Raw genomic sequence first — 57,671 nt, 5'->3', positions numbered from 1 at the left:
GATGAGGGGGCCTTCGTCACCATAGAGAGCGTGCCGTCATGAAAGAAATCTCCTGCAAGCTGCTCGTCATCGGCGCCGGTCCTGGCGGTTACATCTGCGCCATCCGCGCGGGACAGCTCGGCGTCGATACGGTAATCGTCGAGGCCGGCAAACCGGGCGGCACCTGCCTCAATGTCGGCTGCATCCCATCCAAGGCGCTGATCCATGCGGCGGAAGAGTTCGAGAGGGTCTCGCACATGGAAGGCGGCAAGAGCCCGCTTGGCATTTCGCTCACCGCACCGACGCTCGACCTGGCTAAGACGATCACTTGGAAGGACGGCATCGTGAGCCGGCTCAACAGCGGCGTCGCCGGCCTGCTCAAGAAGGCAGGAGTCAAGACCGTGCATGGCTGGGCGAGCTTTCGCGACGGCAAGACTGTGGAGGTCGAGACCGAGACGGGAAGCCAAGTGATCCGCGCCGAGGCGATCGTCATCGCCACCGGCTCGACGCCGGTCGAACTGCCGTTCCTGCCCTTTGGCGGTCCGGTGATTTCCTCAACCGAGGCGCTGGCACTCGGTGAGGTGCCAAAAAAACTTGCCGTCGTTGGTGGCGGCTATATCGGACTGGAACTCGGCATGGCCTTCGCCAAAATGGGCGCCAAAGTGACCGTGGTCGAGGCGTTGCCGCGCGTGCTGGCGCAATATGATGCGGAACTCACCCGGCCGGTGGTCAAGCGGCTCAACGCACTCGGCATCGAGGTGATGCTGGGTGCAAAGGCCAAGGGGCTGTCGACCAAAGGCGACGCGCTGCTGATCGAGACATCCGACGGCAAGAGCGCCAAGGTCGCCGCCGAAAAAATCCTGGTGACGGTCGGCCGCAAGCCGGTGACCGAAGGCTGGGGGCTCGACCAGATCGACCTTGATATGGCTGGAAAATTCATCCGCATCGACGAGCAGTGCCGCACCTCGATGCGCGGCATCTTTGCCATCGGTGACGTCACCGGTGAGCCGATGCTGGCGCACCGGGCGATGGCCCAGGGCGAGATGGTCGCCGAGATCATCGCCGGTCACAAGCGCAACTGGGACAAGCGCGCCATTCCCGCCGTTTGCTTCACCGATCCGGAACTCGTCACCGCTGGTCTTTCACCGGAAGAGGCCAGAGCTCTGGGCGGCGAGATCAAGATCGGCATGTTCCCGTTCGCCGCCAATGGCCGGGCGATGACGAAGCTGGGCGAAGACGGCTTCGTCCGCGTGGTGGCGCGGGCCGACAACCATCTGGTGCTTGGCATCCAGGCGGTCGGGAAAGGTGTGTCGGAACTGGCGGCGTCATTCGGGCTGGCGCTGGAGATGGGCGCGCGGCTGGAGGACATTGCCGGCACGATCCATGCGCATCCGACGCAGGGCGAAGGGTTCCAGGAAGCGGCGCTCAAGGCGCTGGGGCACGCGCTGCATATTTGAGGATGCTTACCCTCCCCCTTGTGGGGAGGGTCGATCCGCGAAGCGGAGCGGGGTGGGGGTCCTCGCCGACCGTCAGCGCTCACCCCACCCCGTCTCGCAGTCTACGCTTCGCTACGCATGCGAGCCGACCCTCCCCACAAGGGGGAGGGTGAAGAACTTCAGCTCGCCAGCCGGCTCACCATCTCGTGCTGGGCATAGGCGCGGCCGAAGCGGTTGGCTAGGAATGCGTCGAGCGCGATGTCTTCCTGCTTGACGAAGCCGGTCGCCGGCAGGCTGCCGTCGGCCAGCATGTCGAGCACGGCGCAGATGCCGGATGCGGTGGTGATCTGGATGGCGCTGCGCACCGTGTCGCCGACACGCTTCGAGTAGATCTTGTTGGCGTAGGTCTCCTGCAGCAGGCGGCCGTTCTTGCGGCCCGAGACGGTGACGAAGACGATGACCACATCCTGCAGCGTCGCCGGCAGGGCGCTCTCGAAAATGTCCTTCAGCACGTCGCGGCGGTGGCGCAGGCCAAGGTCGTTGAGCAGCGCCTTCATGATCGCGGCGTGGCCGGGGTAGCGGATGGTGCGGTAGTTCAGCGTGCGCACCTTGCCCTTCAGCGTCTCGGCCAGCGTGCCGAGCCCACCGGAGGTGTTGAAGGCTTCGTAAGTGACGCCGTCGAGTGAGAATTCCTCGCGCTCCTCCAGCGGCGGCACCTCGACCAGTTCGCCCTCGACGATCGCCTCGCAGGGCTCGCAATATTCGTTGATGACGCCGTCGGTGCTCCAGGTCAGATTGTAGTTCAACGCATTGGACGGGTATTGCGGCAAAGCGCCGACGCGCATGCGCACGCTTTCGAGCGTGTCGAATCGGCTGGCGAGATCGTTGGCGACGATCGAGATGAAGCCCGGCGCCAGGCCGCATTGCGGAATGAAGGCGTTTCTGCCGGAGCGCGCCAATTCTTTGACGCGGCGGGTCGAGACGACATCCTCGGTCAGGTCGAGATAGTGCACGCCGGCACTGGCCGCTGCCTCGGCGATGCGGGTGGTCAGATGGAAGGGAGCGGCGCTGAGCACCGCGAATTTGCCGGCGAGGGCGGCTTCCAGCGTGCCGGATGCCTCGATGTCGAGCTCCAGCGTCGCGACCGTGGCCGGCAGTTCGGCGGAAGCGAGCTGTGCTGCCGAGCGGTCGACGAGCGTGACCTGATAATCCCCCGTGGCGGCGAGCATCTCGGCAATGGTCGAGCCGATCTTTCCGGCGCCGACAACGACAATTTTCTTCATGACCGATCCCTCACTGATTGTAAGCCCAGATTCGCAGCTTGCCCGTCGAATGGAAGCGTGGTTTTGTTCGAAACGAAACCATCTATTGGCTAGTCTGCCGAGAAGAATCGTCGAAATGCTCAGTGACGCCGAACAAGCCCTGCTTTCCCTGCTGCGCGAGAATGCGCGCGCCTCGACCGCCGAGCTGGCGCGGCGGCTTGGCGTCTCGCGGACCACGGTACAGAGCCGGATCGAACGGCTGGAGCAGCGCGGCATCATATCAGGCTATGGCGTGCGGCTGGCGCCGGATTACGAGCAGGGGCTGGTGCGGGCACATGTGCTGCTCACCGTGACGCCCAAGCTCGCCGACAAGGTGGTGCGCGCCCTGCGCGGCCTGGCGACGGTCAGGACGCTGCATTCGGTCAGCGGCAATTTCGATATGATCGTCATCGTCGACGCGCCGTCGATCCGCGACCTCGACATGCTGCTCGACCAGATCGGCGCCATGGACGGAGTCGAGCGGACTTTGTCGTCGATCATCCTGTCGACGCGGATAGATAGGTGAAGCTGCTGATCTCCCCCCTTGCGGGGGAGATGGCCGGCAGGCCAGAGGGGGGTGCTCAGGCGCTAGCCTCGGCCATCTGCGCCGTGTGACAGATCGACAGGTCGGCGGGACAGCACCCCCCTCTGCCTTGCCAGGCATCTCCCCCGCAAGGGGGGAGATTGGCCGTCACTTCGGCTTTCGCCAATTTCCTTACCTCAGGCATTGGACGAATGGTTCATTTCGCCTACCAATCCAGCGCCGGCGGAAAGCTCACCGCCACCTCAAGGCCAGGCCGACAATCCTCAAGCGTAATCGACGCGCCATGCAGGTCGGCGATGGCCCTGACAAGGCTGAGACCCAGCCCGCTGCCGGATGTCGACCGGCTATGGTCCAGCCGATAAAGCCGCTGAAACACTTTTTCATGTTCGTCGGTGGGAATGCCGGGACCGTTGTCGGCGACACCGGCAACGACGCGTTCGCCCTGGCGCGTCGCCGACAGCTTTATCGTCGTGCCCGATGGACAATGGCGCAGCGCGTTCTCGACCAGATTGGCGAACATCTGCGTCAACAGCTCGCGATCGCCATGGATCCGGTCCGTCGTTTCCTGTGGTTGCGCCAACGACAGCGACTTTCCGTCGTCCTCGGCAACATCGGCATAGATCTCGGCGATGGTTTGCAGCACCTCGCCCAGATCGACATCGGTGAACCGCGCCCGGCGCGCGCCGGCTTCGATCTGCGCGATGCGCAGCAGCGCATCGAAGGTCTCGTTGATCTGCAGGCTCTCGGCATGCGCCTCGGCCAGCTCAGCCGCGATCTTCTGGCCCGACAGATTCTTTTCCGATGCGGTGTCGAGGATCATCTGCAACCGGTTGAGGGGCGTCTTCAGATCGTGGGCGATGTTGGCGCTGACCTGTTTCATGCCTTCGACCAGTGCCGACAGGCGATCGAGCGCGGCATTGACCTGGCTGGAGACGATGTCGATGTCGTCGCCCTTGCCGGTCAGCGGAATGCGGGTGTCCAGCCGTCCATGCGAGACATCCACCATGGTGGCGGCGATGCCGTCGAGACGGCGCTGGACTCGCGAAGCCAGCAGGGCGCCGCCGGCGACCGCCAGCCCGGTGATGATCAGGGTTCCCCAGCCAAAGCTCATCAGCACGATCCTCTCCAGCTCCTCCGTCTCGGAAAGGCTGAAGGCGACGGTCAAGGTGTTGCCGCCGACCGGGCCGGAATAGGCGCGGTACTCGGCGCCGGGCGGCACGCCGGGCATTTCGGTGTCGAACATCGAGAAGCCGTCGGGAAGCCCTGCCGCGGTGAAGTTGCCGGCCAGGCGATTGCCCGTCGTGTCGGTCAGCGAAAACAGCTGCTCCTTCTTGAGGCTGCGCAGGGAGTGGCTGCCGACGGTCTCAACCAGCTCCTTGAGATCGTTCTCGGCATAGGTCGCGGCGACGACCGCGTAGGTCTCCTTGATGGTGTCGTCGAGCCGCTCGGCAAGATCGGCGCTCATCATCTGGTAGACGATGGCGCCAGACAGGACGAAGGCCAGCACGAACAGGAAGGCGAAGGTCAGGGCCAGCCGGAACGGCGTGCTGCGCAGCAGGCGGGACCATGTTCCGGTCATGACGGCGCGTGCAGGCTGTAGCCGGTGTTGCGGACGGTGTGGATGAGCTGGGTTTCGAAGGGCTTGTCGACCTTGGCCCGCAGCCGGCTGATATGGGTCTCGACGACGCTGGTCCTGGGATCGAAATGAAAATCCCAGACGCGCTCCAGAAGCATGGTGCGGGTGATGACGCGGCCTTCGCCGCGCATCAGCACTTCCAGCAGGCTGAATTCCCGCGGCTGCAGGTCGATCGGCTGGCGCTGCCTCGTGACCCGCCGCATGATCAGGTCCATTTCGAGGTCGGCGACCCGCAGGACGGTTTTCTGCTCCTGCGCCGCTGGCCGCCGGCCAAGCGCGTTGATGCGGGCGAGAAGTTCGGAAAAAGCGAAGGGCTTGACCAGATAGTCGTCGCCGCCGGCCTCGAGCCCCTCGACGCGGTCGTCGATGCCGCCGACCGAGGTGAGAAAGATCGCCGGCGTCCGTACGCCCGCGGCGCGCACCGCCTTGATCATCGACAGGCCGTCGAGGCCGGGGATCATCCGATCGGCGATGATCACGTCGTAATTGCCCCGGGTCGCCGCGAACAGCGCGTCATGTCCGTTGCGCAGCAGGTTGCAGACATGGCCGGCCTCGGTCAGTCCCCTGACGATATAGTCGGCCGTCCTGTGGTCGTCCTCGACGAGAAGCAGTCGCATGAAAGGTCCGGTCCGTTGCCGAGATGGAGAGGCTATCACCGGCACGGGCTTGTTCCTAGGATGTCACGACGCGCAGGTATGGTGGCGCTTTCGTCATACATTCGCGATTGGCGGAAGCTTTCCTGGCTTCGTCCTTGGGATGCCGTGACATCTCCGAGCCGCGTAGCGATGCGGAACCCGACGTCCGCGGGACAGCACCCCCCTCTGCCCTTCCGGGCATCTCCCCCGCAAGCAAGGGGGGAGATCGGCAGCTTCGATCCCCCACCCCTCTTGCAACTCTTGCAACATTCGAGATTGGCGAAAGCGGAGGTACAGTCAATCTCCCCCCTTGCGGGGGAGATGGCCGGCAGGCCAGAGGGGGGTGTGAAGGATCGCTACTGAAGAAAACTTCCATTCTGCTCTGCACTTGGTCAGCGCACGCACACGCTGAGATCAATCCGATTCCAGGAGGATCTCATCGGCCTCGTCGCCCTTCAGGGTCATGTGCAGGACGAGCGCAATGATGCAGCCGAGGAAGAGCAGGCTGGTGAAGATGGTGCCGAGACCCAGGCCGCCATGCCTGGCCGACCGCGACAGCAGGTCGCCGAAGGAAGCGCCGAGCGGCCGCGTCAGGATATAGGCGAGCCAGAAGGCCAGGATGCCGTCGAGACTGAGCAGCCAGTAGGCGAGCGCTATCAGCGCGATGACGCCGCCGAACAGCAGCCCTGATGTGAGATAGCCCATGTCGAAGCTTTCGGCGACGAGATCGCCGGCGGCGGTGCCGAGCGCGAAGGTCAGCAGGATCGCCAGCCAGTAGAAGATCTCGCGCCTGGTGGTGAAGATGGTGTGGATCGACAGCGTCCGTTCGCTGGCGTACCAGACCGCGAATGTCGCAGCGAGCGCGACCGAGAAGGCGATGGTTGCCGTCTGCAGGCGCACGCCGAAACCGTCGACGAGGCTGTCCGTCACCAGCGTGCCGACGATGCTGATCAGCACCACCGCCGGCCAATAAGCCCACGGCACATAGCGTTTCCGCGTAAACTGCAGGACAAGGGCCGTGGTCAGGACGCCGGTCATGATCAGCGAGGTGGCGGTCAGCCCAAGCCCGAGTGTGTCGGCAAGATAATCCGCCGCGGTCTCGCCCGTGGTGACCGCCATCAGCTTGACCAGCCAGAAGTCGAGGGTGACGTCGGGAACCCTGCTGTGGCTCGGTGCGGCGGGTTGTTGCCTGTTGGGCGCGAGCATGGCTGAAGTCCAGAGGTCGACGGTTGCGGCGGGGCGGTGGCGATCCACCCCGCGCATCGTAAGCAAACGAGTTCACACCGGCCTGTCCGGCGGCATACAAATTCGTAAGAATGGCGCGCAAAAGGCATTGGGAATGCCTGGCTGCGTTTGATGGAATGCGGCGCCTTGCATCCGCCATTGCTGCTCAACGGCGCGCTGATGGCGGGCGCGATGCCGGGCCGCACGTTCGGCCCGACCCACCCTGCGCTCTAGTGATCGGTGGTTCTAGCTGCCGAGCGGATGCGGCATGTAGCCGACGAAGCCGGCGATCTTCCAGCTGCCGCCGACCTTGCTGCAGAAATACAGCGTCTGCCATTTCAAGCGATCGACGCTGCCGTCCGCCTTGGCAACCAAGCCGTCGAATTTCTTGTGCAGCACGGCGCGGTCGCCGTCGACATCGATGTCGCGCATGTTGGTGACGCGAAACAGCGCCTCGCGCAGCGGCTCGGCGAATTTGGTCGCCGCCGTCTCCCTGGCCTGGCGCAGCCATTCGTCGCGGTAGATGTCCAGCCTTGGAAACTGCAGCCGCCAGGCGTCGGCGTTATGCAGGAAATGAGCATGCATGCCGAAGAAGCTCTCGCCGACGAAATCATCCTCGACCATGGCCCAGTCCTGGCCGATGAAGGCGTCGATGTCGCGCCGCACCAGCATTTCCCAGAGCGCGTGGCGATCGGTATCGCCTGATGGAAACGGGTTCTTGTCGTAAGTCATTGCTGGGTGTCTCCGCTCTGGCAAATGCGTCTGTGCGTTACGGCTCCCAAGTCGCCCGCCAGCGCGTACGATGCAAGCGCTCTTGTAATAAAGCAACGCGGATTTCGAAGAATGTTGCTTTCCAACAAGCCCCCTATGAGGATCGCCCCGATCGGCGTAAGTGTCGATCGAAGCGGGCGCTGCCATGGCACCCCGTCCTGTCATCAGAGGAGGCTTGTCCCTTGCCGAAACAGTGTTTTGGAACATCGCATGTGCCGTTGTCGCCAGCCGTGCGGGCCGGTGATCTCGTCTATGTCTCGGGGCAAGTGCCTGTCGGCAGCGATGGCATCGTGGTCAAGGGCGGCATAACGGAGCAGACCGAGCAGGTGCTCGCCAACATCAAGGCCGCACTGGCGCTGGCCGGCTGCACAATGGACGATGTGGTGAAGACCACGGTCTGGCTGGAGGATGCGCGCGATTTCGGCGCCTTCAACGCGGTCTATGCCCGGCACTTCCCCAAAGACCCGCCGGCCCGCACCACGGTCGAATCGCGGCTGATGATCGACATCAAGATCGAGGTCGAGGCCGTCGCCTACCGGCCTCTCTGAGCAAAAAGCAACGAAGCGGAGGTTACCCCAATGCAATTCGACCTCCTGCTGAAGGGCGGACGGCTGATCGATCCGGCCGCTGGCCTCGACGCGCTACGTGATGTCGCCATCGCCAATGGCCGCGTTGCCGCGGTCGACGCCGATATCCCGGCGGACAGCGCCGCGCAGATCGTCGATGCCGGCGGCTGCATCGTCACGCCGGGCCTGGTCGACCTGCACAGCCACGTCTATTGGGGCGGCACGTCGCTCGGCGTCGATGCCGATCGGCTGGCCGCCAAGAGCGGCACCACCACCTTCATCGATGCGGGCAGTGCGGGAGCCGGCAATTTCCTCGGCTTCCGCCGCCATGTCATGGAGCGGTCGAAGGTCCGCATCCTGGCCTATGTCAACATTTCCTTTGCCGGCATTTTCGGCTTCTCGCAGACGGTGTCGGTCGGCGAGTGCAGCGACCTCAGGCTGTGCGAGCCGCGCGAGGTGGTCGCGGCGGTGCGTGAACACCGCGATGTCGTGGTCGGCGTAAAAGTCCGCTCCGGCAAGCATGCCGGCGGCACCAGCGGCATCGCCCCGGTGGATCTGGCGCTGGAGGCCGCCGACCAGGCTGGCCTGCCGCTGATGGCGCATATCGATGAGCCGCCGCCCGGCCGCTCGGAAGTGCTGCCGCGCCTGCGCAAGGGTGACATCCTCACCCACTGCTTCCGGCCGTTTCCCAATGCGCCGGTGTTCGCCTCCGGCGCGGTGCGGCCCGACATGCGGCTGGCGCGCGAGCGCGGCGTCATCTTCGACATCGGCCACGGCATGGGCTCGTTCGATTTCGCCGTCGCCCGCGCCATGCTTGAGGAAGGGCTGGCCCCGGACGTGATCTCGAGCGACGTGCATCTCTACTGCGTCGATGGGCCGGCCTTCGACATCCTGGTCTGCATGTCGAAGCTGCTGGCGCTCGGCATGCCGCTGGTCGAGGTCCTGCGCGCCGCCACGCAAGCGCCGGCGAGGGCGATCGCGCGGCCTGATCTCGGCACGCTGGCGGTGGGCACCGTCGGCGATGTCGCCGTGCTCCGGCAGCGCCCGGGCCGCTTCACCTTTGTCGATGCGGTCGGCGCGTCATTGGTCGCCGACCAGAGGCTGGTGTCGGAAGGCATCGTTATTGGCGGCACCTGGTGGCCGAACGAGGCGGCTGATCACAACGAGACCGAGCGTTTCGTGGCGCAGGCGTCACACACGCATGTCGAGGTGGCGGCGAGGCACTTTGGGCACCGGCATGAGTGAAAGTTCTGCGCGACTTCGTCATCCACAGGCGGAGCGGAAGCGAAGCGGACGCGCAGACCCGAGGATCCATGCCGTGACCATTGCCGAAGAATGCGACGGATCAGGATGGTTGTTCGATAGGCCCTTCATCGCCGTTGGTGCATTGAAAGCCGATTCTGGTCCGCTTTCGCGTGCACGAATGGCGCGGCATGGATCCTAGGGTCTGCGCCGCGTCGCTTCGCTCCTTGCTTCGCCCTAGGATGACGAATCCATAGGACGCTCGTTGCTTGAATTGCTAACCGCCCCAAAAACCGGCGTCTCAATGCCTTCCATCCGCGCCTTGATCTGCAGCGCCACATATTTCGAATAGAAGCGCGACAGCGCCAGATTGCCGCCGTGGAACCACAGCGCTTCCTGCGCGGTCGGCTTCCACATGTTGCGCAGCTCGCCCTGCCAAGGGCCGGGGTCGCCCTTGACGCCAGAGCCCAATCCCCAGCAGGGGCCGACCTTGTCGGCGACTTCACGTGAGACGATCGCCGCCACCGTCTCGTTCATCGACTGATAGCCTGTGCAGGCGATGATGGCGTCGGCGGCGAGTTCGCTGCCGTCCTCGAACAGGATGCCGCTCGGGGTCAGCGATTTGATGGCGACGCCGCTGCGGATGCCGATCTTGCCGTCGATGATCAGGTCGGAAGCGCCGACATCGATATAGTAGCCGGAGCCGGTGCGGTAGGCCTTCATCAGAAGGCCGGTCTCGTCGTCGCCGAAATCGAGGGCGAAGCCGGCGGCGCGCAGGCGGTCGTAGAACGCGGCATCGCGCGCCTTGATCACCTCGTAGAGCGCCCGCTGGCCCTTGGGCACCAGCGCGAACGGTGTCGAGGCGACGATCATGTCGGCTTTCTCGGTGGTGATGCCGCGCGCCAGTGCGTCTTCCGAGAAGATCTCGAAGCCGACTTCCATCAGCGTGCTCGATTTGACCACTGTGGTCGGCGAACGCTGGATCATGGTGACCTCGGCGCCGCTTTCCCAGAGGTCGACGCAGACATCGTGGCCGGAGCTTGCAGCGCCGATGACGGCGACGCGTCTGCCGCGGAATTTGTCGCCGCTGGCATACTGGCTGGAGTGCAGCAATTCGCCCTTGAACCGGTCGGCGCCCGGAAGATCGATCCGCCGTGGCGGGCCGTAGGCGCCGGTGGCGAAGACGATATGCTTCGGCTTCAGTGTGATCTGGCGGCCGACGCGGTCGACCACCACGGTCCAGACTTTTTCGGCCTCATCATAGGACGCGCTGAGGCATTTGGTGGCGACCCAGTAATTGAGCTCCATGACGCGCGTGTACATTTCCAGCCAGTCGCCCATCTTGTCCTTGGGCGTGAACACCGGCCAGTTTTCGGGGAAGGGGATATAGGGCAGATGGTCGTACCAGACCGGATCGTGCAGCACGAGCGTGCGGTAGCGGTTGCGCCAGGAATCGCCCGGCCGCGCATTTTTCTCGATGACGATGGTGGGCACGCCGAGCTGGCGCAGCCGCGCCCCCAGCATGATGCCGCCCTGGCCGCCGCCGATGACCAGGCAATAGGGCTGTTCATCAGTGCCGAGCTCGCGCGTCTCGCGCGCCCGCGCCTCCGACCAGGTCTCGCGCTGGGGATCGGCCTTGTGGCGCACGCCGAGTGGCCGGTCTGCGCCCTTGCGCTCCTCGAACCCTTTCAGGTCTGTCATTGCCGTGAACAGCGTGCGGCAGCGTCCGTCGCGAAGCCGCATGATGCCCTCTCCCCTGGCCACCACGGTTTCGAAGCTGAACCAGGCCTCGATGATGCCCTCGTCCGAGATCGCCTCGCCGGTAAGTTGCCACGCGCTCGGCTTGGCCGTCGCCAGCGTCGTCGCCAGCATGTCGGCGATCGCCGAGCGGCCTTCCATTGTGGTGATGTTCCAGGTGAAGGTCAGGAGATCGCGCCAGTAGCAGTCATCGACAAACAGGTTCGTCGCGGCCGCCGCGTCTCCCGCTTCGAGTACCTTGGCAAAGGACCCGAGCCATGCGGCTGCCTGTTTCGATGGGGCTATCTCGAGCATGTCTTTCCCTCTTCCTGCAACACGCCGCACACGGCGTAAAAATCTCAATTGTCGAACGCGGCGCCGCCCCTCATCCGCCTGCCGGCACCTTCTCCCCGTGAACGGGGAGAAGGGAGCTAGTCTCCGAGCGGCTCCATCTCCTTGCCGGTGCGGTGGATCTGGGCGTTGTATTTGATGCGGCGCACCGTCTCGCGGGCCGAACCGTCGAGCTTGTAGGCCGAGGCCACCGCCAGAAGGTCGATCGCCGCCAGGAAGGCGAAGCGCGAGGCCGTCGGCTTCAGCGTGTCGGGGTATTCGGGCACCGCCACCGTCAGCCTGACGTCGCAGGCGCGGGCGAGTTCGGTGTCGGGCGCGGTCACGGCGATCGCGTTGGCGCGGTAATGCTTGGCGAGCTCGACGGCCTCGATCACCTCGCGGGTGCGTCCCGTCGCCGAAATGGCGATCACCAGATCGCCCGGCTTGAGCGTCGAGGCGGTCATGCGCATCAGATAGGGGTCGCACTGGGAGCTGACTGTGATGCCGTAGCGGAACAGCCGGTATTGGGTTTCCTGCGCCAGCGCCGAGGAGCTGCCGCCGAGGCCGAAGACCGTAACCTGGCGCGCCTTGGCGATCAGCTCGGCGGCTTTCTGCAGCTGCGCCGGGTCGAGCTGCCGCTCGGCCTCCTGCAGCGCCCGGCGCGCCTCGCCGAACACGGCGTTCCAGAACGGCATGCCATTGTCATTGCTGACGGAGGGCGACTTGGCCAGATAAAGCGCGCCGACGACGAGGCTCTGCGCCAGCTTCAGCTTGAAGTCACGCACACCCTCGCAGCCGATGGCGCGGCAGAACCGGGTCACCGTCGGTTCGCTGACCCCGGCGCGCTGGGCAAGGGCGGCGTTGGACGCGTCGACGGCATATTTGACGTCGTCGAGCACGACGTCGGCGACACGCCGTTCGGCAGGGCGCAATTCGCTGTAGGAATCCTTGACCAGCGAAATGATGTCGGGAATGCGCCGGACAGGATCGCGCCCCTCGGTATCGGGGTCTGGAACAGGCTCGTCCTGGCTGCCAGCTTCGGTCATGGGGTCCTGGTCTTTCCCTGGGTTGCGAGGCTGCCGTCTTAGCATGTTTGCACGCCTTGGCTCCACGTGCCCGACCGCATCGCAACCGCAGCGTGTCGTTGGGGAAAGCTCACCTTCCTCCTCTCCTCTCCAGTCCGTGTCGGTCCAGAAGTATGTAGGAAAGCAACATGCATTTCAAGGGCGTGAAAATACCATTAAAACAACCAGATAGGTATATCACCCGATTTTCGTGATACAGTTATCATCGCCGGTGCTTGACAGGAAAGTAGGATAGTTACAGACTGATTTTCGCAGGGATGAGTCAATGGATCATCGCGCAATCTTCCCGGGGGGCAGATGAACACGGGCGATGCAAAAAAGCCGAAACTTGGCGTGCAGGCAGCGACCAAGATCTATCACACGGCCTCCGGCGACCTGCTGGCGCTGGACCGTTGCAGCCTCGATGTCAGCGCCAATGAAATCGTCTCGATCGTCGGTCCTTCCGGTTGCGGCAAGACCACGCTCTTGTGGTCGATGTCGGGCCTGCACAGCCTGACCAGCGGCGAGATCCGGCTCGACGGCAAGGCCATCACCGGTCCGCATCCCGATATCGGCATCGTTTTCCAGGAAGCGAACCTTCTGCCGTGGCGCAATCTCGATGCCAACATCCGCTTTCCCTTCGAGATCAAGGGCGAGAAGCCGGACCGGGCGTGGATCGCGCATCTGCTCAACCGGGTCGGGCTCGACGGCTTCGGCGGCAAATTTCCGCGCGAGTTGTCGGGCGGCATGCAGCAGCGTGCGGCGATCGTGCGGGCGCTGGCGCTGAAGCCCTCGGTGCTTTTGATGGACGAGCCGTTCGGCGCGCTCGACAGCTTCACCCGCGAGGAGATGAACCGGCTGGTCGAGGAGATCTGGCTCGACACCAAGACAACCATCGTCTTCATCACCCACTCCATCGAGGAAGCGATCTTCCTCTCCGACCGCGTCGTGGTGCTGAGCGCCCGGCCGGGGCGCGTCGCCAAGGAATATCGCGTGCCGTTTCCCCGGCCACGCTCGCTGGAGATCATGGCGACGAAAGAGGTCTTCGACCTCACCAACCGTATCAAGATGGACATTGTCGGCGAACGCACGCGGCCAAAAGCGCCGGAGCGCCCGAGCGCCGAGATCGTGAGGATCAGGCCGTGAGCGGAGGCGACGCCATTCCGGAATTTTCGAAGTCCAAGTCGGGTGCCAAGTCGGGCGACGGCCAAGAGGTCAGCCTGACCAATCTGTCGGCCTTCGCCAGCGGCCCCGGCATCAAGTCGGGCAAGGAGGTGGCGGCCATTCTTGCCGTGGCGGTGATCATCATCGGCGGCATCGAACTGGCGCTGCGGCTGTTCCACGTGCCGCTTTACATCATGCCGCCGCCGAGCTCGATCGCCTATGCGCTGTTCGACGAGTTCCCGCTGATCGCGCCGCATCTCGGCTACACGCTGGTCGAGCTGGTGTCCGGCTTTGCGATCGGCGCCGTTATCGGCCTCGTTCTGGCCGCCGTCATCACCCAGTTTCCGTTCGCTGAAAAAATCGTCGCGCCCTACATCCTGCTGCTCGTCACCACGCCGATGCTGGCGCTGGTGCCGCTTTTGATCCTGCGCTTCGGTTTCGGCTACACGCCGCGCATCATCGCGGTGGCGCTGGCTGCCGGGCCGATGGTGATGATCAATGCGGCGACAGGCTTTCGCCGCGTCGACAGCGCCAAGATCGCGCTGGCGCGCTCCTACGGCGCCAGCACCTTGCAGATATTCTGGAAGATCCGCGCGCCGATGGCGCTGCCGATGATCCTGGTCGGGCTGATGATCGGCGCCATTTTCGGCCTGCTCACCGCGGTCGGCGCCGAGATGGTCGGCGGCGGCTTCGGCCTCGGCAACCGGCTGACCACCTATTCGTCGATGATCCAGATGCCGCAGTTCTTCGCCGTGGTGCTGATCCTGTCGACGCTCGGCATCCTGATCTACGTGCTGTTCTTCCTGATCGGCAAGAAATGGGCGAGCTGGGAGGCTTGAACACAGGGATAAGACGGCGCCCGGGAGGCGGGCGGCAAGAGACTGACATCAAACAAAAAAGGGGAATGCCATGACCAAAGAGAACTCGATCCACCCGGCGGGGATCAGCCGCCGCTACTTCCTGCAGGTGACCGGTGCCGGGCTGGTGACGGCCACGGCGCTCGGCGCCACGGGCCTGAAGGCGAGAGCCGAGCCTTACGGCAAATTCACCTGGATCTCGCCGCGCGGCACGCTCGAAGTGCTCGACGACTATCCCTACTGGGCGGCCAAGAAGGCCGGCTATTTCGATGGGCTGGACACCGATATGCAGCCGGGGCCGTCGGACGGCACCGCGACGGTGAAGTTCGTTGATGTCGGCCAGGCCGATATGGGCTTCCCGTCGCCCGGCGTGTTCTCCTTCGCCATCCAGAACGGCATGAAGCTGAAGTCGGTGTTCCACATGGGCGCCCGCGACACGTTCAGCATCGCCTTCCGCAAGGGCGAGGGGTCGAACGACCTGAAGAAGCTGGAAGGCAAGACCATCCTGCTCGGCTCCGCCGCATGGCAGTCGATCACCGACCCGCTGCTGGCCGCGCAAGGCGTCGACATCAAGAAGGTCAAGTATGTCGAGGCCGGCTGGCCGACATGGGGCACCGCCCTTGCCGGTGGCCAGGGCGACGCCGCTTTGGCATGGGAAGGGCTGCGTGCCGAATGGATCGCCAAGGGGCTCGACTTCGAATACTGGCTCGGCGTGCAGAATTCCAAGCTGCCGGCCAACACCTTCGTCGTGCGCGCCGCCGACCTCGAGGATGCCGACAAGAAGGCGTTGCTGGAAAAGTATCTGCGCGGCTGGGCGATGGGCCTCGAATTCGGCTACCAGAATCCCCGCGCGGCGGTCGAAGCGGTGTTCGAGCAGTTCCCGACGCTGGCCAAGAATCTCGGGCCCGAGCTCGGCACCACCTCGATCCTGCAGCAGATCAATGTCTTCCGTGGCGACATGGACAAGCGCGGCGGCTGGGGCTCGCACGACATGGCGAGCTGGCAGGGCTTTTTCGACGAGATCCACAAGATCGGCCAGATCACCGCCCCGGTGAAGGCCGAGGATGTCTGCACCAACGACCTGATCGGTCCGGCCAATGATTTCGACAAGGCCAAGGTCAAGGCCGATGCCGACGGCGCAAAACTGTCGGAAGGCTTCGCCGCGCTCGACGTCGAGAAGATCAAGGCGCATCTGTTCGATTCGGCGATCAAGTAGGATCGGCGACGACAAGACCGGGCGGCGACACGATTGCCGCCCGCAATCCATTGAATGAAAGCGTGGGAGGTAGCGGTGTCCGACAAGGTTAAAGTGCTGGTGGTGGGGCTCGGCAATATGGGTGCGTCGCATGCCAGCGCGTATCACCGGCTCGACGGTTTTCAGATCGTAGGCATCATGAGCCGCTCGATCAAGAGCAACACGAAGATATCAGGAGAATTAGCCGGCTACCCACTCTACGAGGATTTCGACCAGGCGCTGAAGGAGACCAGGCCGGACGCCGTCTCGATCAATAGCTGGCCGAACACCCATGCCGAATATGCGCTGAAGGCAATCGCCGCCAACTGCCATGTGTTCATGGAAAAGCCGCTCGCCACCAACAATGAGGATGCCGAGAAAGTGGTCGCGGCGGCACGCGCCAAGAACCGCAAGCTGGTGCTCGGCTATATCCTGCGCGTCCACCCGTCATGGATCAAGTTCATCGAGGTCGGCAAGACGCTCGGCAAGCCGCTGGTGATGCGGCTCAACCTCAACCAGCAGAGCAGCGGCAGCGCCTGGCACTGGCACAAGAACCTGATCGATTCGCTGATCCCGATCGTCGATTGCGGCGTCCACTATGTCGACGTCATGTGCCAGCTGACCGGCGCCAAGCCGGTGCGCGTGCACGGCATCGGCGCCAAGCTCTGGGCGGAGGCCGACAAGCAGAATTACGGCCATCTGCACGTCACCTTCGATGACGGTTCGGTCGGCTGGTACGAAGCCGGCTGGGGTCCGATGATGAGCGAGACGGCCTATTTCGTGAAGGACGTGGTCGGCCCCAAGGGCGCGGTGTCGATCGTCGCCGGACAGCAGGCGAGCAGCGCCGCCGACACCGCCGAGTTGTCGAACTCCGCCGACATCGACCGCCACACCAAGACCGACGCGCTGAAGATCCACTATGCCGCTGTCGATGGCGACAAGAATTTCTCCAAGCCCGACGAGATCGTCAGCATGGAGGACGAGCCCGGCCACCAGGAACTCTGCGACCGCGAGCAGGCCTTCTTCCTGCGCGCCATCCGCGAGGATCTCGACCTCACCGAGCAGGTGGATGCGGCGGTCAACAGCCTGCGTATCGTGCTGGCCGCCGAGCAGAGCATCGCGCTGGGGCGGACCATCGACCTGGCCTGACGCAATTCCCGTCTCCCCGTCCCCATTCGAGGCTGTCGCATATGGATTCTGGCGAAGAAGGACCCCCACCCTAACCCTCCCCACAAGGGGGAGGGAAGCTGCCGCGCTCTTCATCCTCGGTGTTAAACGCCTGTGATTTGCCGAGTTCAGCGCCTACAGAATCCCCCTCCACCTTGTGGGGAGGGGTTAGGGGTGGGGGTATTCGTAGGGCGAAAAGCTAGGTTTCTTGAGTGCCTTGGTCCCTCTCGACAGAGGGTGCCGGGAGGCGGCGCCAAACGTTGGCAAGATCAACGAACGACGTTGAAAAATTGGGAGAGAGACATGATCACCGAAAGTCTGCTGAAAACCTATGCCGAGTCCGACGCGCTCGACTTGGCTGGACTGGTGCACAGCGGCCAGGTTTCACCGGCGGAACTGGTGGAGGCAGCGATCACGCTGGTCGAGCGGCTCAACCCGGCGCTCAACGCGGTCATCCATCGCCTCTACGACATGGCGCGCGCCCAGGCCGAAACGGTCGACACATCAACGCCCTTCGCCGGTGTGCCGTTCCTGCTCAAGGAGCTGGCCTCGTCCTGGACCGGGGCGCCGAACACCAATTCTTCTTTCTACCTCAGGGATGTCGTTGCCGATTTCGACACTGAAGTGGTGCGCCGCATGAAGGCGGCCGGGCTGGTGCTGGTCGGCAAATCGAACGCGCCGGAAAATGGCTGGTCGATCACCACCGAGCCGAAACTCTACGGTGTGACCAAGAACCCGTGGAAGGAAGGCATCACGCCCGGCGGCTCGAGCGGCGGCGCTGCCGCGGCCATCGCGTCGCGCATGGTGCCGATCGCCGAGGCCAGCGATGGCGCCGGCTCGATCCGCATCCCGGCCTCCTGCTGCGGCATTGTGGGCTTAAAACCGTCGCGCGGACGTGTCAGCCTCGCGCCGTTCGGCGACTATTGGTATGGCGGCGCCTATTTTCTCTGCTGCTCGCGCACCGTGCGCGACACCGCGGCCTATCTCGATGCGGTTGCCGGCGCGCTGCCCGGCGATCCCTACACGCCGCCGGTTCCAGATGGCAGCTGGCTCAGCCTCTCGGCACGGGCGCCGAAGAAGCTGCGCATCGGCTTTTCCGTCACGCCGCCCAACGGCACGGCGATCGATCCGGAGGTGAAGGCGGCGGTGCTGGCGACCGTGGCGGCACTCGAGCGCCTCGGCCACCATGTCGAGGAGCATAACATGCCGCTCGACGCCAATGCTGTGTGGAAGACCTACACCAACATGACCTGCGTGCAGACGGCGGCGACGTTCGACTACCTTGAGACGGTGGTGGGGCGGCCGGTAACGCCAGGCGATGTCGAGGCGGTGACTTGGGCAATCATCGAGCGCGGCCGCTCGACCAGCGGCATCAGGCACATCTCCGATGTCGAGCAACTCAGGCAGGTCGGCCGCGACATCGTCGGCGACCTCGGCGCCTACGATCTCTTCATCACCCCGACCCTGACGCAGCTGCCGCGCCCGCTCGGCTATTACGACATGTCGGAAACCGACATCGACCGCTACAACGCCAAATGGGCGGACTCGGTGTTTGCCTTCCCCTTCAACATCTCCGGCCAGCCGGCGATCTCGCTGCCGCTCGGCTGGTCGAAAGGCGGCGTGCCGATCGGCGTGCAGCTCGTCGGCCGCTACGGCGACGAGGCAACGGTGCTGGCCGCGTCGGCGCAGTTGGAGCAGGAGATGCCGTGGAAGGGGCGGCGGCCGCCGGTGAGTGGGTAGGTGCTGGGCACCGCGTGCGGCTTCGAGATTGGCCAAATCCGCCCATCGCTTCGTCATCCACGGGCGGAGCAAGGAGCGCAGCGACGCAGCGCAGACCCGAGGATCCATGCCGCGACTTCAAAGCGTCGCTACGATGAAGAGTTCTGCTCCGCTGCATTCCTCGGCCAAGGTCACGGCATGGATCCTCGGGTCTCCGCGACGGAGCTTCGCTCCTGCTCCGCCCGTGGATGACGAAGGTGGGGAGGCTTCGGCCAATCTCCAGCGTGCAGACTCAAAGCCGGCTATCCAATCCTCTCCAACCGTCTCGGCAGACGATTCATGGCAACAGGCCCGTCCGGTGTGATCAGGAACTGGTCCTCGAGATTAAAGCTGGCGAGGCGGTCTATGTAGAGTGGGATTTCGAAGGCCAGCACCATGCCGGCTTCGATCACGACATCGCTGTCGGCCGCAATGAACGGCCATTGCTCTGAGAAGACCGACTGGCCGACGCCATGGCCGAAATGGCCGCGGCGGTAGGTACGCAGCCCTTGCCGCGCCAGGCTGTCGGTGGCCACGCGATGCACTTGGGCGAGCGTGGTTCCCGGAACAAGGGATGCCAGCCCGTCGTCAAAGGTCCGCTCGGCGATCGCGTGCAGTTCGGCCTGCTCGGCGGATGGCGGCCCGAAGGTGAAGTTGCGCGACATGTCGGAGGCGTAGCCGCCGACCGTGCAGACCATGTCGCACTTCAGCGGATCGCCCGGCATGGCTTTCGCATCGGTGCTTTTGAGCCGGGCGCCGAGCGTCACATATTCGGCTGTGGCGACCGGATGGGACAGGCCGGCCGCGGCCGTGGCGACGCCTTGCCGATAGAGGGCAATGAGATCGGCCTGACGCATGCCGGCCATGGCATCGACCTGCAGCCGCTCCAGCCCGGCCTCCGACAGGATGATGCCTTGCTGCAGCAGATCGATCTCGCGCGGCGACTTGACGGCCCGCAGCCTGTCCAGCACGGTCGAGCCGTCGACCATCGTGCAGCCCGGCAGCAGCGCCTGCATGGCGGAGAAATCAGCGGCGGGAACAAAATCGAGATCGACGCCGATCGTTGCGCGCTCGAGCCCGAAGCCGGTCAGGATCTGCTTCAGCTCATGGACGGAATTGGCCAACTCGAATGTAGCGGGCCGGGTAATGGCAGGCGTCCAGCCGGACGAGCCAAAGCCGGCCACTATGCGCCGCGCCAGCCCTTGCGCTGGCCTCGAGGCGTCAAACGTGGCGAATTCGATCCAGATCGGGTGGCTGCGGATGACGGCGTCGGGCAGAGCCAGTTGCAACTGTCCCGCATTGAAATCCGCCACCACCACGCCGATCGGCAGGCCTTGGCGGGCCGGGATGACGACGAAGCCGGCGCCGGCGCGCCGGAACAGTCCCGCCGGGCCGATCGAGGCGCCGGTCGCATAGTGGAAGGCCTCGGGTGCGCACAGCACCAGCGCCGCGATGCCCGCGCGCTTCATCAGTTGCGCCGCGCGCCTGCGATCGACAAAGCCTGTCATGATTTCCCCACTGTTCGAAGCGGCAACGAAGCACTCCGCGCATCGACAATCAAGCCGCTGACAGCAGCTACTTGATCGATTCCAGCTTGGCGACGGCGGCCGTGAAGCCAGCCAGCGACACCGGGATGGTGACCGGCTTGCGGGTGACCGATTCCATGCCGATGTTCAGATTGGTGCCGGACTTCATTGCCTTGATGAGATCCGCCGACAGCGGCGTGGCGGCATAAGCGCCGTTCTGGTCGCTGGTCTGGATGGCAATCGTCGTCTTCTGGCCCTGGTCGATCTGGAAGGAGGCGCCGGACGGCAGGAACAGGCCGTGTGGCAGGGCAAGCAGCATGGCGAGGCTGCCATTGCCGTTGTCGCGGCGCACGGTCACGGTCAGCACGCGCTGCCCGGTCTTGGCCTCGGTCAGGTTCTGCGAAACCTGGCACTGAAGCTCGCTGGTCGCCGAACCGCTGGAGCAGTTCACTGCCCATGGATTGGCATCGGCCGGTTTTGCATTGCTTTCAGCCGGCTTTGGCTGGGCCGGCTTGGCATCTTCGGCAAGGGCTGGGCCGGCGGCCAGACCAACCCACAGGGCGGTCAGCCCCGCGGCCACGCCAAGTAAATTAGACTTCGCTAAAGTAGCTGTCATGTTATTTTGCCGGACGTCTTGCATGTTTCCTCACCGCGCCCGGTATTCTCCCGAGCACGGCTTGATACAACACCCGCGGCTGTTTCGAAAGCTCGACCGGAGGGAAGCAAGCCGGCGAAATTACTGTGACCTTTCGGATACAGCGAACAATTTTACAGGGAGCTTTCAGAAATCGGAGCGCCCGAGACTCGCTATACAATAGAATTCGATTAAGGATTTACACGGGGCGCGTGTAGTCCCCGAAGGATTCGCCAGGGATGGGAACTACCGAGACTTCTCGGCAAGTTGGTGAGATGACGGCGCGTGGGGAGGATTTCCACGCTCGCGCCGGCTATCGCCGTTCGCGAATCGCCAGGCATCTCTGGAAGACGACTTCGCTGACGACGCTGGCGCTCGGCCTTTCCGGTCTGGCGGCCCATGCCGATCCGAACGGCCTGTGGCAGCCGCAGATCCGCGCCATCATCGGCGCCGACAACAATGGCGGCAACGCCGCGCTCGAAGGTTTCATCCCGCTCAAGCAGACGGCCGAATCCGTGCTGTTCCTGGATGTCCGGGCCAAGCACGATTTCAAGGATGGTTCCGGCCAGGATGTCGGCCTCGGCATTCGCCGCATCGTCAACCCGGACCTGATGATCGGCGGCTACGCCTACCTCAACATCGAGAACTACAACTCCACCCAGTTCACCGCCGCCACGCTGGGCGCCGAGGCGATCACGCCTCATTTCGATGCGCATGTGAACGTCTATCTGCCGATCAAGGGCGATTCGACGGATCACTCGGCCAGCTCGACCCTGTCGATGGTCAGCAACCAGCTGATCGAGCAGATCTCGGTCATCGACCACCGCGACTACGCGGCGTGGGGCATCGAGGGCGAGATCGGTGCGCAGGTGCCGGTCGCCCTGCCCGACAAGCATTCGCTGCGGCTCGACATCGGCGGCTATCATTTCGAGGATCCGCATGGCGACGACGGCAGCGTCACCGGCGCCAAGGCCGGGTTCGAGTATACGATCGGCGATGTCTTCGGCAGCAACACGGAACTGGTCTTCGCCGGCGAGGTCCGCAACGACAATCGCGACGACACCCAGTTCGCCGGCAGTGTGCGGCTGAACATCCCGTTCAATCCTGGCAGCGGCTCGGACAATGCCGCCAATGGGGCCGACAACGGGGCGGAGCCGGTCTATCCGGTCAGCGAAGGCCTTCGCAAGCGCGTCAACGAACGGGTGCGTGGCGACATCGGCGTCCGCGTCCAGTCGCAGACGCTGACCGGCGGCACGACCACGCGCATCGCCATCAACGCCGCCACCAATGCCGCCTTCGGCAAGTTCTATTTCGCCGATGGCGGCCTCGCCGGCGCCGGCACGCTGGCCGACCCGACGACGCTGGACGACGCCGTGACCAAGTCGGGTGCGAACGGCTTTGTCGTCGCGCTTGGCGGCAACGGCAATCTGACGACCGGCGGCGTGACGCTCGCCAATGGCCAGACCGTCATCGGCGGCGGCGAAAGCGTCACCGCCAGGCTGTTCGGCGGCGGCACCAGCACCTTCAACCTGGGCGGCAGCGACGGCACGATCCAGGGCACCAACGTCGCCAACCCCGTCATCACGCTGGGCAACGGCAACACGCTCAACGGCATCACCATCACGGGCGGCGCCGACGGCATTTTGGGCAACAACATCACCGGCGCGACGCTGACCAATGTGACGGTCACCGGTGCGGGCGGCAACGGCGCCGACTTTACGGGCAGCTCGACCGGCATCACCGGCTCCAACTTCACCGCCACCGGCAACGGCCTCGATGGCCTGCGCATCGACGGCGACGGCACCTACAATTTCACCGGCACGACGCTGCTGCAGGGCAATCTCGACGACGGTCTCGATATCACCGGCAAGGGCACCTACACCTTCGCCACCGTCAATGCGCAGGACAATACCGACCGCGGCATCACCGTGCAGGGCACCTCGACCGGCGGGACGTTCACCACCACCGGCGGCACAATATCGGGCAATGGCGGCACCGCCGTCTTCATCGATCCGATCACCGCTCATGTGGTGCTGGCCTCGATCAGCCAGAGCGGCGGCACGTCGGGTGTCGTGCTCGAGAATGTCGCGGGCAGCTTCACCGTCAACGGTGCGACGACGATCTCCGACACGACCGGACCGGCGATCGCCATTTCGGATTCGCCGGCGACGATCCGCTTCGGCGACATCAGCATCACCAACCCCAGCGCCGACGGCATCTCGTTTGCCGGCGTCAATGCGGCGGTGGTCGCCGGCAACATCGTCATCTCCGGACTGGGTGTCGGCACCGGCCTCGACTTCTCCGGAGCCAAGACCAATTTCACCGCGCAGTCGCTCAACATCACCGGCACCGGTGCGGCCGGCTCGATCGGCATCGACCTGACCTCACCAAGCGTCGGCGGCTCGGTCATCACCATCACCGATGGCGGCGTCATCACCAATGTCGCTACCGGCGTGCGGCTGGGCATTGCCGGCACGCCGGGGGCCACGGCCAACGCCGAATTTACCTTCGGCGGCGATTCCAGCTCCATATCCGGCATCACCGCCTCGCTCGATGCGCGCGGGCTCAATGAGGGCAGCGGCCACTACGCCTTCGGCACGACCGCGTTTTCGGGCCCGCAACTTTACGATCTGCGCAACTACATCTTCGTCGCGGCCGGGGCTTCGGGCGGCGGCACGTCGATCACCGACCTCGCCTCGATCGATTATGCCGACAGCATTACCGCCAGCGACGCCATCATTGTCCTGGTCAACCGCGGGACAATCGACGACGCCACCGGCTTCTCGCTGAGCGACGGACAGGAACTGGCCTCGTTCGGCAACGGCCGCGAGTTCTCGCTCGGCGGGGTGCCGTTGAATGTCACCGGCACCAACGTCCATCACGACGAATCCATCTCGGATTCCGCGGGCGCGGCAACGCTGACCAGTTCCGGCGGCGGCGATGTCGTGACGCTGGGGAACGGCAACACGTTGCTCGATTTCAATATTTCCGGTGGCGCCGCCGCCGGCATACACGGCCTGGGCATCAATGGCCTGACCGTCCAAGGCGTGACGGTCAGCAATGTCGCTACCGGCCTCTTCCTCGATGGAGTGACCGGTACGGTCTCGGTCGACGACCTGACCGTCCAGACCGCATCTCAAACCGGCATCGCGCTTGTCGGTTCGAGCGCGACCGTCAATTTCACCGGCAACACCAAGATCACCAACGCCACCAGTGCCGCGCTGTCCACCAACAATTTCGACAGCATCGCCACCTTCGACGATCTCGACATCACCGGCGGCGGCGTAGGCATAGGCATCGTCGGCGGTTCCAGCGGAACCTTGACCTTCGGGGTCGGGAGTTCCATCGCCAACACGAGCAGCAACGCCTTCTCCATCAGCAACTCGACGCCCAACGTCACCTACAACGGCACCATCAACCAGACCGCTGCTACCAGCGCGGTGACGATCTCTGGCATGAGCGGCGGCAGCGCCACGTTCGGCGGAGCGATCACCGCCAGCACCGCCACCGCCTTCGCGATCAACCTGAGTGGCAACACCGGCGGCACAATCAAATTCACCGGCGGGCTGGATCTGACCACGACGATCGGCACCGGCTTCAGCGCCACCGGGGGCGGCACGATCACAGTCGCGGCCGCAGGCACGGAGCAGATCACCACCGGCACCGGCCACGCGATCTATCTCGACGGCGTCACCATCGGCACCGGCGGCATGGCGTTCGACAGCATCACGACAGGCGTCGTGGCAGCCACAGCGCTCAATTTCAATGCCGTCTCGGGCGGCCAGTTCCTGGGTGGCAATGTCACTATCGGTGGCACCGGTGCCGGCATCAACGGCGTTGCAATCAACGCTTCGTCATCGACCTTCACCATCACCAATTTGGTGACGACCAATGTCGCGGGCACCGATGTCAGCCTGACCAACAACACGGGCTCGATCACGATCCTCGGTGGCACCATCACCAATTCGGGCGTTGGCGACGGTGTCGTCATTTCCGGTGGCAGCGCGACAATCGGTGTAGCAGCCAACATATTCAGCTCGGCAACCGCGCCAGGCACGGCGGTCAAGGTCGACGGCACCACCGGCGGCTCGGTGACCTTCAGCGGCAGCATCACCTCGACCGGCACCGGCAATCTTTTCGCGATCGGCTCGTCGCTGCCCCCGGTCGGCGGCGCGATCAGCTTCATCGGCTCGACGCTGTCTGCGACGGGCGGCGGTGGCGCCGTCGTCACCGGCCTTGCCGGCACCGCGACGCTGAACGTCACAACTCCGCTGTCGATCACCGGCGCGACGGCTACTGGCCTGGCCGTCGCCAATGTCGCCAGCACCGCATCGGCGACCTTCGGGGCGGTGACCGTGTCGGGCGCCACGGGCAATGGCATCGACATCACCAACAATGCCGGCGCCGTCACCTTCGGCACCACCAGCGTGACGATGGGTTCGACCGTCGGTCCAGCCGGCATCAACTTCGCCCTGACCAATGCCGATGTCACATTTGGAACAACAAATGTGACGATGGGCTCCGGCGCCAACCAGACCGGCATCGACTTCAGCGGTTCGTCAACGACAGCCGATTTCGGCGTGACGACGATCACCGGCACCGACGACCTGACCTCGCGCGGCATCGACCTGTCGTCGACCATCGGCAACAAGACCATCACCTTCCTGCAGGGCTCCAGCATCTCGAAGGTCGGCGTCGGCGTCGAACTGTCGTCCGGCGGCACAACGGCGACGTCGGCCAACGCCAATTTCACCTTTGGTGATGGCAATGCGGGTGACGGGCTGGAATCCTTCATCAGCGCGACCACCGGCGGCTACACAGTCAACACGATCGGGCTCGATCCGACGCTCGGCAATTATGATTTCGACGATGTCACCTTCTCCGGTCCCGCCCATCTGGCCAGCGCGGTCGGCGCGGTCGTCATGATTTCCCAGGACGGTGGCATCGTCCACGCCAACACGGACGGGCTCAGCGCCGACGTGACCACGGTCACGGCCGCCCAGGCCGATGCCATGACCGGCACGCAGACCTTCGCCTTCGTCGGCACCGTCGATCTCAGCGGCACGCCGTTCACGCTCGATTCGGGCCAGTCGATCACCGGCTTCGGCAACGGCAGTTCGATCCTCACCTCCGGCACCATCCAGCCGATCAATGTCCAGGGCAATCTCGGCGCCACCGGCGGCAACGTCACCGGCAATGAGGGCGTGGTCAAGAGCACGGGCGGCGATACCTTGCAGCTGCTCGGCAGCAACCAGGTGCGCGACACCGCGTTCGACTTCAGCGGCGGCAGCGGTTCGGTCTTCACCATCGACCAGAATGCTACCGGCTTCAGCAATGTCGGCGGCATCGTCATCCAGGGCGTCACGGTCAGCAATGTCGCCACCGGCCAGACGGCGTTCAAGGTTGCCGGCCTCGACAGCAATTTGTCGATCACAGACAACAACATCAACGTTGCCGGCACGCTGCTCGACGTCGATGGCGGCATCGGCAACATCACGGTCACGCGCGGCACCTTGCCCAACAGCGGACCGGCGGGCACGCTGACCGGCGGCGGCATCTCGATCGCCAACCGCAGCGGCGGCACGGTCGATTTCACCGACAAGGTGACGGTCGGCGGCAATGGCGTCTCGCTGACAGGCAATGCCGGCTCGACGATCACCTTCGCCGATGTCGACATCACCACGAACGGCCAGACAGCGTTCAGCGCCACCGGCGGCGGCACGGTCAATGTCGTGACCGGCACGATCAACGCCACCAACGCGCAGGCGGCGGCGCTCGACGGCATCACGGCCGGTATCAACTTCGCCTCGACAAGTGCCACATTCGCTTCCGGCAGCGGCGTCGACCTGCAGAACCTCAGCGGCACGGCAAGCCTCGGCACCGGTACGCTGACCAACACCGGTTCGGGCACGTCGTTCAATGTCGGCTCGGGGACCGCAGGCAGCGGCGGCAACGCGACGATTTCCTATGGCGGCACGATCGCCAGCAACGGCACGGGCGCCGCGGTGTCGATCCAGAGCATGACCGGCGGCTCGGTGACGCTGTCGGGCAATCTCACCGATACCAATGCGGCAGCCGGCGGCAACATCGTCGTTGCCGGCAACGACGCGGCCGCGATCGCCTTCTCGGGCACCAGCAAGGTGATCAGCTCGGGCGCGACGGACGGCGTGAGCTTGGGTATCATTGGCAATTACGCTTCAGCCGTCCCGGCACTCAATACCAACAGCACGATCGACTTCACCAATGGTGGCCTTGCTATAACGACAATGACCGGGGCGGGCTTCGTCGCAATTGGCGATTTAGGCCCGGCTGACGCAACCTCCACCATCATTACCGTCACCGGCGCCGGCAACGAGATCAATGCCGGCAGCGACGGGCTTGTGGTGTATGGTGCCAATGTCGGCAGCGCCGGCATTACCTTCGACAGCATCTCGGCGGACTCCACGATCCCTGCCCTTCCCGGCGACCCCGGCGGTGCCGGCGTGACGCTGTTGGGCGCCAATCTCGTCGGGGATGTCAACATCGGCGGCCTGAGGGATACTGGATACACCGGCGCCTGGCTGTACGCCCTGAGTGGCACCGGGGAGGTCAACTTCACCGGCACGATCGATCTCGACGTCCAATATGCTGGGTTCGATATCGGCGGTCCCGAGGTTGGCACCGTCAACATCGCCAATGTCGCCGGATCCACCCTGACCATCGATGGCGGCCAGTTCGGCATCATACAGAGCTCGCAGGGCGGGACCGTCAACGTCGGCATCAACGGCAGCGCCAGCATCACGAACACCACCCTCTCGGCTATCAGCCTCGGCGGCGGCAATGACCTGGCCTTCACCACGCTGACCTACAAAGGTTCGATCACGGTCGGTGCGGGATCGGTGATAAGCGCCAGCGGCGATGCGACCCGTCTGAACATGAGCGGTTCCGTCGTTTCCACCACGTCATCGACGGCCTTCGACTTCTTTGGCCATGCCGAAGGCATATACGATATTTCGAGCACCATCGATCACAGCGGTGGCGAGGGTGTCGCCATCGGCGGCTCGGCCAACGGCACGGTCACCTTCTCCGGTACGTCGAAGATATTCAACACCGGCGCCAACGATGCCATCGTCAAGGCACCGTCATACGTGATGGACCCGCAGACCAAGGGCACGCTCAACTTCACCAATGGCGGCCTCGTCATCACCACCAGTAGCGGCGCCGGCTTCACCGCCAGCACCTTTGGCCCCGGCACGATCAGCGTCACCGGCGACGGCAACACCATCACCACCAGCACGGGCACCGCGCTGAAGCTTGGCGATGCGACGGCGGTCGTCGCCGGGGCGAAAGGCGCGACGGTCGGCGCCGGTGGTATCAAGTTCGATACGATTTCGGTCAATGGCGCGGCGACCGGCATATCGCTCAACAATGTCAGCGGCGGCACCCTCAATCTCGGCGCGGTCGACCTGCAGGGCGTCACCACGACCGGCGTCCAGGTCTCTGGCACGCTCGGCTCGACGCTGAATTTCGCCAGCCTGACCATCGGGCTCAATGCCGCCAATGCGGTCGGCCTCGACCTCAACGGCGCGGCGCTCGGCGCGAGCAACATCACCGCGGACGATTTCGATGTAGCCGGCGGCGGCTTCGCTGGCACGATCGGAATCGACATGGCCGGCACCACCGGCACGGGCACCATCCAGCTCGGCGACACCGTCAACAACAATCCGGCCGGCCAGAAATCGACTATCGCCAATGTCGGCTATGGCGTGCAGTTCTCCAGCACCACCAACGCCAGGCTGGTGTTCGGCGACGGCGCCGGCCCGGCCGAGTCGTCGATCGCAACCACCGGCGGCCAGGTCATCCACACCACCGATAGTTTGCCGACCAATGGCGACTACAATTTCAACGACGTCAATTTCACCGGCGACGTTTCCAACCTGTCATCGATCAGCGTCTACTACGTCACCGAAGGCGGCACCGGCGACGGCAGCCTCGCCAATCCGGGCAGTTACGCGGGCGCACAGGCTTCCACGGCCAACGTCGTGGTGCTGATCGACAAGAACGTCAACGGCGCCCAGGAAACCATCGACCTGAGTGGCACCACGTTCAACCTCGATGACGGGCAGGTGCTGCTCGCCTTCAAGAGCGGCGACGCGGCGGTCGATGTTTCGCAGCTCGGTGTCGACACCAGCAGCGGCGCCTCCGCCGCGTTCCACTTCACCACGGTGCAGAACTCGCCGATCATTTCGGCGCCGGGGGGCATCGACACGCTGCGGCCGGTCCTGCAGAGCAACAACGCCACGCAGGTCATTAACCTGGCGACATCAGGCAGCGGCATCTTCACGGGCGGCATCCAGAACCTGATCGTCAGCAATCTCGGTTCCGGTGCGGGCGTTGCCGCCAACGCCACCGGCGCCTCCAGTTTCTTCGTCAGGAACAACACCATCGCCGCCGGCGGCAACGCGCTCGATTTCTCTATCACGGGAGCTCCGGCCAATACGCTTCTGCTGTCGATTGACGGCAACACGCTGCAATCGACCGGCTCCGGCCTCGCAGCGTCCTTCGCCGGCCAGAACATCAATGCGACCGACAATTCAATTGCGATCAGGTCGTTTGCCGGCAACAAGGTGACCGGCGGCGCCGGCAGCGGTGGCATCGCCTTCAACAATGTCCGCTTCGATTCCGACGGCGCCGGCGGCACGGTCAGCGCCGGCACGCTCGGTATCGGTAACCCAGGCGCTCGCGTCCAGGGCAATGGCCTCAGCTTCACCAACACCAGCGGTACCCTTGATCTGGGCACGCTCAGCCTTGCCAACAATGGCGGCACCGGTGTCATCGCCAACACCAAGACCACCAATTTCACGCTGAACAACAGCGGTGGCGTGGTCACCACCAACAACGGCGCGGCATTCGATCTCGATCCGCTGACCGTCAACATGACGTTTGCCACCGTCAGCGCCCTAGGCGGCGCCAGCGGCATCATCTTCGACGGCGTCGCCGGGACCTTCACCGTCACCGGCGGGACAAGCATCACCAACACGACGGGCTTCGGCATCGATGCCATCAACACCAACACTGGCACCTTCAACTTCAACACGGTGACGGTGAACAATGTCACCGTCCCCAACACAGGCGGCGGCATCCGAGTCCAGACCGGCACGCTCAACGTCACCGGTCTCGCCAACATCGACACGACCAGCGGCGTTGGTCTCTGGCAGGCCGGCGGCACAACCAGCTTCACCAATGGCGTCACCATCGACACCACCGCCGGCACCGGCATTCTCGCCACCGGCGGCACGATGGGCATCACCGCTACGGCTGCCGCCCAGACGGTGAACGCAACCGGCGGCACAGCGATCAATCTCTCCGGTGTCGCCGCCACCATCGCGCTCGATTCGACCTCGTCGGCCGGCGGCGTCAACAATGTCAGCCTGACCAATGTCAGCGGAGCGCTCAATCTCGGCACCGGCGCGCTCAGCGGGGCGACGGGCGCGTCCTTCAATGTCGTCGGCGGCACGGCTGCCGTGAGCTATTCGGGCACGGTCAACAATTCGGGCGCATTCAGTCCGGCGCTGAATGTCCAGAGCCGGCTTGCCGGCGCCGGCCTCGTCGCCCTGAGCGGCAATCTGACGGCCAGCGGGCTGGGCGTATCGCTGAACAACAATGCAGGCGGCACGGTGACGGTGTCCGGCGCCTCGAACAGCTTTACCGGTGGGGGCACCGGCATATCGATCACCGCCAACACCGGCGGCACCTACAACATCAGCGGCGCCAGCTACGCCATCGGCATGAGCGGCGGCGGGCTTGGCGTCGATATTGCCGGCAACAGCGCCCCGGTGACGGTCAATTTCAACGGCGGCGGGCTGGCGATCGTGACCTCGGCAGGCGCCGGCTTCAATGCCACGGGCTCCGGCACGGTCAGCGTCACCGGCGTGGGCAACTCCATCGCCACGGGCACCGGTGTGGCGATGAACCTGAGCGGCGTCACCGTCGCGGCCACCGGCATGAATTTTTCCTCGACCAGCAACGGCGCCGGCGGCAACAGCGCCGTCGTCCTCACCAACGTCATCGGGTCGGGGACGATCAATCTCGGCGCCGGCTCGCTGGTCGGCGGCAGCGCGGCAACCATCGCCGTCAGCGGCGGCACCGCCAACCTCAACTATACCGGCAATGTCAGTCAGTCGAACAATGCCACCCTGGTCAGCGTCGCGGGCGGCCACAGCGGCACGCTCAACTTCGCCACCGGCGCGCTGTCGGCGACGAACGGCACCGGCCTGCAGTTCGACAATGCGGACGGCATCTACAGTTTCGTCGGCACGACGACGCTGAATGGCGGCAATGCCAGCGTCGACATCCTCAACGGCTCGGGCGGCACGTTCAATTTCGGCACCGGCACCTCGATCATCAGCCCAAGCGGCACCGCGTTCAATGTCAATGGCGGCACCGCCACCGTCACCTATGCCGGCACGATCACGCAAGCCACCACCGGCCAGCGCATGATCGTCGTCGCCGACACCGCCGGCGGTTCGGTGAATTTCACCACTGCCGTGGCGAACGGGCTCAACGACACCGGCGGCACCGGCATTGTGATCGACGGGGCGGCGGGCAGCGTCACCGTCAACAATGCCAGCCTGACGGGCACGGCCGGCATTACCATTCTCGGCGATTCGCTGAACAACGCGACCGGCACCTACACCTTCAACAATGTCGCCATCCAGACCGACGCGGGGGCTGCGAACCATGCCTTTGTCGTCGACGGCGACCAGGGCACGCCAGGCAATGACGACGTCAGCGCGGTCGTCAACCTGAACAATGTCGACATCACCAACCCCGGCGGCAATGTCGCAAATATCCGCGGCATGGCCGGCGGTTTAATCAATTTCGACAGCGCCAGCTCGATCATCCGCAGCGATGGCGGGCTGGGCATTGCCGTGCTCAGCAACGCCGGCGGCACGATCAACTTCGGCGGCGCGGTCAAGACGCTCTCGACCGGTGTTAATGCCGCCGTCATCCTGACCAGCAACCCCGGCGCGACCATCAACTTCACCAATGGCGGGCTGATTATCAACACAACGAGCGGCGGCGGCTTCAGCGCCACGGGCGGAGGGACGGTGACGGTGCAGGGCACCGGCAACACGATCACCTCCGGCACAGGCACGGCGCTCAACGTCGTCAACACGACGATCGGCGCCAGCGGGCTGAATTTCCAGAGCATTTCGGCGAATGGCGGCACCAACGGCATCGTGCTCAACACAACGGGCTCGGGTGGATTGACCGTGACAGGTGTCGGCACCACCGCCGGCTCGGGCGGCACCATTCAGAACACAACCGGGCGCGGCGCCAGTTTCATCAGCGCGAGCAACATCACGCTGAAGAACATGAATTTCACCAATGCCGGAACCACCGATCTCGACGCCGACAATTCAGGGCTTTCGACCGGTGACAACCTCGCGACCAACGCGGCCATCCACCTTCAAAACGTCTCTACGGCGACGCTGGACCGGATCGCCATTTCGGGCGGCGCCGAGCAAGGCATCAACGGCAATACTGTTTCGAACTTCACGCTCAGCAACAGCAGCATATCGAATGCGGGCAATGGCGCGGACGAAGACGGCATCCATTTCTACAACATGTCCGGCACCAGCGCGGTCACCAGCACCACGATCACAGGCAGCGGCGACGACAACTTCCAGCTGCAGACCCAGTCCGGCACGCTCGCACTGACGATTTCAGGCGGCAGCTCGACCGGCGCCGTGCTTGGCAGCGGGTATCTGTTCGGCATCCGTGGAACGTCGAACGCCACGATCAACTTCTCGGGTGCCAATTCGAGCAACAACTTCAGCGGTGGAATCGTCGCCGATGCGTTCGACAGCTCCACGATGAACCTGAACGTCATCAACAGCACGTCGAGCAGCAACAACGATCAGCTGTCCGTCAGCGCCGGGGACAACAGCGATGTGAGCCTCGTCGCCACCGGCAACACGCTGAGCAGTACGGCCACGGGCGACTTCGTCGTGGTGAGCCTACTCGGCTCGGCGTTCGACAACGGCTTCACTTTTGACGCTCGAATTGAAAACAACACCATCACGGTCGCAAACGGGCTGACAGCGGACGGCATAGCGGTATTCAATGCCGGCGGCGGTGCCATGCGGGTCGGAATCAAGAACAACACCATCGACTATGCCGGTACGCAACGCGCCATCCTTGTCCAGACCGGACAGGACGGCGCGGGCAGCATCCTGGCCCAGATAACCGGCAACGCGATTGACATCAAACTGGATGGCGTTGGAAATGCAGCCGCTGGCATTCTCGTTCAGTCGGGCATCACGTCGCCGACGGGAGATGGTTCATCCATCGATTTGAACATAGGCGGCGCCGGCGCTCTGGCCAACACCTTCACGCATTCGCTTGGCGGCACCATGGCGGCCGGCGACATCCGGGTACGTCAACGCAACAACGGGACGATCAACCTTAGTGGCTATGCCGGGGCCCCCACGGATCTGGCCGCCGCCATCGCCTATCTGAACAGCCGCAATACAGTTGTTTCTGCATCAACTGCGACGGCCGACTCGACCGGATTTACCGGGCTCGCCACGCCGCCGTTCCCGTGATGACGACGCTGATGAGGTAGAAAGGCCACCACTCGGCCGGTTCAGTGCCGTGATCTTGGTGCGATGATCTACAGCCTTGGATGTGTACTGTCTTCCTGCGCCTCTCGTTATTTAAATACTGTCTATTATTTTATAAAGTATACCTATTTTGTTAGAGAGCCAAGTAGACTTTTGTGTCGTTCCGTGTATTCTACTGATATCTTATGAGGGCGCGAGACATGGCCGAGCCATTTCTATCGGAAATCAGGATTATGTCATTTGTCTTCCCGCCCAAGGGTTGGGCACTCTGTAACGGGCAGCTTTTGCCAATCAACCAGAACCAGGCGTTATTCTCACTGCTCGGAACCACTTTCGGCGGTGACGGCCAGGTCAATTTCGCACTGCCCGATTATCGGGGACGTATCCCAATCCACGTCGGAAGCAGTCACACACTTGGCGAGCGCGGTGGCGAGCAAAACCACACGCTGTCGATTTCCGAAATGCCGACACACGTTCATTTTGCGCAGGCCAGCACAAACACCGGTAGTAGCCAAGATGGTGTTGGGAACGTTTTGGGGGTGGTTCCGGGGCGGCTGTATAGCGACTTCGCGAACGTGACGACGCTGAGCCCGAGCACAATTGCCAGTATTGGCGGCAGTCAGGCGCATCTCAACATGCAGCCGTTCCTGACGCTGAGCTTCTGCATCGCCCTGCAGGGCATTTTTCCTTCGCCAAATTAAGGAGGCGCGACCATGGCACAGCCTTACGTTGGCGAGATACGCATGTTTGCCGGCAACTTCGCGCCGGCCGGCTGGATGTTCTGCGAGGGACAATTGCTGCCGATCTCGGAGAACGAGACACTTTTCCAGCTGATTGGCACAACCTATGGCGGCGATGGCGAGAGCACCTTTGCGCTGCCCGACCTGCAAGGCCGTGTTCCGCTCCATCAGGGCAACGGCTTTATCCTCGCGGAGACGGGAGGCGTGGAGGAAGTCAATATGACAATTTCCCAGATTCCTTCACACAGCCATCCAATGGTCGCGTCCCTGAATATTGGTCAAGATACCAGTCCCAGCGGGAAGGTCGTTGCACAGATTGGCGGTGGCGCCTTGCCCTACATCCAGGACACGACCGATACCAACATGGCCCAGCAGGCTGTAACAGCCGTTGGCGGCAGCCAGCCGCACAACAATTTCCAGCCGTATCTTTGCATCAGCTTTATCATTTCACTTTTCGGCATCTTTCCGTCGCCCACCTGAGAGGACATCATGGCTGACCCGTTCGTCGCCGAAATCCGGATCTTTCCGTTCAATTTCGCGCCCAGGGGCTGGGCGTGGTGCGACGGGCAGTTGCTGCCGCTGTCGCAGAACACGGCGCTGTTTTCGCTGCTAGGCACCACTTATGGCGGCGACGGCAAGTCCAATTTCGCTTTGCCCGATCTGCAAGGCCGTGCGCCGATGTTCTGGGGTCAGGGGCCGGGCTTGTCCCTGCACGATCTTGGCGAGCCTGGCGGTACGGAAACGGTAACCCTGCTCGAATCGGAAATTCCTAACCACACTCACGCAATGCGCGACCATGACATTGATCTGGGCGAGCTCAATGCGCCGTCATCGACGCGAAGCCTGGCCAAATCCACCAACGCAACAATCTATACCCCGGCGGCCAACCTGACGCAGATGAGTCCTCAATCGCTCCCCCCCGCCGGCGGCGACCTGCCACACAACAATCTGCAGCCCTATCTGACGCTCTATTTCTGCATCGCACTGCAAGGCGTCTTCCCACCAAGAACCTGAATTCCGAGCCAACAGGGCAGGGACCAATACGATGGCCAAGAAAGCAGCATCAGAGTCGAAAGCCCCCGCCGCGAAGACGCCAGCGCCAAGGGCGGCTTCCAAGGCCAGGGATGGCGGGCGTCCGGTGCGCTCCGGTCCCGCGCCCGTCTACCAGCACAAGCCGGCCGGCACGTCGTTTTTCGAACTGTCGCGGCTGATGGTGGTGGGGATCGATTCCGCCAAGGGGCAGTTGATCCAGAAGGCGCAGCTTTCGCCGAACGGGCCATGGCCTTCGGCCTGGTCGTTCATCGCGCCCGGCGCCTGGGTGATCATGACGGCGGGCCTCACCAAGGACGGCCGTGTCGCCGTGGTCGCGCAGCCATCGGGAACCACCAATCTGTCCTTCATCACCGAAGACGCCAACCAGATCGGCCCGGTCGAGAAATGGACCGCGCCGATGGGCATCGGCACGCCGCCCGGCGCCACCTCCTATCAGAAGCTTTCGATGGCGCGCGATGCCGACGGCCGCATCGAGGTCTTCGTCACTGACAATCAGGGCCGCATCTGGTGGATCTACCAGAATCCGGACCAGATCGTGCAGGTGCAGAAAACCATCACGCCGCCGGGCACGACGACACCGATCGTCGTCACCGTCGACGTGCTGACGCCGCCGGCCAAACCGTGGAGCGACTGGATCCAGATCCCCGGCGGGCTGGTGACGGTTTCGGCGATACGCCAGGGCGACGGCCGCATCGCCCTGTTCGGCATCAATTCGAACCTGCATCTCTATCGCTGCCAGCAGGCGAAGGCGCAGGCCCTGAAGGCCGCCGACTGGACGGGTTGGGTGCAGATCGACACGACCCAGACAGGTGGCTTCATCGAGATAGCGCCGGTCGTCGGCCCGCTGGGCGCCACCAATCTGTTCGCCCTGACCCAGAACGGCCAGGTGCTGCACACGCGCCAGATGCCCGCCGGATCGGATACGTGGACGCAGTGGGCGACACCCGGCTACTCCAGGGCGCCCAACCTGGCGCTTGCCGCCGGCATCCAGGGCGACGGCGATATCGTGCTGGTCGCCGCCGACCAGCAGCACTTCCTCCAATTCAACGCGCAATGGGATGCCTACACCCAGAACTGGTCGGGGTGGCGCGATTTCGGCGCATCCCTTCGCTCGACGCGCCTGACGCTCAACTACAATGCCGACGGCCGGCTCGCTTTGTTCAGCCTGGCGCTCATGCCGGACGGCACCAACGGCCTGTGGACGATCAACCAGATGGGCATCGACAGTTCCGAATGGGAGTATAACTGGACGTCGCTGACCGACAACAATCTCAAGCAGATCGTCGTCGTGCGCGACCTGACGCCGCCGGTCTGACGGTTGATTTACGCCAGCGTGGCGCAAGCGAAGCAGGCCCGTCCGGTCTGGCCCCGGTCTGACACGGCCGGGCTCGGCTTCCGCGCTGCGACGGAAGTGGATTTGCCGTTCCTGTCGCGGCTCTATGCCTCGACCCGCTTCGAAGAACTCGCGGTGACGTCGTGGAGCGAGGCGCAGAAGGCCGAATTCCTCGGTATGCAGTTCCAGGCCCAGCACGCGCATTACCGAAAACACTATCCCGAGGCCGACTGGCTGGTGGTGGAACGCGATAGCGAAGACATCGGCCGCCTCTACATCGAGCGCTGGCCGAGCCAGCACCGCATCATCGACATCGCTTTCCTGCCGGAGCATCGCCGCAAGGGCTACGGCACCGCACTGCTGCGCGACCTCATCGACGAGGCATGGTTAGCCGGCAAATCAGCCTCGATCCATGTCGAGAAGAACAATCCGGCGAGACGGCTTTACCTGGCGCTGGGCTTCGCGGTCGTCGAGGACAAGGGCGTTTATGACCTGATGGCCTGTGCGCCGTCAGGGGGCGACGATCTATGATCGTCGGAACCGATTTGTTGGCAGATGCGATCATTGTCTATGGTCATCGTTTGCGCTGCCCCTCACCTGCCTGCCGGCATCCTCTCCCCGTATAGTGACGGGGAGAGGGACGCTTTCGCCGCGGATTTCACCACTCTCCAGCGTTGCAAGAAAGGCGCCCGCGTCGCAGCCAGCCACTCTCGCCCCGTTTACGGGGAGAGATGTCCGGCAGGACAGTGAGGGGCGGCGCCGGCGGCAAGGATTGTCGCATTAGGCCCTGTCACGATGCGATAGGCCTGCATGCAGCCCAAAACTGGGTCCTAATTGAACACCGCCTCGTACAGCCGCCCCGTCGCATCGGCGGCGACCGGCACGATGAAGATCTCGTGGCTGCCGCTTTCCCCCGTGAAAAAATAGGTCGCCTGCGGCAATGCGATTTCGCGCGGGCCTTTGAACAGCAGCGAGAAACCGCCACCCGGGCGCGGGCTGGCGGCGATGGGCTTGACCGCGCTCAGTTCGAGCGGGATCTGCCGGCCCCCGGCTTCTATGGTGAAGGTTTGTCCCTGCTCGAAATCCGACACCGACGCCATTCCGTTTCCTTAATCTGTCCGCTGGAGCGGTTCAGCGTTCGGATCGCTGATCCGGCTTTTGTTTCTTCGCAATTGCAAGGGAAACCACTACACACTTTTCCGGGAATTGCTCCAGCGGAGGCACTGTCGCCGCTTCGCCGCAAGCTGTCCAGAGGCGGGCAGGCCGGCGGTCGTGTTCCCCAAGACAATCGACCGCCGCATCCCAAAATACAGCACCGCCTGTCCTTTTATGCGCGCAAGAGACGCTGTAGTACTTTGTTCCTGCGCGGGATTCCTTTCGGCCCAAGATCAGCGCAAACAAGCATAGATCCCGGCTTCGGGACCATGGCAGCCTGATGGGCGTGCGGGAGACGGATGATGGCGGATGCAAAGACGAACGGGACGGGCGATGCGTTGCCGCTGTTCTATTCGAGGCCCGAGGCGCTCAATCCGGCGCGGCACGGCTCGCTAGGCCTGACCGCGCGCAGCGACTTCGGCTTCGCCCGCTCCGCGCACGCCATTCCGGTGGTCGCGTCGGAAATGCCGGCGGCGATGCGATCCTACCCGATCGTCTTTATCGGCCCGGCCAAGTCGCCGGTGATCATCACCGGCGTGCGCCAGAACGAGAACCTGTTCGTCGATGCCGACGGCAAATGGACCGGGCCGCACTACATCCCCGCCTATGTCCGGCGCTATCCCTTCATCCTGGCCGAAGACCCGACATCGGCCGGCCGGCTGACGCTGTGCGTCGAACGGGCCAGCGACCGGGTCGTCGACCAGTTGCTGGCGCCGTCCCGCGATGACAAGATCCTGCCGTTTTTCACCGGCAACGAGCCGAACGAAGCGACCAAACAGGCGCTCGCCTTCTGCAACCAGTTCCAGATCGACTTCAGAGCCACCCGCGAGATGGTCGAAAAGATCGATGCGCACGGCCTGTTTTCACCGCGCCAGAGCAAGGTGACGCTGGAAGGCGGCGAGGTGCTCAACCTCACCGATTTCCAGGTGATCGACGAGCCGGCCTTCAACAGATTGAGCGACGAGGCGTTTCTCGACCTGCGCAAATCCGGCGCGCTCGGCCTGCTCTATTGCCACCTCGCCTCGACCAACAGCTGGACCTCGCTGGTGCATCAGGCGTCGCTGCGGAAGGCGGCTGGGGCGAAGAGCGCCTGAGGAAAACGTTGCGGTTTTCCCGGCGTAACCTTCCAATCGATGCGTCCGGGCGGACAAGCCGGCTAGGCAGCAACCCTTCTGTCGTGCCGCCCTTCGCTGATCTCCTCGGCGAGCTTGTCGCAGAACGCCTCGAGATCGCCGGGGTTGCGGCTGGTGACAAGTCCCTGGTCGGTAACGACCTTGCTGTCCTCCCACAGACCGCCGGCGTTGATCACATCGGTCTTGATCGATTTGTAAGACGTGACCCGGCGACCCCTTACGATGCCTGTCTCGACGAGAAGCCAGGGCGCATGACAGATCGCGCCGACGACCTTCTTGGCCGACCAGAACGATTCGATGAAGCCCAGGGCCTTTCGCTCGACACGCAGCAGATCGGGATTGATGACCCCGCCGGGCAGGACGATCGCGTCATAGGCGTCCGCTCGCGCCTCATCCAAAGTCTTGTCGACGGGAACTTCTCGGCCCCAGTCCTTGAGATCCCAGCCTCTGATCTTGCCGCTTGCGAGCGACACGACATCGACCTTGGCGCCCGCCTCGCGCAGCTTCTTCAGCGGCACCTCAAGTTCGGATTGCTCGAACCCGTTCGTCGCCAGGATAGCGACGTGCTTGCCGGAAATGTCCTGCATGGCTTTCTCCATCGTTGCGTTGATGGAGCGCTAACGAGGCGAGGCGGGAACCGTTCCTCGCTGTAATTTTATGTGACTCCTGGGGAATTCCGCCGAAACTCTTAGCCAGGCAAGCCCAAAAACGAAAAAGCCGCGGAGTTCCGCGGCTTTTCGATGCTTAGTCCCCTGGAGGAAACTGGAGCGGGTGAAGCGATTCGAACGCTCGACCCCAACCTTGGCAAGGTTGTGCTCTACCCCTGAGCTACACCCGCTCGCACGGCGTCTTGGCCGCAAGCCGGGCCTATATGGCTGAAGAGCGCGGCGATTGCAACAGGGAAATCACAGGCTTTTTGTGACACGCCGCGCGGGGCCGGCAAGCCGCCGGCGGGCGCGTGAGTGGCGGGCGGCGGGGCGCCAGCGCGAAGGGCGGTGCCGCTCACCATGATGTCGCATGACGGTCTTGTGTCGGCTGCCCCATTGGCCGTAAACGGCTGGCTTGAGAAACGGAACGAAACCGATGCCGAAGACCGAAGCCGATTTGATGGCCTTTCTCGCCGAACTCGGCATTGCCGCGTCGACGAAGCGCCATCCGCCGCTCTACACGGTCGCGGATTCGCAGGCGTTGCGCGGCGAAATCGCCGGCGGGCACACGAAGAACCTGTTCCTGAAGGACAAGAAGGATAATTTCTTCCTGGTCACCGTCGGCGAGGACGCGGTCGTCGACCTGAAGCAGATCCACCAGGTGATCGGCGCCGCCAGCCGGGTCTCCTTCGGCAAGCCGGAGATGCTGATGGAGCTGCTCGGCGTCACACCGGGCGCCGTGACGGTCTTTGGCGTCATCAACGACACGGCAAACAGGGTCAAGCTCGTGCTCGACAAGGATTTGATGGAGCATGCGGTGATCAATGGGCATCCGCTGACCAATGAGGCGACGACATCGATCGCGGCGCGGGACCTGATCAGATTCGTCGAGGCAACCGGGCACGATGCTGCTATCTTGAAAGTCTCCGTGTGATCGCCACATGGATGGCTTGAGTCAGATGGTCTGAAGCATAGGGCGCCTGGCCGCCGGCCGGCGGCGCCACGGAAGGGCAAAGAGATGAGCGACAACAATCCGTTCGGCGGCTCCTTTGGCGGTAATGGCGGCCAGTACACCACCTCGGTGCAGTATGGTGGAGCGGCGCCGGCGCCGGCGAAAGTCGCGCTTGGCGATGCGCCCGCCGCTCCCGCCGATGTGATCAAGGACACGACGACGGCTGCCTTTGCCGCCGATGTCATCCAGGAATCGCGCCGCCAGCCGGTGCTGGTCGATTTCTGGGCGCCCTGGTGCGGGCCTTGCAAGCAGCTGACGCCGCAGTTGGAGAAGGCGGTCAAGGCCGCCGGCGGCAGGGTCAAGCTGGTCAAGATGAACATCGACGACCATCCCTCGATCGCCGGCCAGCTCGGCATCCAGTCTATCCCGGCGGTCATCGCCTTCAAGGACGGCCAGCCGGTCGATGGCTTCATGGGCGCCATCCCGGAGAGCCAGATCAACGAATTCATCACCAAGGTCGGCGGCAAGGGCAACGGCGCGCCGCCGGTGGCGGAAGCCTTGGCAGCGGCGACCGAAGCGCGCGAGGCCGGCGACATGCAGACCGCGGCCGACATTTATGACGCCATCCTGGCGCAGGCGCCGGAGACGATCGAGGCGATCGCCGGACTGGGCGAACTGTTGTTCGACGCCGGCGACACGGAAGGCGCCGAGGCGCTTTTGGCAACAGCCCCGGAGGCCAAGAAGGATGCGCCGCCACTGGCAGCCCTACGGGCCAGGATGGCGGTTGCGGCGCAGGCGGCAGCTCTCGGCAATCCAGCCGAGTTCGAGCGCCGGCTGGCGGAAAATCCTGGGGATCACCAGGCGCGCTTCGATCTGGCCATGATCCAGAACGCCAACGGCGACCGCACCGCGGCCGCAGACAATCTGCTGGCCATCATCAAGGCCGACCGAAGCTGGAACGAGGATGGCGCCAGGACGCAATTGCTGCAGCTGTTCGAGGCATGGGGCATGACCGACGAGGCAACGCTTGCCGCGCGCCGCAAATTGTCGGCATTGCTGTTTTCCTGAGCCGTTTGCCGGTTGTTTTGCCGCACGGGCTTGGCGTCGGCCATGACTGCGCCAGATTAGAACTGCCATGACGCGCTTCTGGTGAAGCGATCGGAGGAATATGGTGCAAGCGGGAAACGCGCATTACCGGCTCGCCAAGGATTTGCCGTCGACGATCCCGATCTTTCCGCTCGAGGGTGCGCTTTTGCTGCCGGGAGGGCGCATGCCGCTCAACATCTTCGAGCCGCGCTATCTGCAGATGGTGGACGAGGCGATTGCCGGTTCGCGGCTCATCGGCGTCATCCAGCCCAGTCTCGACGGCGCCTTGCGCGGCGATGGCGAGCCGGAACTCTGCAATGTCGGTTGCGCCGGGCGCATCATCGCCTTTTCCGAGAGTGGCGACGGCCGCTACCTGATTTCGCTGCAGGGCGTGTGCCGGTTCCGCATCGCCCACGAATTGACCGTCAAGACGCCGTTTCGCCAGTGCAAGCCCGCGCCTTTCCTTGCCGATCTCGACGAGGATCAGGCGGACAACGAGATCGACCGGCCATCGCTGCTCAAGGCGTTTCGCGCCTATCTGCAGGCCAACGATTTGGAGGCCGACTGGGAAAGCGTCAGCCGCGCCGAAAATGCCATGCTGGTCAATGCGCTGTCGATGATGGCGCCCTACGGGCCGGCCGAGAAACAGGCGCTGCTCGAAGCAGCCGACCTGAAGACCCGGGCGGAGACGCTGATCGCCATCACCGAAATGGCGCTGGCGCGCGAGAATGAGGATTTTGGCTCGAGTTTGCAGTAAGAGGGCGCGATGGCGGACGGACGTGACGAGAGGAAGGTCGACCCCAAGCTGCTGGAGCTGCTGGCCTGCCCGCTGACCAAGGGGCCGCTGGCCTGGGATCCAGAGCGCGGCGAACTGATTTCCAGGGTCGCCAAGATTGCCTATCCGGTGCGTGACGGCATCCCGATCATGCTGCCCTCCGAGGCGCGGACGCTTTCGGTGGAGGACGTGCTCGCCCCGCCGCCGCCACGCTTGGGTGGGCCGGGCTGAGTTCTTGCACCACAGGCTGGCGAGGTGGGCGGGACAGCACCCCCCTCTGGCCTACCGGCCATCTCCCCCGCAAGGAGGGAGATTGGCAGCTTTGGCGCTTTCGCACATTCCAGCAACCGTGGAGATTAGCGAAAGCCGAGACTACATCCAATCTCCCCCCTTGCGGGGGAGATGGCCGGTAGGCCAGAGGGGGGTGCTGTCCCGCTGCCATCGAAGTTTTTGACACTACTGAAAATTCCGCCCCTTGGGCATGACCCTTTCCGCTTCTTCCGACAGCGTTGCGAGATCCTGCCGGATCGGTGCGCTTTGTTCGGCGGGGCTGGAGTGATCCGAACGCTCCTTGGCGAGGTCTCCCGGAGGAGCCGCTGGTGCGGCTTCGCTGACCTTCTCCAGAAGCACGGTCAGCCAGGGCGTCAGATCCTCGATCCTCTCGGCGACGATGTGGACCACGCCCGATTCCGACTGCAATTTTCCGGTGACCTTGACGAACCGGGCGCCCATGACGATGGGTCGGTAACGGTCGAAGGTTCTTTGCCAGAAGATGACGTTGGCCACCGCCTTGTCGTCCTCCAGTGTCAGGAAGATCGCATTGCCCTTGCCGGGGCGCTGCCGCACCAGCACGAGGCCGGCGACGGAGACGCGCCTGCCGTCACGCACGGAAGGCAGGTTCGCATTGGGGATGACGCCGGCGCGGTCGAGCCGCTCGCGCAGGAAGGCGACCGGATGCGCCTTCAGCGACAGGCCGAGCGCGCGGTAATCATGGATGACATGCTCGCCGAGCGGCATTTTCGGCAGCTTCGTCTCGGGCTCCAGCTCGCGCAGGCGAAGCGCCGGCTGGTCGAACAGCGGCAGCCTTTCGGCGGCGCTCTTGCCGTCGAGCGCGCGCACCGCCCACAACGCTTCGCGACGATCAAAGCCGAGCGAGCGGAAGGCATCGGCCTGCGCCAGCCGCTCGATCTCGCCGACATCGAGGCCGGAGCGCAGCCAGACATCCCGGACGGATCCGTAGCCTGAGCCGCGCCGTTCGACGAAGGCCGCCATGCGCTCCTTCGACAGGCCCTTGATCTGGCGGAAGCCGAGCCGGACGGCATGCTTCGTCTCGATGACGCCGCGCATCTCGGCATGGCGCGGGAGGATACGGGTCGGATCGAAAGGCGCTTTCTCCAGCGTGCAGTCCCAGACCGAGAAATTGACGTCGATGTCGCGGATGTCGACGCCATGGTCGCTTGCGTCGCGCACGAGCTGGGCCGGCTGGTAAAACCCCATCGGCTGTGAATTCAGGATCGCGGCGCAGAACACGTCGGGATAGAAGGTCTTGAACCAGCAGGAGGCATAGACGAGCAGGGCGAAGGAAGCGGCATGGCTTTCGGGAAAGCCATATTCGCCAAAGCCCTCGATCTGCTTGAAACAGCGCTCGGCGAAGTCTCGTTGATAGCCTTTCTTGACCATCCCTTCGACCATCAGCGTTTCATAGTTTTTGATCATGCCACTGCGCTTAAAGGTGGCCATAGCGCGTCTTAGCTTATCCGCCTCACCAGGCGAGAAGCCCCCGGCATCGATCGCGATCTTCATTGCCTGCTCTTGAAACAACGGCACACCGAGAGTTCGCTCCAGAATGGCTTGAAGTTCCTTGCTCGGATACTCGACCTTCTCCTTTCCCTGCCGTCGACGAAGGTAGGGGTGCACCATATCGCCCTGGATAGGACCGGGTCGCACGATCGCCACTTCGATGACCAGATCATAGAATGTGCGGGGCCTGAGACGCGGCAGCATCGACATCTGGGCACGCGATTCAATCTGAAAGACGCCCAATGTGTCGGCACGGCAGATCATGTCGTAAACGCGGCTATCCTTTTGCGGAATTGTCGCAAGGGTCAGCCGCCGGTCATACTTGTCCCTTACTCCGTAGTGGGTTTCCAGCAGATCGAAAGCACGCCTCAGGCAAGACAGCATGCCAAGCGCCAGCACATCGACTTTGAGGATGCCGACATTATCCAGGTCATCCTTATCCCATTCGACCATCTTGCGTTCGTCCATCGCCGTCTTGACGATGGGCACGATCTCATCGAGCCGGTCTTTGGTGATGACGAAGCCGCCGACATGTTGCGACAGATGACGGGGAAAGCCCATGATATCGTTGGAGCGTTCGATCACCAGTTTTGCCAGCGGGTCGGTGCGGTTGATGCCGCCAGCGTGAGCCTCCTTCTCGCCAAGTTCGGAGGTCGACCAACCCCAGATCGTGCTCGCCAAAGCGCTTCTGACATCTTCCGACAGGCCCATTGCCTTAGCCACTTCGCGTAGCGCCGAACGGCCGCGATAGCTGATGACGGCTGCGGCCAAGGCTGTGCGTTTGGCGCTGTATTTATTGTAGATATAGGCGATGACCTCATCACGCCTCTCATGTTCGAAGTCGACATCGATGTCTGGAGGTTCGTCGCGCTCCGTCGAAACAAAGCGCTCGAAAAGAACGTCCAGAAGGCCAGGATCTACCTCCGTAATCTCCAGACAATAGCAGATGACGGAGTTTGCGGCGGAGCCGCGACCCTGACACAGAATGCCGACCTCTTCCGAACGCGCGAACCGAACGATGTCGCGAACGGTGAGAAAATAACGGGCGTATTTCTTCTGACCGACAATTTCGAGTTCGTGCCGGATGAGTCCTTCCACTTTGTCAGGGATGCCCTCGGGGTAACGTTTCCTGGCGCCCTCCCAAGTCAATCTCTCCAGTTCCGTCTGAGGGTCGACGCCTGCCTCAGTCGTCTCCTCTGGATAGTTGTGCTTCAGCTCCTCAAGGGAAAAACCCAGGCTTTCCGCAAACCGCAAGGTCTCGGCCAATGCTTGCGGATGCCTGCGGAACAGGCGCGCCATCTCCATCGGTGGCTTCAGATGGCGCTCAGCATTGGCGGTGAGTTGCAGCCCGACCTCGGCGACGGGGGTGTTGAGGCGGATCGCGGTCAGCACGTCCTGCAGCGGGCGCCGTTCGGCGGTGTGATAGAGAACGTCGTTGGTCGCCATCAGCGGAATACCGACGCTCTCGGCAAGAGCCGCGGCCTGCTCGATGCGGAAACGGTCATTGCCGGCGTAGTCGGGCGAAACGGCCAGACGGAGATTTCTGCCGAAACGATCCTTGAGCAGCCGAAGCAAGGCGAGACCGTCCTGCGCCCCCGCCGACAGATCGGGCAGGACTGCCAGCGACATCAGATCCCCCCATTCGAGCAGGTCGCTGCGCTGGAGAAGGGTGGCGCCCTTTTCGTTCTCGTCGCGCAGATTGGCCTGGGTGAGCATGCGGCACAGATGCCCCCAGCCCTTGCGGTCCTGGGGATAGGCGAGGATGTCCGGCGTGCCGTCGCCAAAAACCAGCCGGCAGCCGGGATGATAGGAGAGTGTCTCGACCTTGGCCTGCTGCCAGGCGCGCACCACGCCGGCCACCGTGTTGCGGTCGGCAAGCCCGATCGCCGAGAAGCCCAGGAGCTTGGCCGCGACCACCAGCTCCTCCGGCTTGGAGGCGCCGCGCAGGAAGGAGAAATTCGACTGGATGCCGAACTCGGCAAAGGGAATGACGGTCAGCGCGTTCATGCGAAGACACCATGCATGAACCAGCGCGGCGGCACCTGCGTGTTGCCGTAAAGACCTTGCCGGTAAAGCCAATAGCGGCGACCATCGGCGTCCTCGATACGGAAATAGTCACGGGTTGACGTGATCGGATCGCTCGCTGCCTCGCGCCACCATTCGGCGGCGATGCGTTCCGGCCCTTCGGCGCGCGTGACCCGGTAGAGCGCGCGCCGCCAGCGGAAGTTCAGCGGTGGTCCTTCCGGCATTTCAGTGGCCGGCACATCGATGGGTTCGGGCGAGCGGAACAGCCGGATCGGCCGTTCCGGCGGAAAAATGGTTTTTGGTGCCTGCAGCCTGTCCGGCTTCTTCGGCGGCGTGGTCCGGCGCGGCGCTTCGGTGAAGGGGATCGTGGCGACGGCACGCTCCGGCAGATGGCTTTCGACCGCGACCGGCCGGAGAACCGCCCCCTCGCCGAGCCGGGCGCGGATGCGGTCGGCGAACAGCGCGATATCGGCACCGTCGTCGGTCGTTTCGCCAGTCAGATCGGCCTGCTGCATGCCGAAGGTGGCTGCCGCCAACACCGAGAGCCGCACCAGATCGAAACCATAGCCGGCATCGATATCCTGTTCGAGCGCGGCCAACCTTTCATGGAACAGTTTCTGGATCAGCATGGGTTCGCGCATCGGCCGCGAGGTGCCGAGGGCGATGCGGCTGACGGCGCCGTCGACGCGAAAGAGCAGCAGCGCCAGTGTCCTGGCACCCTCGCCGCGGCGCTCGAGATCGGTTTTCAAGGTCGCCGCCAGCATGCCCACCAGCCGTTCGATGTCCTCGGTCAGGGTGATGGGTTCGGCGAGGTGGCGTTCGACCGAAAGCGGCGCGACGGGAAGGCGCGGCGAGACTGCCTCGTCGAGGCGGCCAAGCGCCTGATCGAGGCGCAGGAGCAGCAAGGTGCCAAAGCGGCGGGCGAGCGGCGCGCGCGGTGCCGCCATGACGGCGCCCGCCGTGCGCAGGCCGACGCTTTCCAGGCTGGTGCGGGTCGCCGGTTCGATGCGCAGCGCGGCCAGCGGCAGGGGTGCCAGCAGCGCTTCCTCCTCGCCTGGCACAACGATGCGGTCGCCGCAAAACCGTGCCGCCGCCCAGGCCGCGCCCGGCGTCGCGGCAAGCCCGGCACGGACATCGAAACCCTGATGGAAGAAGCGCGACAGGATGTCGTCCAGCATGGCACGTTCGCCGCCGAACAGATGGGTGCAGCCGGTGACGTCGAGAAACAGGCCGTCCGCGCCATCCAGCGCCACCAGCGGGGTGTAGCGGTCGCACCAGTCGGCAAGGCCTTCGAGCAGGCGGCGGTCGGCTTCCGGATCGGCCTCGACGATGTCGATCGACGGATGCATGGCGCGCGCATCGGCGATGCCCATGTCGCGCTTCAGGTGCAGGGCCTCAGCCCGCTCGTCGAGGGCCGAGATGCGCTGCGCGTTGCGGTCTCGATGGCTGATCACGAGCGGCGGGTGAGATGGGTGATCCGACGGCCGGGAACGCCAGGACCGCCCCAGACGCTGGCGCAGGACCCTTTCCGCCGCCAGATAGGGAAACCACAGGGACAGGATTCTTTGGCCGGTTTCTTCCCCCACCTGCTCCTTCGTCGCCCGCTCTTTCGTCGCCCGCTCTTTCGTCGAATGCGCATTCATCGGGATTCCACTCCAGTGTGAATTGTCCAGGCAGGGCCGTGCGGCTCTTGCCGATGGTGAGGGTGAAGGCCGGGCGGCCGATCGAGCCGGCCAGCGGCCCGGCGATGGTGTCGCGCGGCACCGCCGGTGCCGACGTGACGATGAGGCGGACGGGTGCCGCCGTCGGTTCGGGCTCGGCCGCCTGCCGCAGCAGGAACACCGGGCGGCCGGCCGCTTGCGCCCTTGCATGCAGCCGGCGTGTCGCGGTCAGGTCAAGCCGCTGCGGATTGCCGCGAATTTCGAGGATGACCGCGGCGAGCGCCGTCATCCGGGCCGCCTCCTCGGCGACCCACAGCGCATCGACAAGTCTCGGTGCCTCGGAAAACAGCAATTGCTCCGGCTCGATGCCGAACGAGGCGTGAAGCCCCCTGGCATAGGGAAAGCCGGCCTCGCGAAAGATCTCCGATGTGCCGATCCACAGCACCGGCAGCCCCGGCGTTTGCTTGAGGATCAGGCTTGTGAGCGACAAAGCGAAGCCGGCGACGGCCCCGGCATCGCGGGTTTGCGTGCCATGGATTTCGCTCAGGGCGGCCTTCGGCAGGCCGCCGCTCAGGGCGGCGTCGAGGCGCTCGACGCCAATAGGCAGGAACGCATCCGGCAACGCCGCGGCAATGCCACGCCGGACGATTGTGAGATCGGTGTTGACGTCGGCATCAAAGGGCGCGGCGGCCGGCGCAGCCAAGCGCTCGGGCAGCGTTCCCTCGATTTTCGCGATCTGGCGGCGCAGGGCAAAAACAGTCTCCCGCGCCACGGCGGTCATCGCCATGACGGTCAGCTTCCACTCACATTGTTCCTGTTATGTTCCCTATAGATTCCAGAGCGCATCCCAAGAGTCAAGCAGACACATAGGGAATTTATTCCTCTCCGCGCGGATGGCGCAGGCGCATCGGCCCGTGTCATTTGCCGATTCCGGTGCGAAAGCCTATATGCCGGGATCAAAGGACAAAGCATGGCCCGCATCTACAAGACCCGCACCTGGCACGACGAACTCTCGCCCTCGATGGACGAAATGGAGTTCCTGGCGCTGGAGGCGTACGCGCATCTGCCGGAAGATTTCCGCAAGCTGACCGGCGAGATCGTCATCCAGATCGCCGAATTCCCGACCGACGAGATCATGGACGATCTGTCGCTGGAAACGCCGTTCGACCTGCTCGGCCTGTTCGAGGGGCGAGGCATCGCCGAGCGCTGGAACCCGCAGACCGGCGAAGGCCCGAACCGCATCACGCTCTACCGCCGCGCCATCCTCGATTACTGGTCCGAAAACGAAGAGACGCTGGGCGACATCGTCACCCACGTGCTGATCCACGAGATCGGCCACCATTTCGGGCTGTCGGACGATGATATGGAGAAGATCGAAGAGGCGGCGGAGTAACTGCTTCCTGCGTCACGTGAATTGTCCATTCCTATCCAGTCGGTCCAGAACTCAGCGGCGGCAAGGGTTCTTGGGATCTCGCTTCGGATAGGTTGGTCATCCCGCTGATGAAAAGATGCAGCGCCTTGCGCACGGCGAGCGATGGCGGCTCGGACGGATGCCACTCCGGAAAATGACCATCAACCACCATTCGTGCCAACCCATAGACAAAGGCACGAGCGGCAAGAACCAGATGATCGAAGTCCGTGTTCGCAGCCAGCCGACCCTGGTGTTGCGCCTGGGTCAGCAGGTCGATCATCTTCCGGCGAATGGCCTCATTCTGACCGCGAAGACTGTCCGACGCGTCGAAATCAATCAGCGTTCGGGAACTGATGATCTGGAAATGCGTGGGATTGGCGATCGCCCATTCCAGATAGCCTTGTCCGATTGCTTCGAAGGCCACGATGGGATCCGCGCTGTCGACTTCTGAAAGTGCATTGGCAACAGCCTCTGTCAGCCGGTTCATGGCCTGTTCGGCGACCGCGGTCAGCAGCGCTGCTTTCGACTGAAAATGCCGGAAGGGAGCGCCGGGGGAAACGCCGGCCCGCTTTGCGGCTTCGCGCACGCTCACATTGTCGGGGCCGCCTTCCTCGACAAGTTGAATTGCAGCATCGATCAACGTGTCCCGCAAATTGCCATGGTGGTAGCCGGTGCGGTGAGGTGTCTTGGCTTTTGCCATCTCTTTTCTTTCGTTCCGTAGAGCTGCTTCAGGCGTCCGTAGCACGATCCGCGATTTATGTAATCACTGTTTACAATGCAGGTAACAGAATGTAATCAGTGATTACAGATGGGACCGGAACAGGCCTGCGGTCTTCGCGGGCTCCCCGTTTTCTCTGAATGAGGAGACGAACATGTCTGCCAGAACCGCCGAACCCCGCCGTCCGCAATCGTTGATTTCGCTGAGGAGTCCAGCCGAAGAACCTCAGCACAAGGAGAATCTCACGACTGTCCAGTCGAGCGCGGCTGTGCCCAGCGTCACGCTTTATCGGCTTGCCGCCGTCGCCGGGGTGGGAAGCGCGCTTATTCTTGTGGTTAACGCGGCCAAACGCAGCGCGCTCATCGCGACCACCGATCTGACACAACTTCTCGCGCCAGTCGCCGAGATATTGGCGCTTGGTCTTGTCGTCGGCCTGTTTCTTGCGTTTGGCCGGCGCGCGGGCCTGTTCGGCACCATCGCGTTTGTCATCAACTTCGTTGCACTGGCAAGTTTGGTCGGTGTGGAAGTGGTGATCAATCTCGTATTTTCGAAACTTCCGCTGACAACCATCATCGAGCTGCGCGCCGGCCCTCTCGGACTGGCTTTGGTCGTCAGTTCGTTCCTTTTTCTGCTTGGGACACTTGCGTTTGTAATCTCTCTTGTCGTTGCAAGAGGCGTTCCGCGCATTCCACTCGCCCTCTATTTCATTGGCGCGGTGCCTATCGCGCTCCGTGCGTTCGTGCCGGAGTGGGCTCTTGACCTGGGCCTGGTGACGCTTGCGGCAGCCATCGCCTGGCTGGCCGGCTGGCTGTGGATGCGAGCGGAGCCTACCAGTCGCTGAGCTTCGTATCGGGTCCGTATTCCTGGCCGTCTATATCCTTGACCACGGCCTGGCCGCAACGCATCGCTTTGGCCTTCTTGTCGTAGGCATAGGTCGGCGAGCCGAACAGGTGCCAGCCCTTGTTCAGCGCCGCCGTCACCTTGTGGCAGAAGCTGGCATCGTCCGGAGCGGACAGAAAGCGGTAGAGTTTCATTGTTCAATTCCTGTCGTGAGTAGCTATAGCTCGCCCGCATCCATCGAGCATTTATGACCCGATGGCGGCTGCCTTCGCCAGCAGTTTTTCGGCCTGCGCCAAGTGCAGCCGCTCGACCATCCTGCCGTTCAGCGCGATCACGCCCTTGCCGGCATTTTCCGGCAGCGCGAAGGCTTCCTTCACCGAGCGCGCCTCGGCCACCGCTTCCATGGACGGCGCAAAGGCTCGGTTCGCGGCTTCGATCTGGGCCGGGTGGATAAGGCTCTTGCCGTCGAACCCCATGGCTGCGGCTTCCGCGCATTCATGTGTGAAAGCGTCGAGGTCACGAAAATCGTTGGAGACGCCGTCGAGCATGTCGATGCCGCCGGCGCGCGCGGCCAGCACCATCTGCATCAGCCATGGCACGAGGTAGCGTCGATCAGGCGTTGCCAGAATGCCGGTCTCCTTGACCAGATCATTCGTTCCGGCAACGAAACAATTTAGCCGCGAGGCCGGATCACGGCCAAGCTCGGCGATGGCGCCGATGTTGAGCAGCGCCTTGGGCGTCTCGATCATCGCCCATAGTTTCACGCTATCGGGGACAAAATTGTCGTCAAGCACATCGCCGGCCTCGAGCAGGTCGCGCGGCGTGTCGACCTTGGGCAGAAGGATGCCGTCGGGCTCACAGCTTGCGGCAGCCAGCAGGTCGTCGGCGCCCCATTCGCTTGATATCGCATTGATGCGCACGATCATCTCGCAGCGTCTGCCAATATGGCTGGCAACGGGATGGCCGGCGAAAATGCTGGCCAGTTTTTCGCGGGCAGTGATCTTGTCGGCCGGAGCGACGGCGTCTTCCAGGTCGATGATGATTGCGTCGCAGGCAAGCTGCGCGATCTTGGCCAAGGCCTTGTCGTTGGAGGCCGGGATGTAGAGCACGGAGCGGCGCGGGCGATAGGTTTCCATGGGTGATCTATGCCGCCTGCGGTTGTTGGAGGCAAGCGCGCAGGGCTGTGCGCCGACCCTCCCCCTTGTGGGGAGGGTCGCTGCGAAGCAGCGGGGTGGGGGTGCGGCGCCGGGCCCCCCCCCCCCCCCGCCGGGCCCCCCCCCCCCCAACGGGCGGGGGGGGGGGGGGGGCCGGCGGGGGGGGGGGGGCGCGGCGCCGGACCCCCACCCGGACCTGCGGTCCGACCTCCCCACAAGGGGGAGGTAGACGCTCGGCGTCCCGACCCTGCACGAAAACTGCACATGCCTGCGGAAAACCTCCTCGCATCCGCCCCACCCTTTCCCCGTCGGCCTGACAAACAGGCGGCATGCAAAAGCGAGCAAAACCCTATTGGTTCCTGCCTCACCGGCTGCGCAGCGAAGGCTGGTGGCTGGCCGATCGCCGCGCGCGAACGCCACGGCGATCCTCATTCCCTTTGTCCGCAGAACCCCGCCGGCAATCCGGCCGGACGCCATCAGGAAGGCCAGGTCATGATATCCTTCTTCACCGCCGCGCCAGGCTATTGCACCCGCTTCGGGGTCGCCATCCTGCTGGCAGCACTTGCGGATTCTCTCTTTTATGGCCAACCCGCCGGCATCACGGTTTTCCTGTTTGCCACCCTGATTGCCGCCGCGGTGGTCGCCGTGCATCCCGCAGCCTTCAGCGACGGCAGGGTCTGGCTCAAGCCCGCCGCCCTGCTTGTCGCGCTGCTGCCGCTCGCCGAGAACATCAGTGCCTTGTCGGTCTCGATCGCGCTGGCGGCGCTGACCGTCTTTGCGCTTTCGCTGAGCGGGCGGCTGCGGCACAGCATCGCGCGTATTGCCGGCCAGATCGCGCTGTTCGGGCTGGCGGCGCCGTTCCGCTTCGCCAACGATTTCATCCGCTGGCGCAAGACGGCGCGCCGGTTCGGCCGACGGCGCATCCGGCTGGCGGCGATCGCCGTCTGGGTGATGCCGCTGACGCTGGGTGCGGTCTTCCTGGCGCTGTTCGGCGCCGCCAATCCGGTGATCGACTACTGGCTGTCGCTGATCGACCTCGTGAGGCTGCTCGATCTTATCCAACTGGCGCGGATTGCCTTCTGGCTGTTCGTGCTAGCTGCTGTCTGGGCTTTTCTGCGGCCGCGCCTGCCGCGCCTGGTTCGTCGCATCCCGCACGCGGCGCCGGCCGTCAGCGCTCAAGCCGACAAAACCGTCACCACCATCGAAGACATCCTGTTCGGCAAGGCCGCCATCCTGCGCGCCCTGATCGTCTTCAACGTCCTGTTTGCGCTGCAGACGGCGCTCGACGCCACCTATCTGTGGGGCGGGGCGGCCCTTCCCGACGGGCTGAGCTACGCGGCCTACGCGCATCGTGGCGCCTATCCCTTGATGGTCACTGCGCTGCTTGCCGCCGGCTTCGTGCTGGCAGCGCTGCGGCCAGGCAGCGAGACATCGGCCGATCCGCTCATCCGCCGGCTGGTCTATGCCTGGGTGGCGCAGAACATCATGCTGGTCATTTCGTCGATCCTGCGGCTCGACCTCTATGTCGGCATCTATGCATTGACCTACTGGCGCGTCGCCGCCTTCGTCTGGATGGGGCTGGTCGCATCGGGGCTTGCCCTGATCATCGCCCGCATCGCACTGGGAAAATCCAACGAATGGCTGCTGTCCGCCAATCTTCTGACGTTATCTCTGGCGCTTTATGCCGGCTGTTTCATCAATTTTGCAGCGACGATCGCCAACTACAATGTCGACCATTCCCTCGAAATGACCGGCCAGGGCATTCCCCTAGACGCCTGGTATCTTCACTCGCTCGGTCCGGGCGCGTTTCCCGCACTCGATCGGTTCCTCGAGCAGCAGGGCAAGACGGCGGCCGCCGGCACTGTCCGCGAACTGGCTGGCGTGCGCGGCAGCGATGAAATCTGGTATCGAACTATCCAGCAGAACTGGCGGGCCTGGAGCTTTCGCGACTGGCGGCTGCTTCGATATCTCGACACCAAGGGGCCGTTCGTGATTCCCTCCGCAATCGAACTTTCCATGCCGGGCCGCTGATCCATGCCGCATCACATCCTCGTCGCCGACGATGACCCGCACATCCGCGAGGTGATCTGCTTTGCGCTGGAAAAGGCCGGCATGAAAACGACAGGGGTGGCCGACGGTGCCGCCGCCCTGCAAGCGATCGGCCGCCGGGCGCCGGATCTTGTCGTGCTCGACATCGGCATGCCGGAGATGGACGGGCTGGAGGTCTGCCGGCGACTGCGGCACGCATCCGATGTGCCGGTGCTGTTCCTGTCCGCGCGCGACGAGGAGATCGACCGCATCCTCGGGCTCGAAATGGGCGGCGACGACTATGTAACGAAACCATTCAGCCCGCGCGAGCTGGTCGCCCGCGTCAACGTCATCCTGCGGCGCGCCCGCCCGGCGGCGCCCGAACCGGTCGACGACAGGCAGTTTTCGCATGGCAAACTGGCTCTGGCGCCGGCCAGTCACGCTGCCAGCTTCGATGGCAAGGCGCTTGCCCTGACGGGGATCGAATTCTCGATTTTAAAAGGGTTTCTGACGCGGCCCGCGCATGTGCTCGACCGCGACGCAGTGATGGCCAGCGCCTATGCCGCAAACATCCATGTCGCCGGCCGCACCGTCGACAGCCATATCCGCAACATCCGCGCCAAGCTGGCAGCAGTGGGTTGCCTGGATGTTATCGAGACGGTGCATGGCGTCGGCTTCCGGCTCGGCCGATGCGGCTGACGACTTCCGGCAAATGGATCGGCCGCAAATGGCGGCCACGGCTTGCCACGGTCGTCGTCGCCATCCTGATCATGGTGATGGCCCTGCCATTGGTCGGCTTGTTCTTCTTCCGTCTCTACGAGAACCAGCTGATCCGCCAGACCGAAGCGGAGCTGATCGCGCAAGGGGCGGCCATCGCCGCCATCTATGCGCAGGATGTGCGTGACGCCGGTATTGCGGCGGACAAGCTCGGCGCGCCGATGCCGAGGCCAAGCGGGGATTCAAGCCGAAGCGTCAATCCGGACCCGCTCTACAGGCCAATCGAGCCGCAACTCGATCTTGCCTCGGATTATGTGCTGCCGACCCGGCCGGCGGCGATGCCTGCGATCGTCGATCCCACCTTTGCCGCGATCGGTACCCGTCTGTCCGGCATTCTCGACGCCACGCAGAAAACCACGCTGGCCGGCTTCCGGCTGCTCGACGCCCGGGGCGTCGTCATTGCCGGACGGGGCGAGGTCGGCCAGTCGCTCGGTGCGGCCGAAGAGGTGCGCGCAGCGCTTGCCGGTCACTATGCCAGCGCGCTCAGGCTGCGCATTCCCGACCAGCCGGCGCCACCGCTCTATTCGGTCAGCCGCGGCACCAAGGTGCGGGTCTTCGTCGCTTTGCCGGTCGCCGTCGACGGCAAGGTCGCCGGCGTCGTCTATGTGTCGCGGACGCCCAACAACATCATCAAACATCTCTATGGCGAACGCGGCAAGGTGACGTTGGCGGCGATTGCCATTCTCGGCGGCACGCTGCTCATCGGTCTCATCTTCCTGCGCACCGTCAGCCGGCCGATCTATGCGCTGATCGACCGCACCGAGCGCATCGTCGCCGGCGACCGCACGGCGATCCGGCCGCTCGACCATCACGGCACGCGAGAGATGGCGGAGCTGTCCGCAGCCTTCCTCGACATGGCCGAAAAGCTTCAGGCGCGGTCGGACAGCATCCAGACTTTCGCCACCCATGTCTCGCACGAGCTCAAATCGCCGCTGACAGCGATCCAGGGCGCGGCCGAACTGCTGCGCGATTCCGGTGGCGCTATGGACGATACGGAGCGGCGGCGCTTTTCCGACAATATCGTCACCGACGCCGGGCGGCTCAATCTGCTGGTTCGCCGTCTGCTCGACCTAGCGCGTGCCGAAAACCTGGCGCCGAGCGGCGAAAGCACATCGATCGGTGCGGCGCTGGCGCTGCTGCCCGTCGACAACAGGCTGGCGGTTTGCGTCGGAGCCGGCGGCGACATCAGATTGCGCATATCGGCCGAGAACGCGGCTATCGTGCTGGCCAATCTCATCGACAATTCGGCCAGGCACGGCGCGACGGCGGTTTCTGTCTCCGCTACGAGCGCCGACGGCAAGGCGAGCATCCTGGTCAGCGACGACGGCGCCGGCATTTCGCCGAGCAATCGGGCGCGCATTTTCGAGCCGTTCTTCACCACGCGGCGCGAACAGGGCGGCACCGGCATGGGGCTCGGCATCGTGCTGGCCCTCCTGAAAGCGCATGATGGTATGATCGCGCTGGTTGACAGCGAACGCGGCACGCGCTTCGAGATCATTGTGCCGGTGGCGTGACGGACACCATCGGCCGGATCGGAGAAAAAATGCGCTACGACATCGTCATCATCGGTGGAGCCATCGTCGGCTCCTCGGTCGCCTATTACCTGCGTGAGCAAGGGTTTTCCGGCACGATCGCGCTGGTCGAGCGTGATCCGCAATTCGCGCATGCGGCAACGACGCTGTCCATGGCTTCGATCCGCCAGCAATTCTCGATCCCGGAAAACATCCGCCTGTCGCAGTTCACGCTAAAACTGTTCCGGCGGCTGAAGGAAGAGTTCGGGGATGATGCCGATATCGGCTTTCGCGAGGGCGGCTACCTCATCCTTGCCGGCGAGGACGGCTTGCCGATCCTCAAGAGCAATCACGAGGCGCAGATCGCGGAGGGCGCCGACATCGTGCTCGAGGATGCCGACCAGCTTACGCGCCGGTTCCCGTGGCTGTCGACCGAGGGCATTTCAGCCGGCGCCTATGGCCGCACCGGCGAAGGCTGGTTCGACGCGCATGCGATGCTGACGCTGTTCCGAAAGGCGCTGCGGCAGAAGAAAGTCGATTTCATCGCCGCCGATGTCACCAGCATCGCGCGCGATGGCAACCGCGTCACGGGAGTGAGCCTCGGCAATGGCGAGACGCTGAAGGCCGGCATCGTCGTCAACGCCGCCGGCCCGAACGCCGGCAAGGTGGCTGCCATGGCCGGGCTTGAACTCCCGGTCGAGCCGCGCAAGCGCAATGTCTTCGTCTTCGAGGCGCGCGAGAAGTATGCCGACATGCCGCTGCTGGTCGATCCCTCCGGTATCTATGTCCGTCCGGAAGGCTCGGTCTACCTCACCGGCGGCGCCGAACCGGAGGAAGGCGACTGCGCACCCGATCCCGGCGATTTCGAGGTAAACTGGGCGCTGTTCGAAGAGGTGATCTGGCCGGTGCTGGCGACCCGCATTCCCGCCTTCGAGGCGATCAAGCCGACCCGCGCCTGGGCCGGCCACTACGACTACAACACGCTCGACCAGAACGCGGTGATCGGTCCGCATCCCGAAGTCGGCAATTTCATCTTCGCCAACGGATTCTCCGGCCACGGCCTGCAGCAGGCGCCGGCGGTCGGCAAGGCGCTGGCCGAACTGATCGTGCATGGTGGCTACCGCACGGTGGACTGCTCGGCGTTTGGGTATGAGCGGGTGGCGGAGGGAAGGGCGTTCCGGGAATTGAATGTGATTTGAGCGATCAGCGCAGACCGCCGTTCTGTCGAGTTCCCCCCTCTGGCCTGCCGGCCATCTCCCCCGCAAGAAGGGAGATCGGCAGCTTCAGCGCCTTGCTCTTTCCTGCAACGCAGGAATTGGCGAAAGCGGTTGAGCGCTCAATCTCCCCCCTTGCGGGGGAGATGTCCGGCAGGACAGAGCGACTATCTGGGGTGTCAAGTTGCAATTACGAACTCGTTGCGCGCATCGCGTGCTTTTGCATTGAGGATGACCAGGAGTTT

43 protein-coding genes and 1 tRNA gene are annotated in these 57,671 nt (G+C 64.0%); 26 read left to right on the top strand and 18 right to left on the bottom strand.

The genetic code is table 11. The features are described from left to right. The first annotated feature begins 38 nt into the window (after positions 1–38). A complete protein-coding gene (lpdA, locus tag NKH06_RS27885; protein WP_128305950.1) occupies positions 39–1,436 on the top strand; it encodes a dihydrolipoyl dehydrogenase in 1,398 nt (465 codons plus the stop codon). 158 nt (positions 1,437–1,594) lie between these two features. Here the strand turns inward: lpdA and NKH06_RS27880 are convergent, their stop codons facing one another. Beyond that, a complete protein-coding gene (locus tag NKH06_RS27880) occupies positions 1,595–2,698 on the bottom strand; it encodes a saccharopine dehydrogenase family protein (protein ID WP_128305951.1) in 1,104 nt (367 codons plus the stop codon). Positions 2,699–2,813: 115 nt separating this feature from the next. Between NKH06_RS27880 and NKH06_RS27875 the strand changes: the two genes are divergently transcribed. Then, positions 2,814–3,242: an Lrp/AsnC family transcriptional regulator gene (locus NKH06_RS27875; RefSeq protein ID WP_023813397.1), complete on the top strand. Its 429-nt coding sequence runs from the start codon at positions 2,814–2,816 to the stop codon at positions 3,240–3,242. 223 nt (positions 3,243–3,465) lie between these two features. Here NKH06_RS27875 and NKH06_RS27870 read toward each other — a convergent pair whose 3' ends face one another. The 4 genes from NKH06_RS27870 to NKH06_RS27855 all read right to left on the bottom strand — a co-directional run bounded on the left by NKH06_RS27870 (position 3,466) and on the right by NKH06_RS27855 (position 7,487). Then, a complete protein-coding gene (locus NKH06_RS27870; protein WP_128305952.1) occupies positions 3,466–4,839 on the bottom strand; it encodes a HAMP domain-containing sensor histidine kinase in 1,374 nt (457 codons plus the stop codon). Next, entirely contained in the window at positions 4,836–5,513 is a 678-nt protein-coding gene (locus tag NKH06_RS27865; protein WP_352799199.1) for a winged helix-turn-helix domain-containing protein, read from the bottom strand. Before NKH06_RS27865 ends, NKH06_RS27870 begins: the two co-directional genes overlap by 4 nt. A gap of 432 nt (positions 5,514–5,945) precedes the next feature. Next, positions 5,946–6,737: a COG4705 family protein gene (locus tag NKH06_RS27860; protein WP_352799198.1), complete on the bottom strand. Its 792-nt coding sequence runs from the start codon at positions 6,735–6,737 to the stop codon at positions 5,946–5,948. Between the two features lie 264 nt (positions 6,738–7,001). After that, positions 7,002–7,487, bottom strand: coding sequence for a hypothetical protein (locus tag NKH06_RS27855; protein WP_128305955.1), 486 nt, complete (start codon positions 7,485–7,487; stop codon positions 7,002–7,004). A 221-nt stretch (positions 7,488–7,708) separates the two neighbouring features. Between NKH06_RS27855 and NKH06_RS27850 the strand changes: the two genes are divergently transcribed. After that, positions 7,709–8,074 (top strand): RidA family protein, encoded by a 366-nt coding sequence (locus NKH06_RS27850; RefSeq protein WP_128305956.1) that lies wholly within the window; start codon positions 7,709–7,711, stop codon positions 8,072–8,074. A gap of 30 nt (positions 8,075–8,104) precedes the next feature. Beyond that, positions 8,105–9,337 (top strand): amidohydrolase/deacetylase family metallohydrolase, encoded by a 1,233-nt coding sequence (locus NKH06_RS27845; RefSeq protein ID WP_128305957.1) that lies wholly within the window; start codon positions 8,105–8,107, stop codon positions 9,335–9,337. Between the two features lie 234 nt (positions 9,338–9,571). Here the strand turns inward: NKH06_RS27845 and NKH06_RS27840 are convergent, their stop codons facing one another. After that, on the bottom strand, positions 9,572–11,386 hold the full coding sequence (locus NKH06_RS27840; RefSeq protein WP_352772462.1) for an NAD(P)-binding domain-containing protein: 1,815 nt from the start codon (positions 11,384–11,386) through the stop codon (positions 9,572–9,574). A 116-nt stretch (positions 11,387–11,502) separates the two neighbouring features. Then, complete coding sequence (locus NKH06_RS27835; protein WP_128305959.1) at positions 11,503–12,447, bottom strand: MurR/RpiR family transcriptional regulator; 945 nt, start codon at positions 12,445–12,447, stop codon at positions 11,503–11,505. Positions 12,448–12,783: 336 nt separating this feature from the next. Between NKH06_RS27835 and NKH06_RS27830 the strand changes: the two genes are divergently transcribed. From NKH06_RS27830 to NKH06_RS27810, 5 genes are all read left to right on the top strand, one after another. Next, positions 12,784–13,611 carry an ABC transporter ATP-binding protein gene (locus tag NKH06_RS27830; RefSeq protein ID WP_023813386.1) on the top strand — a complete coding sequence of 276 codons (828 nt, stop codon included), beginning with the start codon at positions 12,784–12,786 and terminating at the stop codon, positions 13,609–13,611. Further along, positions 13,608–14,468: an ABC transporter permease gene (locus NKH06_RS27825; RefSeq protein ID WP_128305960.1), complete on the top strand. Its 861-nt coding sequence runs from the start codon at positions 13,608–13,610 to the stop codon at positions 14,466–14,468. The genes NKH06_RS27830 and NKH06_RS27825 overlap by 4 nt, the downstream gene beginning before the upstream one ends. 70 nt (positions 14,469–14,538) lie before the next feature. Beyond that, positions 14,539–15,702: an ABC transporter substrate-binding protein gene (locus tag NKH06_RS27820; RefSeq protein ID WP_128305961.1), complete on the top strand. Its 1,164-nt coding sequence runs from the start codon at positions 14,539–14,541 to the stop codon at positions 15,700–15,702. 75 nt (positions 15,703–15,777) lie between these two features. Further along, positions 15,778–16,869 carry a Gfo/Idh/MocA family protein gene (locus NKH06_RS27815; RefSeq protein WP_352894716.1) on the top strand — a complete coding sequence of 364 codons (1,092 nt, stop codon included), beginning with the start codon at positions 15,778–15,780 and terminating at the stop codon, positions 16,867–16,869. Positions 16,870–17,190: 321 nt separating this feature from the next. Beyond that, positions 17,191–18,627 (top strand): amidase, encoded by a 1,437-nt coding sequence (locus NKH06_RS27810; RefSeq protein ID WP_352894715.1) that lies wholly within the window; start codon positions 17,191–17,193, stop codon positions 18,625–18,627. Positions 18,628–18,908: 281 nt separating this feature from the next. Here the strand turns inward: NKH06_RS27810 and NKH06_RS27805 are convergent, their stop codons facing one another. Then, positions 18,909–20,153 carry a M24 family metallopeptidase gene (locus NKH06_RS27805; protein WP_128304314.1) on the bottom strand — a complete coding sequence of 415 codons (1,245 nt, stop codon included), beginning with the start codon at positions 20,151–20,153 and terminating at the stop codon, positions 18,909–18,911. Between the two features lie 67 nt (positions 20,154–20,220). Beyond that, the gene (locus NKH06_RS27800; protein WP_352679743.1) at positions 20,221–20,787 is read right to left on the bottom strand and encodes an invasion associated locus B family protein; all 567 of its coding nucleotides are present in this window, start codon (positions 20,785–20,787) and stop codon (positions 20,221–20,223) included. 293 nt (positions 20,788–21,080) lie between these two features. Between NKH06_RS27800 and NKH06_RS27795 the strand changes: the two genes are divergently transcribed. From NKH06_RS27795 to NKH06_RS27770, 6 genes are all read left to right on the top strand, one after another. After that, on the top strand, positions 21,081–33,395 hold the full coding sequence (locus NKH06_RS27795; protein ID WP_352894713.1) for a beta strand repeat-containing protein: 12,315 nt from the start codon (positions 21,081–21,083) through the stop codon (positions 33,393–33,395). A gap of 218 nt (positions 33,396–33,613) precedes the next feature. Further along, complete coding sequence (locus NKH06_RS27790; RefSeq protein ID WP_023810878.1) at positions 33,614–34,114, top strand: phage tail protein; 501 nt, start codon at positions 33,614–33,616, stop codon at positions 34,112–34,114. Positions 34,115–34,126: 12 nt separating this feature from the next. Next, positions 34,127–34,633, top strand: a complete 507-nt coding sequence (locus NKH06_RS27785) for a phage tail protein (RefSeq protein ID WP_023810879.1) — start codon at positions 34,127–34,129, stop codon at positions 34,631–34,633. 9 nt (positions 34,634–34,642) lie between these two features. Next, positions 34,643–35,167, top strand: a complete 525-nt coding sequence (locus NKH06_RS27780) for a phage tail protein (RefSeq protein ID WP_023810880.1) — start codon at positions 34,643–34,645, stop codon at positions 35,165–35,167. A gap of 31 nt (positions 35,168–35,198) precedes the next feature. Further along, on the top strand, positions 35,199–36,521 hold the full coding sequence (locus NKH06_RS27775; RefSeq protein ID WP_352894712.1) for a DUF8189 domain-containing protein: 1,323 nt from the start codon (positions 35,199–35,201) through the stop codon (positions 36,519–36,521). Between the two features lie 3 nt (positions 36,522–36,524). Continuing rightward, positions 36,525–37,070 carry a GNAT family N-acetyltransferase gene (locus tag NKH06_RS27770; RefSeq protein ID WP_352894711.1) on the top strand — a complete coding sequence of 182 codons (546 nt, stop codon included), beginning with the start codon at positions 36,525–36,527 and terminating at the stop codon, positions 37,068–37,070. A gap of 299 nt (positions 37,071–37,369) precedes the next feature. Here the strand turns inward: NKH06_RS27770 and NKH06_RS27765 are convergent, their stop codons facing one another. Next, positions 37,370–37,639, bottom strand: coding sequence for a DUF6916 family protein (locus NKH06_RS27765; RefSeq protein WP_352442381.1), 270 nt, complete (start codon positions 37,637–37,639; stop codon positions 37,370–37,372). Between the two features lie 357 nt (positions 37,640–37,996). On the opposite strand from NKH06_RS27765, the gene NKH06_RS27760 reads away from it, so the two are divergent. After that, on the top strand, positions 37,997–38,788 hold the full coding sequence (locus tag NKH06_RS27760) for a SapC family protein (RefSeq protein ID WP_352868487.1): 792 nt from the start codon (positions 37,997–37,999) through the stop codon (positions 38,786–38,788). 62 nt (positions 38,789–38,850) lie between these two features. Here the strand turns inward: NKH06_RS27760 and NKH06_RS27755 are convergent, their stop codons facing one another. Both NKH06_RS27755 and NKH06_RS27750 read right to left on the bottom strand, forming a co-directional pair. Next, complete coding sequence (locus NKH06_RS27755) at positions 38,851–39,414, bottom strand: type 1 glutamine amidotransferase domain-containing protein (RefSeq protein WP_352799192.1); 564 nt, start codon at positions 39,412–39,414, stop codon at positions 38,851–38,853. Between the two features lie 176 nt (positions 39,415–39,590). Then, positions 39,591–39,665, bottom strand: a tRNA-Gly gene (locus NKH06_RS27750). Positions 39,666–39,910: 245 nt separating this feature from the next. On the opposite strand from NKH06_RS27750, the gene NKH06_RS27745 reads away from it, so the two are divergent. From NKH06_RS27745 to NKH06_RS27730, 4 genes are all read left to right on the top strand, one after another. After that, on the top strand, positions 39,911–40,408 hold the full coding sequence (locus tag NKH06_RS27745; protein ID WP_023810886.1) for a prolyl-tRNA synthetase associated domain-containing protein: 498 nt from the start codon (positions 39,911–39,913) through the stop codon (positions 40,406–40,408). Between the two features lie 84 nt (positions 40,409–40,492). Further along, positions 40,493–41,494 carry a thioredoxin gene (gene trxA, locus NKH06_RS27740; protein WP_127297739.1) on the top strand — a complete coding sequence of 334 codons (1,002 nt, stop codon included), beginning with the start codon at positions 40,493–40,495 and terminating at the stop codon, positions 41,492–41,494. 103 nt (positions 41,495–41,597) lie between these two features. Beyond that, complete coding sequence (locus NKH06_RS27735) at positions 41,598–42,269, top strand: LON peptidase substrate-binding domain-containing protein (protein WP_023810888.1); 672 nt, start codon at positions 41,598–41,600, stop codon at positions 42,267–42,269. A gap of 9 nt (positions 42,270–42,278) precedes the next feature. Further along, the gene (locus NKH06_RS27730) at positions 42,279–42,518 is read left to right on the top strand and encodes a Trm112 family protein (RefSeq protein WP_023810889.1); all 240 of its coding nucleotides are present in this window, start codon (positions 42,279–42,281) and stop codon (positions 42,516–42,518) included. A 225-nt stretch (positions 42,519–42,743) separates the two neighbouring features. On the opposite strand, the gene NKH06_RS27725 is transcribed toward NKH06_RS27730, so the two are convergent. From NKH06_RS27725 to NKH06_RS27715, 3 genes are read right to left on the bottom strand one after another with little or no spacing between them, the layout of a single operon-like run. Further along, positions 42,744–46,094: an error-prone DNA polymerase gene (locus tag NKH06_RS27725; RefSeq protein WP_352894709.1), complete on the bottom strand. Its 3,351-nt coding sequence runs from the start codon at positions 46,092–46,094 to the stop codon at positions 42,744–42,746. Further along, positions 46,091–47,566, bottom strand: coding sequence for a DUF6504 family protein (locus tag NKH06_RS27720; protein ID WP_352894708.1), 1,476 nt, complete (start codon positions 47,564–47,566; stop codon positions 46,091–46,093). Before NKH06_RS27720 ends, NKH06_RS27725 begins: the two co-directional genes overlap by 4 nt. Then, positions 47,508–48,560: an ImuA family protein gene (locus NKH06_RS27715; RefSeq protein ID WP_352442386.1), complete on the bottom strand. Its 1,053-nt coding sequence runs from the start codon at positions 48,558–48,560 to the stop codon at positions 47,508–47,510. Before NKH06_RS27715 ends, NKH06_RS27720 begins: the two co-directional genes overlap by 59 nt. Before the next feature lie 183 nt (positions 48,561–48,743). Here NKH06_RS27715 and NKH06_RS27710 point away from each other — a divergent pair, with 183 nt between their 5' ends. Then, positions 48,744–49,166: a metallopeptidase family protein gene (locus NKH06_RS27710; RefSeq protein ID WP_023763026.1), complete on the top strand. Its 423-nt coding sequence runs from the start codon at positions 48,744–48,746 to the stop codon at positions 49,164–49,166. A 31-nt stretch (positions 49,167–49,197) separates the two neighbouring features. Here NKH06_RS27710 and NKH06_RS27705 read toward each other — a convergent pair whose 3' ends face one another. Then, entirely contained in the window at positions 49,198–49,884 is a 687-nt protein-coding gene (locus NKH06_RS27705; RefSeq protein ID WP_352442387.1) for a TetR/AcrR family transcriptional regulator, read from the bottom strand. A gap of 172 nt (positions 49,885–50,056) precedes the next feature. On the opposite strand from NKH06_RS27705, the gene NKH06_RS27700 reads away from it, so the two are divergent. Then, positions 50,057–50,743, top strand: coding sequence for a hypothetical protein (locus tag NKH06_RS27700; RefSeq protein WP_352442388.1), 687 nt, complete (start codon positions 50,057–50,059; stop codon positions 50,741–50,743). Here the strand turns inward: NKH06_RS27700 and NKH06_RS27695 are convergent. Further along, a complete protein-coding gene (locus NKH06_RS27695) occupies positions 50,730–50,936 on the bottom strand; it encodes a DUF1737 domain-containing protein (RefSeq protein ID WP_013528780.1) in 207 nt (68 codons plus the stop codon). The two genes, NKH06_RS27700 and NKH06_RS27695, sit on opposite strands and share 14 nt — an antisense overlap. Before the next feature lie 51 nt (positions 50,937–50,987). After that, positions 50,988–51,878: an HpcH/HpaI aldolase/citrate lyase family protein gene (locus NKH06_RS27690; protein ID WP_352442389.1), complete on the bottom strand. Its 891-nt coding sequence runs from the start codon at positions 51,876–51,878 to the stop codon at positions 50,988–50,990. A 510-nt stretch (positions 51,879–52,388) separates the two neighbouring features. Between NKH06_RS27690 and NKH06_RS27685 the strand changes: the two genes are divergently transcribed. From NKH06_RS27685 to NKH06_RS27670, 4 genes are read left to right on the top strand one after another with little or no spacing between them, the layout of a single operon-like run. Further along, positions 52,389–53,927, top strand: a complete 1,539-nt coding sequence (locus tag NKH06_RS27685; protein ID WP_352868497.1) for a DUF4153 domain-containing protein — start codon at positions 52,389–52,391, stop codon at positions 53,925–53,927. Between the two features lie 3 nt (positions 53,928–53,930). Continuing rightward, on the top strand, positions 53,931–54,623 hold the full coding sequence (locus NKH06_RS27680; RefSeq protein ID WP_352868500.1) for a response regulator: 693 nt from the start codon (positions 53,931–53,933) through the stop codon (positions 54,621–54,623). Further along, a complete protein-coding gene (locus NKH06_RS27675; protein WP_352868503.1) occupies positions 54,614–56,215 on the top strand; it encodes an ATP-binding protein in 1,602 nt (533 codons plus the stop codon). The genes NKH06_RS27680 and NKH06_RS27675 overlap by 10 nt, the downstream gene beginning before the upstream one ends. Before the next feature lie 29 nt (positions 56,216–56,244). After that, a complete protein-coding gene (locus tag NKH06_RS27670) occupies positions 56,245–57,411 on the top strand; it encodes an NAD(P)/FAD-dependent oxidoreductase (RefSeq protein ID WP_352868506.1) in 1,167 nt (388 codons plus the stop codon). Positions 57,412–57,671: the final 260 nt, after the last annotated feature.

Origin of the sequence: Mesorhizobium sp. M1342 (assembly GCF_040317955.1) — a bacterium.
Taxonomy (GTDB): domain Bacteria; phylum Pseudomonadota; class Alphaproteobacteria; order Rhizobiales; family Rhizobiaceae; genus Mesorhizobium.
This window is presented reverse-complemented; position numbering and strand designations above follow the sequence as displayed.

Bases quoted from the DNA above. Each gene is read 5' to 3' on its own strand.
- lpdA (WP_128305950.1), top strand. From the start codon at position 39: ATGAAAGAAATCTCCTGCAAGCTGCTCGTCATCGGCGCCGGTCCTGGC.
- NKH06_RS27880 (WP_128305951.1), bottom strand. From the start codon at position 2,698: ATGAAGAAAATTGTCGTTGTCGGCGCCGGAAAGATCGGCTCGACCATT.
- NKH06_RS27875 (WP_023813397.1), top strand. From the start codon at position 2,814: ATGCTCAGTGACGCCGAACAAGCCCTGCTTTCCCTGCTGCGCGAGAAT.
- NKH06_RS27870 (WP_128305952.1), bottom strand. From the start codon at position 4,839: ATGACCGGAACATGGTCCCGCCTGCTGCGCAGCACGCCGTTCCGGCTG.
- NKH06_RS27865 (WP_352799199.1), bottom strand. From the start codon at position 5,513: ATGCGACTGCTTCTCGTCGAGGACGACCACAGGACGGCCGACTATATC.
- NKH06_RS27860 (WP_352799198.1), bottom strand. From the start codon at position 6,737: ATGCTCGCGCCCAACAGGCAACAACCCGCCGCACCGAGCCACAGCAGG.
- NKH06_RS27855 (WP_128305955.1), bottom strand. From the start codon at position 7,487: ATGACTTACGACAAGAACCCGTTTCCATCAGGCGATACCGATCGCCAC.
- NKH06_RS27845 (WP_128305957.1), top strand. From the start codon at position 8,105: ATGCAATTCGACCTCCTGCTGAAGGGCGGACGGCTGATCGATCCGGCC.
- NKH06_RS27840 (WP_352772462.1), bottom strand. From the start codon at position 11,386: ATGCTCGAGATAGCCCCATCGAAACAGGCAGCCGCATGGCTCGGGTCC.
- NKH06_RS27835 (WP_128305959.1), bottom strand. From the start codon at position 12,447: ATGACCGAAGCTGGCAGCCAGGACGAGCCTGTTCCAGACCCCGATACC.
- NKH06_RS27830 (WP_023813386.1), top strand. From the start codon at position 12,784: ATGAACACGGGCGATGCAAAAAAGCCGAAACTTGGCGTGCAGGCAGCG.
- NKH06_RS27820 (WP_128305961.1), top strand. From the start codon at position 14,539: ATGACCAAAGAGAACTCGATCCACCCGGCGGGGATCAGCCGCCGCTAC.
- NKH06_RS27810 (WP_352894715.1), top strand. From the start codon at position 17,191: ATGATCACCGAAAGTCTGCTGAAAACCTATGCCGAGTCCGACGCGCTC.
- NKH06_RS27805 (WP_128304314.1), bottom strand. From the start codon at position 20,153: ATGACAGGCTTTGTCGATCGCAGGCGCGCGGCGCAACTGATGAAGCGC.
- NKH06_RS27800 (WP_352679743.1), bottom strand. From the start codon at position 20,787: ATGACAGCTACTTTAGCGAAGTCTAATTTACTTGGCGTGGCCGCGGGG.
- NKH06_RS27795 (WP_352894713.1), top strand. From the start codon at position 21,081: ATGACGGCGCGTGGGGAGGATTTCCACGCTCGCGCCGGCTATCGCCGT.
- NKH06_RS27790 (WP_023810878.1), top strand. From the start codon at position 33,614: ATGGCCGAGCCATTTCTATCGGAAATCAGGATTATGTCATTTGTCTTC.
- NKH06_RS27785 (WP_023810879.1), top strand. From the start codon at position 34,127: ATGGCACAGCCTTACGTTGGCGAGATACGCATGTTTGCCGGCAACTTC.
- NKH06_RS27780 (WP_023810880.1), top strand. From the start codon at position 34,643: ATGGCTGACCCGTTCGTCGCCGAAATCCGGATCTTTCCGTTCAATTTC.
- NKH06_RS27775 (WP_352894712.1), top strand. From the start codon at position 35,199: ATGGCCAAGAAAGCAGCATCAGAGTCGAAAGCCCCCGCCGCGAAGACG.
- NKH06_RS27765 (WP_352442381.1), bottom strand. From the start codon at position 37,639: ATGGCGTCGGTGTCGGATTTCGAGCAGGGACAAACCTTCACCATAGAA.
- NKH06_RS27760 (WP_352868487.1), top strand. From the start codon at position 37,997: ATGGCGGATGCAAAGACGAACGGGACGGGCGATGCGTTGCCGCTGTTC.
- NKH06_RS27755 (WP_352799192.1), bottom strand. From the start codon at position 39,414: ATGCAGGACATTTCCGGCAAGCACGTCGCTATCCTGGCGACGAACGGG.
- NKH06_RS27745 (WP_023810886.1), top strand. From the start codon at position 39,911: ATGCCGAAGACCGAAGCCGATTTGATGGCCTTTCTCGCCGAACTCGGC.
- trxA (WP_127297739.1), top strand. From the start codon at position 40,493: ATGAGCGACAACAATCCGTTCGGCGGCTCCTTTGGCGGTAATGGCGGC.
- NKH06_RS27730 (WP_023810889.1), top strand. From the start codon at position 42,279: ATGGCGGACGGACGTGACGAGAGGAAGGTCGACCCCAAGCTGCTGGAG.
- NKH06_RS27725 (WP_352894709.1), bottom strand. From the start codon at position 46,094: ATGAACGCGCTGACCGTCATTCCCTTTGCCGAGTTCGGCATCCAGTCG.
- NKH06_RS27715 (WP_352442386.1), bottom strand. From the start codon at position 48,560: ATGGCGATGACCGCCGTGGCGCGGGAGACTGTTTTTGCCCTGCGCCGC.
- NKH06_RS27710 (WP_023763026.1), top strand. From the start codon at position 48,744: ATGGCCCGCATCTACAAGACCCGCACCTGGCACGACGAACTCTCGCCC.
- NKH06_RS27705 (WP_352442387.1), bottom strand. From the start codon at position 49,884: ATGGCAAAAGCCAAGACACCTCACCGCACCGGCTACCACCATGGCAAT.
- NKH06_RS27700 (WP_352442388.1), top strand. From the start codon at position 50,057: ATGTCTGCCAGAACCGCCGAACCCCGCCGTCCGCAATCGTTGATTTCG.
- NKH06_RS27695 (WP_013528780.1), bottom strand. From the start codon at position 50,936: ATGAAACTCTACCGCTTTCTGTCCGCTCCGGACGATGCCAGCTTCTGC.
- NKH06_RS27690 (WP_352442389.1), bottom strand. From the start codon at position 51,878: ATGGAAACCTATCGCCCGCGCCGCTCCGTGCTCTACATCCCGGCCTCC.
- NKH06_RS27685 (WP_352868497.1), top strand. From the start codon at position 52,389: ATGATATCCTTCTTCACCGCCGCGCCAGGCTATTGCACCCGCTTCGGG.
- NKH06_RS27680 (WP_352868500.1), top strand. From the start codon at position 53,931: ATGCCGCATCACATCCTCGTCGCCGACGATGACCCGCACATCCGCGAG.
- NKH06_RS27675 (WP_352868503.1), top strand. From the start codon at position 54,614: ATGCGGCTGACGACTTCCGGCAAATGGATCGGCCGCAAATGGCGGCCA.
- NKH06_RS27670 (WP_352868506.1), top strand. From the start codon at position 56,245: ATGCGCTACGACATCGTCATCATCGGTGGAGCCATCGTCGGCTCCTCG.